This window comes from Pedobacter sp. (assembly GCF_965279535.1).
Classification (GTDB): domain Bacteria; phylum Bacteroidota; class Bacteroidia; order Sphingobacteriales; family Sphingobacteriaceae; genus Pedobacter.
Map to the genome: position 1 here is coordinate 57,672 of NZ_OZ257244.1, position 57,671 is coordinate 115,342.

Annotated in this window: 47 protein-coding genes (2 of these 47 cut by a window edge); 37 read left to right on the forward strand and 10 right to left on the reverse strand. The window is 38.1% G+C overall.

What is annotated here, in order from left to right:
- From ACQY77_RS00175 to ppsA, 6 genes are all read left to right on the forward strand, one after another.
- Window positions 1-263: the 3' portion of a glycoside hydrolase family 28 protein gene (locus ACQY77_RS00175; RefSeq protein WP_421940012.1), read on the forward strand. 1,285 nt of this gene lie to the left of the window's left edge; the window shows 263 of its 1,548 coding nt (coding positions 1,286-1,548); its start codon lies beyond the left edge, outside the window; it ends in the stop codon at window positions 261-263.
- Window positions 264-659: 396 nt separating this feature from the next.
- A complete protein-coding gene (locus ACQY77_RS00180) occupies window positions 660-2,747 on the forward strand; it encodes an FUSC family membrane protein (protein WP_421940011.1) in 2,088 nt (695 codons plus the stop codon).
- Window positions 2,748-2,804: 57 nt separating this feature from the next.
- On the forward strand, window positions 2,805-3,134 hold the full coding sequence (locus tag ACQY77_RS00185; RefSeq protein ID WP_421940010.1) for an ArsR/SmtB family transcription factor: 330 nt from the start codon (window positions 2,805-2,807) through the stop codon (window positions 3,132-3,134).
- A gap of 40 nt (window positions 3,135-3,174) precedes the next feature.
- Entirely contained in the window at window positions 3,175-3,741 is a 567-nt protein-coding gene (locus ACQY77_RS00190; protein WP_421940009.1) for a DUF6428 family protein, read from the forward strand.
- 3 nt (window positions 3,742-3,744) lie between these two features.
- Window positions 3,745-4,164 carry an arsenate reductase ArsC gene (locus ACQY77_RS00195; RefSeq protein ID WP_421940008.1) on the forward strand — a complete coding sequence of 140 codons (420 nt, stop codon included), beginning with the start codon at window positions 3,745-3,747 and terminating at the stop codon, window positions 4,162-4,164.
- 342 nt (window positions 4,165-4,506) lie between these two features.
- A complete protein-coding gene (gene ppsA / locus ACQY77_RS00200) occupies window positions 4,507-6,948 on the forward strand; it encodes a phosphoenolpyruvate synthase (protein ID WP_421940007.1) in 2,442 nt (813 codons plus the stop codon).
- Between the two features lie 131 nt (window positions 6,949-7,079).
- On the opposite strand, the gene ACQY77_RS00205 is transcribed toward ppsA, so the two are convergent.
- From ACQY77_RS00205 to ACQY77_RS00240, 8 genes are all read right to left on the reverse strand, one after another.
- Window positions 7,080-7,304: a DUF3606 domain-containing protein gene (locus ACQY77_RS00205; RefSeq protein WP_421940006.1), complete on the reverse strand. Its 225-nt coding sequence runs from the start codon at window positions 7,302-7,304 to the stop codon at window positions 7,080-7,082.
- A gap of 519 nt (window positions 7,305-7,823) precedes the next feature.
- Complete coding sequence (locus ACQY77_RS00210; RefSeq protein WP_421940005.1) at window positions 7,824-8,255, reverse strand: hypothetical protein; 432 nt, start codon at window positions 8,253-8,255, stop codon at window positions 7,824-7,826.
- 87 nt (window positions 8,256-8,342) lie between these two features.
- A complete protein-coding gene (locus tag ACQY77_RS00215) occupies window positions 8,343-9,014 on the reverse strand; it encodes a hypothetical protein (RefSeq protein WP_421940004.1) in 672 nt (223 codons plus the stop codon).
- A gap of 304 nt (window positions 9,015-9,318) precedes the next feature.
- The gene (locus tag ACQY77_RS00220; protein WP_421940003.1) at window positions 9,319-12,105 is read right to left on the reverse strand and encodes a hypothetical protein; all 2,787 of its coding nucleotides are present in this window, start codon (window positions 12,103-12,105) and stop codon (window positions 9,319-9,321) included.
- Window positions 12,106-12,113: 8 nt separating this feature from the next.
- The gene (locus ACQY77_RS00225; protein WP_421940002.1) at window positions 12,114-13,130 is read right to left on the reverse strand and encodes a hypothetical protein; all 1,017 of its coding nucleotides are present in this window, start codon (window positions 13,128-13,130) and stop codon (window positions 12,114-12,116) included.
- Entirely contained in the window at window positions 13,123-13,917 is a 795-nt protein-coding gene (locus tag ACQY77_RS00230; protein WP_421940001.1) for a molecular chaperone, read from the reverse strand. The genes ACQY77_RS00225 and ACQY77_RS00230 overlap by 8 nt, the downstream gene beginning before the upstream one ends.
- An 81-nt stretch (window positions 13,918-13,998) precedes the next feature.
- Window positions 13,999-14,535, reverse strand: coding sequence for a hypothetical protein (locus ACQY77_RS00235; RefSeq protein ID WP_421940000.1), 537 nt, complete (start codon window positions 14,533-14,535; stop codon window positions 13,999-14,001).
- A gap of 683 nt (window positions 14,536-15,218) precedes the next feature.
- Window positions 15,219-16,097, reverse strand: coding sequence for a helix-turn-helix domain-containing protein (locus ACQY77_RS00240; RefSeq protein WP_421939999.1), 879 nt, complete (start codon window positions 16,095-16,097; stop codon window positions 15,219-15,221).
- A gap of 346 nt (window positions 16,098-16,443) precedes the next feature.
- On the opposite strand from ACQY77_RS00240, the gene ACQY77_RS00245 reads away from it, so the two are divergent.
- From ACQY77_RS00245 to ACQY77_RS00345, 21 genes are all read left to right on the forward strand, one after another.
- Window positions 16,444-18,246, forward strand: coding sequence for a hypothetical protein (locus tag ACQY77_RS00245; protein WP_421939998.1), 1,803 nt, complete (start codon window positions 16,444-16,446; stop codon window positions 18,244-18,246).
- Window positions 18,247-18,282: 36 nt separating this feature from the next.
- Complete coding sequence (locus tag ACQY77_RS00250) at window positions 18,283-19,479, forward strand: PAS domain-containing sensor histidine kinase (RefSeq protein ID WP_421939997.1); 1,197 nt, start codon at window positions 18,283-18,285, stop codon at window positions 19,477-19,479.
- A 15-nt stretch (window positions 19,480-19,494) separates the two neighbouring features.
- On the forward strand, window positions 19,495-20,526 hold the full coding sequence (locus tag ACQY77_RS00255) for a response regulator (RefSeq protein WP_421939996.1): 1,032 nt from the start codon (window positions 19,495-19,497) through the stop codon (window positions 20,524-20,526).
- Window positions 20,527-20,704: 178 nt separating this feature from the next.
- Window positions 20,705-21,136, forward strand: a complete 432-nt coding sequence (locus ACQY77_RS00260; protein WP_421939995.1) for a lactate dehydrogenase — start codon at window positions 20,705-20,707, stop codon at window positions 21,134-21,136.
- A complete protein-coding gene (gene hemN, locus ACQY77_RS00265; RefSeq protein ID WP_421939994.1) occupies window positions 21,133-22,479 on the forward strand; it encodes an oxygen-independent coproporphyrinogen III oxidase in 1,347 nt (448 codons plus the stop codon). Before ACQY77_RS00260 ends, hemN begins: the two co-directional genes overlap by 4 nt.
- A gap of 11 nt (window positions 22,480-22,490) precedes the next feature.
- Window positions 22,491-24,878, forward strand: a complete 2,388-nt coding sequence (locus tag ACQY77_RS00270; protein WP_421939993.1) for a heavy metal translocating P-type ATPase — start codon at window positions 22,491-22,493, stop codon at window positions 24,876-24,878.
- Between the two features lie 100 nt (window positions 24,879-24,978).
- Complete coding sequence (gene ccoS, locus ACQY77_RS00275; protein ID WP_421939992.1) at window positions 24,979-25,155, forward strand: cbb3-type cytochrome oxidase assembly protein CcoS; 177 nt, start codon at window positions 24,979-24,981, stop codon at window positions 25,153-25,155.
- A gap of 73 nt (window positions 25,156-25,228) precedes the next feature.
- Complete coding sequence (gene ccoN, locus ACQY77_RS00280; RefSeq protein WP_421939991.1) at window positions 25,229-27,367, forward strand: cytochrome-c oxidase, cbb3-type subunit I; 2,139 nt, start codon at window positions 25,229-25,231, stop codon at window positions 27,365-27,367.
- Window positions 27,368-27,373: 6 nt separating this feature from the next.
- Window positions 27,374-27,556: a hypothetical protein gene (locus ACQY77_RS00285; RefSeq protein ID WP_421939990.1), complete on the forward strand. Its 183-nt coding sequence runs from the start codon at window positions 27,374-27,376 to the stop codon at window positions 27,554-27,556.
- Window positions 27,543-28,508, forward strand: coding sequence for a cbb3-type cytochrome c oxidase N-terminal domain-containing protein (locus ACQY77_RS00290; protein ID WP_421939989.1), 966 nt, complete (start codon window positions 27,543-27,545; stop codon window positions 28,506-28,508). Before ACQY77_RS00285 ends, ACQY77_RS00290 begins: the two co-directional genes overlap by 14 nt.
- 19 nt (window positions 28,509-28,527) lie before the next feature.
- Entirely contained in the window at window positions 28,528-29,868 is a 1,341-nt protein-coding gene (gene ccoG / locus ACQY77_RS00295) for a cytochrome c oxidase accessory protein CcoG (RefSeq protein ID WP_421939988.1), read from the forward strand.
- Window positions 29,869-29,901: 33 nt separating this feature from the next.
- Window positions 29,902-30,330, forward strand: coding sequence for a FixH family protein (locus tag ACQY77_RS00300; protein WP_428430152.1), 429 nt, complete (start codon window positions 29,902-29,904; stop codon window positions 30,328-30,330).
- Between the two features lie 26 nt (window positions 30,331-30,356).
- On the forward strand, window positions 30,357-31,028 hold the full coding sequence (locus ACQY77_RS00305) for a sulfite exporter TauE/SafE family protein (protein ID WP_428430153.1): 672 nt from the start codon (window positions 30,357-30,359) through the stop codon (window positions 31,026-31,028).
- 665 nt (window positions 31,029-31,693) lie between these two features.
- Window positions 31,694-32,089, forward strand: a complete 396-nt coding sequence (locus ACQY77_RS00310; RefSeq protein WP_428430115.1) for a response regulator — start codon at window positions 31,694-31,696, stop codon at window positions 32,087-32,089.
- A gap of 362 nt (window positions 32,090-32,451) precedes the next feature.
- A complete protein-coding gene (locus ACQY77_RS00315; RefSeq protein ID WP_421939984.1) occupies window positions 32,452-34,752 on the forward strand; it encodes a family 20 glycosylhydrolase in 2,301 nt (766 codons plus the stop codon).
- Window positions 34,753-34,766: 14 nt separating this feature from the next.
- Entirely contained in the window at window positions 34,767-36,296 is a 1,530-nt protein-coding gene (locus ACQY77_RS00320; RefSeq protein ID WP_421939983.1) for a SulP family inorganic anion transporter, read from the forward strand.
- A gap of 207 nt (window positions 36,297-36,503) precedes the next feature.
- Window positions 36,504-37,754: a DUF2264 domain-containing protein gene (locus tag ACQY77_RS00325; RefSeq protein ID WP_421939982.1), complete on the forward strand. Its 1,251-nt coding sequence runs from the start codon at window positions 36,504-36,506 to the stop codon at window positions 37,752-37,754.
- 657 nt (window positions 37,755-38,411) lie between these two features.
- Window positions 38,412-40,835: a glycoside hydrolase family 3 N-terminal domain-containing protein gene (locus ACQY77_RS00330; protein WP_421939981.1), complete on the forward strand. Its 2,424-nt coding sequence runs from the start codon at window positions 38,412-38,414 to the stop codon at window positions 40,833-40,835.
- 159 nt (window positions 40,836-40,994) lie between these two features.
- Window positions 40,995-42,707, forward strand: coding sequence for an arylsulfatase (locus ACQY77_RS00335; RefSeq protein ID WP_421939980.1), 1,713 nt, complete (start codon window positions 40,995-40,997; stop codon window positions 42,705-42,707).
- Window positions 42,708-42,958: 251 nt separating this feature from the next.
- A complete protein-coding gene (locus ACQY77_RS00340; protein ID WP_421939979.1) occupies window positions 42,959-44,008 on the forward strand; it encodes a PLP-dependent cysteine synthase family protein in 1,050 nt (349 codons plus the stop codon).
- Window positions 44,009-44,034: 26 nt separating this feature from the next.
- Window positions 44,035-44,481, forward strand: a complete 447-nt coding sequence (locus ACQY77_RS00345; RefSeq protein WP_421939978.1) for a protein-disulfide reductase DsbD domain-containing protein — start codon at window positions 44,035-44,037, stop codon at window positions 44,479-44,481.
- Window positions 44,482-44,578: 97 nt separating this feature from the next.
- Here the strand turns inward: ACQY77_RS00345 and ACQY77_RS00350 are convergent, their stop codons facing one another.
- Complete coding sequence (locus ACQY77_RS00350) at window positions 44,579-44,896, reverse strand: RNA recognition motif domain-containing protein (protein ID WP_421939977.1); 318 nt, start codon at window positions 44,894-44,896, stop codon at window positions 44,579-44,581.
- A gap of 290 nt (window positions 44,897-45,186) precedes the next feature.
- Between ACQY77_RS00350 and ACQY77_RS00355 the strand changes: the two genes are divergently transcribed.
- From ACQY77_RS00355 to ACQY77_RS00375, 5 genes are all read left to right on the forward strand, one after another.
- The gene (locus tag ACQY77_RS00355; RefSeq protein WP_421939976.1) at window positions 45,187-45,579 is read left to right on the forward strand and encodes a nuclear transport factor 2 family protein; all 393 of its coding nucleotides are present in this window, start codon (window positions 45,187-45,189) and stop codon (window positions 45,577-45,579) included.
- A 174-nt stretch (window positions 45,580-45,753) separates the two neighbouring features.
- Window positions 45,754-48,273: a beta-L-arabinofuranosidase domain-containing protein gene (locus ACQY77_RS00360; protein ID WP_421939975.1), complete on the forward strand. Its 2,520-nt coding sequence runs from the start codon at window positions 45,754-45,756 to the stop codon at window positions 48,271-48,273.
- A 192-nt stretch (window positions 48,274-48,465) separates the two neighbouring features.
- The gene (locus ACQY77_RS00365) at window positions 48,466-49,647 is read left to right on the forward strand and encodes a glycoside hydrolase family 88 protein (protein ID WP_421939974.1); all 1,182 of its coding nucleotides are present in this window, start codon (window positions 48,466-48,468) and stop codon (window positions 49,645-49,647) included.
- A 114-nt stretch (window positions 49,648-49,761) separates the two neighbouring features.
- Complete coding sequence (locus ACQY77_RS00370; protein WP_421939973.1) at window positions 49,762-50,625, forward strand: OmpA family protein; 864 nt, start codon at window positions 49,762-49,764, stop codon at window positions 50,623-50,625.
- Window positions 50,626-50,799: 174 nt separating this feature from the next.
- Entirely contained in the window at window positions 50,800-51,000 is a 201-nt protein-coding gene (locus tag ACQY77_RS00375) for a cold-shock protein (protein ID WP_421939972.1), read from the forward strand.
- Here the strand turns inward: ACQY77_RS00375 and ACQY77_RS00380 are convergent.
- Entirely contained in the window at window positions 50,997-52,871 is a 1,875-nt protein-coding gene (locus ACQY77_RS00380) for an ATP-binding protein (protein ID WP_421939971.1), read from the reverse strand. The two genes, ACQY77_RS00375 and ACQY77_RS00380, sit on opposite strands and share 4 nt — an antisense overlap.
- A gap of 185 nt (window positions 52,872-53,056) precedes the next feature.
- Between ACQY77_RS00380 and ACQY77_RS00385 the strand changes: the two genes are divergently transcribed.
- From ACQY77_RS00385 to ACQY77_RS00405, 5 genes are all read left to right on the forward strand, one after another.
- Window positions 53,057-53,692: a Crp/Fnr family transcriptional regulator gene (locus ACQY77_RS00385; RefSeq protein WP_421939970.1), complete on the forward strand. Its 636-nt coding sequence runs from the start codon at window positions 53,057-53,059 to the stop codon at window positions 53,690-53,692.
- Between the two features lie 382 nt (window positions 53,693-54,074).
- On the forward strand, window positions 54,075-54,638 hold the full coding sequence (locus ACQY77_RS00390) for a UbiX family flavin prenyltransferase (RefSeq protein ID WP_421942402.1): 564 nt from the start codon (window positions 54,075-54,077) through the stop codon (window positions 54,636-54,638).
- Between the two features lie 151 nt (window positions 54,639-54,789).
- Complete coding sequence (mtaB, locus tag ACQY77_RS00395; RefSeq protein ID WP_421939969.1) at window positions 54,790-56,112, forward strand: tRNA (N(6)-L-threonylcarbamoyladenosine(37)-C(2))-methylthiotransferase MtaB; 1,323 nt, start codon at window positions 54,790-54,792, stop codon at window positions 56,110-56,112.
- 194 nt (window positions 56,113-56,306) lie between these two features.
- Window positions 56,307-57,464, forward strand: a complete 1,158-nt coding sequence (locus tag ACQY77_RS00400; protein WP_421939968.1) for a prolipoprotein diacylglyceryl transferase — start codon at window positions 56,307-56,309, stop codon at window positions 57,462-57,464.
- A 28-nt stretch (window positions 57,465-57,492) separates the two neighbouring features.
- Window positions 57,493-57,671 carry the 5' end (the start) of an inositol monophosphatase family protein gene (locus tag ACQY77_RS00405; RefSeq protein ID WP_421942401.1) on the forward strand. Its footprint extends 610 nt past the window's final position, so 179 of the gene's 789 nt are visible here — the first part of the coding sequence; the start codon lies at window positions 57,493-57,495; the stop codon falls past the right edge of the window.

Genomic DNA, 57,671 nt, shown 5'->3' on the forward strand with positions numbered 1-57,671 from the left:
CACAAATTCCGACATTTGAGAATTTTGTATTTAAGAATATCGACATGACTATGGCTCCGTCAGTAGGATATGCAATAGATATCAATGGCTTTAAAGAGCCGGCACATCGCTTAAAAAATGTAAGCTTTGTCAATATTAGCCTTCCGGCAAATGCTAAAATATCAGTAAAAGATGCTGAAAAAGTTAGTTTCAAAGAAGTGAGGACCACAGCGGGGTTAAAACCCGAATATGTATTAAGTAATAGCAGTGATTTGATTTATTGATATTTATTTTAAACGGCTAAAATATCCATCATATTCATTAGTATCCACCAATTCGGATAATCAGGCCTTAGTCTATTTTGAGTATAAAAAAAGGGCAACCCTAAGATTGCCCTTCCTTAATCTAAATCGTCCCGTTGATTTAATCTGAAATAAAGTTAACGTATTCTATGGTATTTTGTATTATTAAGCAGTCTTTTTTATGATATTTGTCAATACTATTCGTAAAAATCTAATATTCTTAACCCTATTTTAAATTAAAATATCCTCTAAAAAGTTCATTTCTCTTCAAACCGGATATATTGTACCATTTGATTTCACGAAATTTCATAATGGCAGCATTATATATACCTTTAACCCCTTACCTTTGCGGCTTGAACTAACCAGGTGTTCGCATTGATGATTCATAAAAAAACAATAGGTACTGATATTACTTATTTCTTCTTAGGAGAATATTTTTCAGACGCCCTTCGAAATACCTTCACTGTAGTTCTACCCATCTTTATTTTCTTCTACCTGGGCAATGTAGAAGCAGCAACAGGTATTGGGGTAGGGGCACTTTTAATTAGTTTAACAGATCTTCCGGATAATAAATTAAATAAGCTTAAAACTGCCGTATACAGCATTGTAGTCTTTTTCCTGACTACCCTGTTGGTTTCACTTACCCTGGATCATCAGTTACTTTTAGCTGTCTTGGTCACTGTTGCAGCATTTACATTCTCAATGTCGGCAGTTTATGGTAGCAAGGCGGGGTTAATAGGTACCATGGCGTTAATTGTAAGTACCTTTATAATGGGCTTACAGCCTAAAAATCCGGTTCATTTCAGTTTATACCTTTTGGTAGGTGGTATCTGGTACTATGTGGTAAGTCTTTTGCAAGTCTTGATCAGGCCTTATCGTTCGTTGCATCATGCTATTTTTGAGTGTTTAATGAGTAGCGCGGCTTTTTTAAGATCGAAAGCCAAAAATTATGATCTAAACATTCCTTTTGATCCGGAACAGAAAGAATCTGTTAAACTGCACATACAGGTAAACCAAAAGCATGAGTTGATTCGGAACCTGTTGTTAACCGATAAACTGGCTATGCGCTCTGAAAACAAGAACGGACAGCTATTATTAGGTCGCGCACTGCTTTTAATCGATTTGCATGAACAATTAAATGCTTTACACTACGATTATGCATTGGTAAGAAACATGCTGGCGGAATATCCTGGCTTACAGCTTATTGCGCAATTGATTGAACTCCTTGCCGATGAGTTGGAAGACCTGGGTAAGCATGTACGTTCTACCAGGTCTTTTACCCATAAGGTGAAAAAAAGCGATACTTATTTACACGTTAGACAGCAATTATTTTTAGAGGAAGAAAAATTAACAGGCGAACCTAAAGAAATGCTGGTGAAAATTGCAGCTAATATGGATGATATTGCACAAAACATCCATATGATTAGGGGAAACGAGATGCCACAACAGAAAAAAGCAGAAACGATCGAAACTGAAATTGTTTATCCGCTGTTCATTACAGGCGACCAATTTCTGATAAAAGAACATCTTTCGCTCAGATCTCCCATTTTCAGATTTGCTGTCAGGCTTAGTATAGCGTTCGCATTTGGCTTTTTGCTCATTTGGCAACTCGAACCCAGCCGTTATAGCTACTGGCTTTTTCTTACCATGGTAATTGTTGCAAGACCCAAGTTTTCGCTTACCTGGAAGAGAAACCAGCAACGCCTGCAGGGAAGTATAATAGGGGCAGCTATTGGTTTAACAATTATTTATTTTATTAAAAGTCCGGTGGTACTCATCTCTTGCTCAGTAATTTTCTTATTGGGTTTTTACGCTTTTAACAGATTAAACTACGCCATAAGTGTGCTATTTATAACCCCCGCTGTTATACTTACTTTAGGAAGTTATCACGGGCATTTTGATCACATTATTCATGACAGGATTTTTTATACTGCAATCGGGTGCTTAATTTCTATTTTAGCCACCTATATTTTTCCCGTTTGGGATAGCCGCCAGTTAGAAAATAAATTAACGAATGCTGCAAAATACAGTATCGATTTCTTGCTAATGTCTCTTACATTAAAAGGAAATACGAGCGAAACCGCCAAAAGAATCACCCGAAAAAACGCAAACATCAATTTCGCACAACTGGCAGAAGCCATTGATTCTGCTAAATTTGAACCCATGACCAAAAGGCTTAATTTTAAAGCGCTTTATGGAATGCAAATATCACTTTACCAGATCAATGCTATTATTGCTTCCATTTATTTATCGGCAGGGCATAAAGAAGAAGTGCTGACCAATAAAGAACAGTTAGACTCGATAATCAGGTATTTAACTCATTTTGATGCACGGAATAATATGATGGAATACATCCAAAAAAATCCCCATTCAAATCAGCTTGATTATGTAGATCAAAAACTGAAACACATCGGTATACTGGCTCAAGATTTTCATCAATTCTATCTCGATTTCAAAGGCGCATAAATTTCTTGGATAAAATATTTGATGGTCACAACTTAATATCGTAATATTGCGATATATATGGGACTTACAAGAACTGAGATATTTACAGAAGAGCAAAATCGTTTGTCAGCTTTGTTAAAAGCAATGGCTCACCCGGCGCGCATCGCCATATTACAGCAAATTATATCGGCCAAAGCCTGTATTTGTGGCGATTTGGTTGAGGAGTTAGGCTTAGCGCAGGCAACCATTTCCCAACATTTAAAAGAACTGAAACTTGCAGGCATTATTCAAGGTACAATTGAAGGGGTGAAGGTATGTTATTGTATCAATCCGGAAACATGGAGTTTACTGGAAAAACAATTCGCTGCTTTTATGAAGGCTTATCAACCTGAAGAGAAGTGCTGTTAAGTTTTTTTAAAATTTAAATCAATCGTTAAATTGCAATATTATGGAGAATTCATTCAACAACTGGCAAGCTTTCAAGGCTGTTTTAACAGCCCACCCTCAGCATACATTACAATTTCAGTATGCTCAAGATCGCTATGTAGATGCTTCTTATCACATTACCGAAATTAAACAGGCACCGATTATATCTGTTGATTGTGGTGGTAAACTGAATAGCTGGACCGAAATCATTGTACAGCTTTGGGAACCAAAAATATCAGAAAACAGACAAGCTATGAAGGTAAGTAAAGCGCTGTCTATTGTGAGCTTGGTGGAAAAATCACTCCCCCTAAATCCTCTGGGTATTGTAAAAATAGAATTTGGCAATTCTTCTTTTGATACCAGACAGATGTACCCCGGAGCATTTAATGTTGAGGGAGAAAACCTGGTGGTAAATCTTATGCCCGATGTTACCCAATGTAAGGCGATCGGAAGAGGACAAAGCTGCGGAACGGATGATAATGGAGCGGAATGCTGCGATTTAGCCGATTCGAAGGAAAAGCCTGAAAAAACGTTAAAAAACTTAGTTGCAACTGCAACCTGTTGTACACCTGAATCTGGTTGCTGCTAGGATATGAAAAAGAAAATACTGGTTCTTTGCACCGGAAATAGTTGCAGAAGTCAGATTGCAGAAGGCTATCTGAGGTTTTTCGCCGCTGATAAGGCTGAAATATATAGTGCTGGAATTGAAACACATGGCGTTAATCCGAAAGCGATTGAGGTAATGAAGCATGATGGTATTGACATTTCAGCCCATACCTCTAATCATGTTAATGAATATAGCCCCATTTCATTTGACTACCTCATTACTGTTTGTGATAATGCGCAGGAGAATTGTCCTTATTTTCCAAGTCAGGCAATAAGATTGCATTATAATTTTCCCGATCCGGCAAAGGCCACAGGGAACAACCAGGAAGTATGGCAGAACTTTGTTGCAGTCAGAAACATGATCAAGTCCTACAGTCAGCAATTTGTTTTCAAATATTTAAAATAATTACTTCAGTAACCCGGCTTTAGACCGGGTTTTTTTATTGCATAGCTAAATCCTTTTACTGCCAAATAATCTTTCTTATTTTTATTTATTTGCTTAATTCATAGTGTATTGTGTTTTTTTAATGGCTTGCCAAAAAAGCTCAATTGATTGATGATAACTCACATCAATTGTAATGGTTTGAACTGTTTCTTTGTTAATAATTTTTAACTAAAGTAAAAGATGTAACGCTATTTATCACTCATCCCAATAAATCATATTCCCATGAAGTTCTAATCAGTTTGTCCTGTATCATCAGGATGGATTAATGCTACCGTATAGGAAACTAATCAAATTATAATATATATGGGAAATAACAAATGGATTATGAACCTATCCGATGTCGGGCTTTCAGACATCGCAATTGTGGGGGGGAAAAACGCATCACTCGGAGAGATGTTGCAAAATTTGGGTAAATATGATATTAAAGTCCCATTGGGTTTTATCATTACGGTAGCTGCTTATGAAGATTTTATCCAGTACAATCAGTTACAAAAAAAGATAGATCGCCTCATCGCTGAAACGGATGTCGATGATATTGTACAGCTTCAAAACTGTGGAAGAGAAATCAGACAGCTTATAAGTTCTGCTGTCTTTCCTGATGCCTTAGATACGCAGATTACGGAAGCTTATCATAACCTTTGTATCCTCTATAAACAGGAAAACGTGGATGTTGCAGTACGCTCATCGGCCACTGCAGAAGATTTGCCAGATGCTTCTTTTGCCGGGCAGCAAGATACTTATTTGAATATCAGTGGTAGAGATAGTATTCTTTTGGCTACCCGTAATTGTTTCGCTTCTTTATTTACGGATCGTGCAATCAGTTACAGGAAAAGTTTTGGTTTCGATTCATTTCAGATAGGAATCTCGGTTTGTATTCAGAAGATGGTAAGGTCGGATGTGGGGGCGTCAGGTGTTGCTTTTTCAATCGACACGGAAAGTGGTTTTAAAGATACTGTAGTAATCAATGGTGCCTTTGGCCTGGGTGAAACAGTTGTGCAGGGCATGGTAAGTCCTGATGAATTTACTGTTTTTAAACCCTTGTTAAAAAAAGGATTTAAAGCAATTGTAGATCGAAAACTCGGGTTGAAAGATAAAAAAATGATCTATGCAGACAATGGTATTGATCGGGTGAAAATTGTGCCTGCCGGGGAAAATGAAATGAGTAGTTTCTGCCTCTCTGAACAAAATGTTATGCAGTTGGCTCAATGGATATGTGATATAGAAAGCCACTACTCACAGGTTAAGGGACATTGGTGCCCGATGGATGTTGAGTGGGCTTTGGATGGGATAAGCAATGAACTTTTTATTGTACAGGCCCGTCCCGAAACCATTCATTCCAGAAGGCTAGATACCAAAATGATTACTTATGATATTTCAGAAACCCACAGACATGAACGCGTCATATTAAAAGGAATTTCGGTAGGAGATAATATCGCGCAAGGTAAGGTACATCTGATAGAGGATAAACATAAGGAGGAGATGCACAAACTTAACTTTATGCCAGGTGATATCCTGGTAACTGACATGACTGATCCGGACTGGGAGCCGCTGATGAAAAAGGCTGCCGCAATTGTAACGAATAAGGGTGGGAGAACTTGTCATGCTGCAATTGTGGCCCGCGAACTTGGGATTCCGGCGATTGTGGGTTGTATAAATGCAACAGATTTACTTCGTGATGGAGAAATGGTAACCGCATCTTGTGCTGAAGGAGATGTGGGGCTAATTTACAGGGGAGCGGTTGCTTTTACTAAAACTGAACATGATTTACTGGAACTGGGGCAGACAGAAACGCCTATCATGCTCAATGTGGCCTCGCCAGATATCGCTTATCGCCTGGCAGGATATCCGCATAGCGGAGTTGGCCTGGCAAGGGAAGAGTTCATTATTAATAATTATATAAAAGTGCATCCAATGGCCCTTTTAAAACACAAAGTACTTAATGACCAGAAGTTAACCGCTGATATCGAAAAAATAATCACTGGCTATCCAGATGGAGAAAGCTATTTCATTCATAAACTGTCTTATGGCATATCCAGGATTGCCTCAGCTTTTTATCCCAAAAAAGTAATTGTCAGGTTTTCTGATTTCAAAACCAACGAATATCATAATTTATTGGGTGGCAGCAGGTTCGAACCCGATGAAGAAAATCCAATGATTGGCTGGAGGGGAGCCGCAAGGTATTATTCTGAGCAATATAAAGAGGCTTTTGCCATGGAGTGCAAAGCAATAAATAGGGTACGCAATGAAATTGGTTTAAATAATGTTGTGGTTATGATTCCTTTCTGTCGAACGGTAAATGAACTTTTAAAAGTTTATGAAGTGATGAAAGAAAATGGTTTGGAAAGAGGTAAAGATGGACTGGAAGTTTACCTTATGGCCGAAATCCCATCAAACATCATCATGGCAGATGAATTTTGTGAACATATTGATGGTTTCTCTATTGGATCAAATGATCTGACACAATTGGTACTTGGCTTAGACCGTGATTCAGCGTTGGTATCCGATTTATATAACGAAAGGGATCCGGCAGTTAAAAGAGCTATACGGGCACTCATCAGTACTGCCAAAGCAAAAGGTGTAAAAGTTGGAATATGCGGGCAAGGCCCTTCAGATTATCCTGATTTTGCTAAATTTTTGGTCGAAGAAGGAATCGATACCATATCCGTAACACCAGATGCATTTTTCAAAACTAACCTGGTGATTCGCCAGGCTGAAGAACAGCTGAAAGCAAATTCAGTTAATTAGTCACTTTCAATTTTAACGCAATACTACTCTATTAGGATAGCATGTTCCATACATGTTATCCTTTTTTATTTTGAGAAATAGATTTCAAGATCCCTGAAAGCCAGAACCAAATCATCAGTTCAGCTGTATTGCTAACCAAATAAATGTGTGCGATCTCTCGACCAAAGTTTACGGGTTCTTGCACTATCTTGTATGTAGGCTTGTACCTGCTCTGCTTCCATGCTCTGGCAAGCCCTGATAGCCGATTTAAGCCCCTCAACGGTAGTGCCTAATCTGGCCGCCCAATAATGTTGTGCTTTTTCATCCGTCAAATCTATAATTGACTTTTTATTCGGAAGTGGGGGAAAATTATTCATGGTTTATAAATTGGTTAAAAAACTAATAACAGCAAGACCTGACTAAAGGTTTTGAAAGGAACATTTTTCTGTTGTTTTTTTCACAAATACTTGTAAAACCAATATAAAAGTATTTTGTTTGTGCTATAGTCTCTTCATGTTTGAGCGCATGTTGAGGTTTAGATAGAGGCTGGCCATTAATGGTCAGCCTTTTTTATGTATTTGTATGTTGAAATATTATTGCAGTAAGCGCCACCAAGTGATAGGATGTTAATCGACACCGTTGAAGATGGGACATTTTTAATGGTAAATATCGGTTTTCGTGTAAAAAACTGGTAGGTTCATGTAAAAAAAGTTGGAGGTTGATGTAAACTTCGCATATTTGTATTAGTCATTCAGACAGGTAATATGATACCTTAACAATATTTAAAATCATATGTCAAACGCCGGGTTCCGTAACACCAATCCTTCAACTGACATATGATTTTTTTTTGCTCTAATTTTTTGGGGAAAAGATCCGTTTCAAAAAGTCATTAGAATTTAATCAGTGTGCCAGCTATCAGTTAAATCTGGTGGCGATACCAATTCAAATGGATCGTCTATTTCCCTAACATATGCCGGTCTTTGAGTTTCACCCATCAGAATTAACTGATCATTCTGATAAGTACAAATATTGCTGTCCATCATTTCTCCTGAACTTACCAGATCTTTCCAGGGTAGAAAAGCAATCTGGCATGATGATTTTTTACTTAAGTTTTTCCATTTGCCACTAAATGTTTTGGCCTTTTTTCCATTTGGTTTGTAACAAAAAAAATAGCGATGGTTAGCTTTTAGTATGATGTAGCTGAGGTCTTTGTTCTTATTGTGTTTAGTATATTTCCCGATAGGTGTAAACCTGTTTTCACAAGAATTCTGTTCACAGGAACTTAATACCAGTGAGGTTAATAACAAGATCGTGAAGGAAGTTTTCATGGTAGTGAATTTTATTTTTTTTAATCCATTGTCTTAATCTTTTGCGTTAATAATATATTCTACTGGAGAGCGTAGCGACCTGGGGTATTAACCACTTAGCATCATTTTTTCCATTGTAATGATCTCTTTCCAATAATTAATACCTGTACTGCCTGCTCCTTTAGGATCTATACAGGAAAAACCTGTAATTATTTCATGAATGGGCCGCGTGTGAATTTCTTCAAATAAATAGGTGAGGCATTCCAATAGTTTTGGAAATGAAGAAAAAATCACTTCACTCAAACCAAATAAATCTGTTCCGTTACCATCATAAACCCGAATTGGATATTCAAGGTCAGCAAATGGAACACGGGCATCAAAAACCATTAGCTTACCGGTATAAGTATCTTCTCCAAAAGGATATAGTTTTTCTGCTATCAGCGCTTTTGCAACATCATTATTTAAGAAATGGATAATTTCCTGCAGCGGTGCTGAGGGAGAAGATGAGGGCAGATTAACGATTCTGCAATCCCTGCCAAAGAAGAAATAGCGCTTGTGCCATTGAATAAAACTTTTGGGAAAACTCAATCCATAGCTTTGCTCCAATTTCTCATAGGCAATATCTTTTATCTTCCCTTTAACGGGTTTCCATTTGTAATACCCATCAATATCCACTTCAGAATCTACCATGCTTTTTGGGGTAATTCCTTCGGTGTAATGGGCAATTAACAATTTATGCTTAAAAAATTGCTCAAAAAAGTATTCAATGGTCTTGTTCACAGGCTGCTAAGATTGGGTTTGTGGATAAAACTAATGAACACAGGGGGTTCGTTCAGTCTTATAGAAGACCCGTAATTTTGCAGGTAACCGGTTTCAAAAAAAACGTCTTTGACGTTAAACAGTACTGAGCAGACCAAAAACCTGCCATTGTTAAGCATTAAATCTTTCATCATTTTAGTAATAGTTGAAGTTACTAATAGGGGATGATGAGCCGACAATATAGGGAATGTCTAATAGTTTAAAGCAAAATAAACGTTTATAATCGTTTAATTAATTGTAAGATGAAACAATGATCCCTTAAATATTAGTTCTTAAAGCGCTTAATTTCCACTTTCTTTTCCCGAACTTTTAAGTTTAAGGTTGGTATGTTGGTTTCTACTCCGGCAAATACAGCAACCGTTGCATTTTTGCCATCGTAATAAACGTTTTCTGGAAGCAACGTATTATCTGGATAAATTTGATATTCGCCCTCCGGCAGATATACTGAATATTGACCAGCTTCTCCCGTTTTAACTGTACGTACTGTTCCGTCACTGCTGCGTACCAATAGCGTAATTCCGGCCAGAGATGTATTAACGGCTAAACTTTTTTGCTCATCCAGTGTAATGGATATCTTTCCCACAGCATTACCACTCTTTTGCATGGCGATGCTTATTTTGCTGTTTTTCTGATCAACCTTTACTTGTACCGGGCTAATTTGATATCCGTTTTGCATAGGCATACTTAACTGGTAAGCACCATAAGGGATTTTACTGTATACAATTGTGCCATTTGCTGGAATCATGAAAATAATACCATTTATGAGCACAGTACCCGAATTTGCAGCTTCCTCACCCATGTCATAGTTTCCATTGTGATTATTATCCTTAAAAAAGAAAATTTCTAAATTTCCTTTTTTACCTGGAGCATGTTGTTTGGGCTGAGGTAGTTTTTGGGTAATGCCTGCCTGTAAACTGCTAAATGATGAGTTGATATAAGGGGTATTGTAGTGATACTGATAGGTACTGACGTAGAAAGCTGTTTTAGGCGTAATCAGGTATTCGGCCTTGGCCGTATAAGTAAAGTTATATCCGTATTGTGTATCATGGTAAAAAATAAGTCCGGCCTCAGTACGTAATTTCTTATCGAAGAAATAATGATGCAATGAAGGACTAATACTATACCTGGAAATATCTGTGGTACCTGTTCCACTATTGTAGGCCTCGGCTAAAAGAAAGTTGCCCCTTTGTAGATAAGCGCTCAAATTTAGCCAGCTGTTAGACCAGTTTGCGTTTAACCGTAACTGAAGTTTATGATCTCCGTTAGGCCCTTTACTCATTCCGTTATCCACAGAGATATAGATGTTTTGTTTAAAATCGCTGCTGTGCCAGTTTATAGATTCGTTTAGGCGATAGGCAGTAAGTGAGCTGCTTTGTTGACCTATAATGTTGTAAACTGCACTTTCCTGATCTCTGGAAGCGGTAAGGGTGATGTTGAGGTTCACATTCAGTGGTTTAGCCCAACCGGCTTCTATGCGCTGAAGCGAATAGTCGCGCTGAAAGAAAAAGATATTTCGCTGATAAGCCGGATTAAACGAGTAATAACTAAAACCTGCCCATATATGTTGTGGACCGAGATAACGGCTAACCCGTTCATTTAGCTGTAAAACACCTCTTCTAATGCCTGGATAATAGGCTGTAGAATAAAAATTATTACTACTGAAGTTGAATTTTTTATAATTCCCACTCAGGGTGGTACCTAAGGCAAATGAAGGCTTAATGTCATCATTATCTAAAAGATTTTGTGAGGCACCGGCACCAACATTTACACTCATAACAAAATTCCTTTTATTAAATAAGGAAATCGAGTTAGCCGATAATAAGCTCCTGGTTTGTTCTAAAGGAGCATAGTCAAAAATTAGGGTGCTGTTGTATTGATTTCCGCTGGTATCTTTAAGATTGGTTTTAGCATAGGCAGAATAGCCGTAATTGAAATTATCGCCTAATAGATTGTATGATTTCTGTACCATGGCGGCTTCAAAGCCGTGTGTATCTTCATCAGCACGACTATAAAATTTAACACCCCGGCCGTTGAAGAAGCTTTCCAGGTTTTCTGAAATATTTCCTGCTGTAATTCCGGCTTTTTTATTTTCGTAATTGAGCCATGTATTGGTAATTAATGGTTTATTATTGATACCGTTCCATTGATAAGCATCCAGACTAAACCCCAAAAGCCCATTCTGGATTTGGGTAGCACCCGTACCATTTAATTGCCAGGATTGAGAATCACTGAAGAGGTTCTGACCACTTAGCGAGATTTGATTATCTACACCTCCATTTAAGCTGTTTTGCTGAATCTGAGGATTAACAAACTGGCGGTTCGCAGAAGCATTTTGAACATATGCAATTCCATTTCCGAAAAGTTCTCCATTTTGATATAATCCTGCAATGTTGATATAGAAATTATTCATTTGGTATAATTCGCGATTGATAATTTTTGCGAAATTAACTTCCTGTGTACCTCCAGGGGCAAGCTGAAGATCTTTTTGAATAATTTGTTTTCCCTGGCCATTATCAGCCGGAAGTGAGGCAACAATTTTGAGTATTTCTGTTTGATTACCCGAATTCCGAATCATTACCTTAAGGTTTAAGGAATCACCCACCTGTTTTAACAAGATGCTGGGATTAAGCACTGCAAGTTCTACAGCACGCTGTGGTAACATATTCACCTTCGCATGGAACTGCGCCACGGTTTTTCCTGTGGTATCCTGCAACTGAAATGCCATCTCACTAATTTTTGTGTCTGCGTTTTGAAGTACCAGGAACTTAAAAGGGTAGAAGATGTGGGTTTGTTTAGCTACTTTAACGTTAATGGGTTGATCTGAAATCAGGCCAAATCCTTTAGGTAAAACAGGTATAATCTGGCCCTTAAAATCTGTTGATTCTGAGTTGGTTACCCGGATACTTAGCGAAACCAGTTTTTCTCTGCCAATATTAATAACACTATCACTGCTAATCGTCAAAACTGCTTTTTCCTGCCCTTTCGAAGATAACGCAAAGCCCAGCATGAGTATGCTGCAATAAAAAAATATCTTAATTGAGACAGGTTTCATTGTATAAACTACTGTGGGATAATCTCATAAATGAGAATTCCACTATAGGTGTCTGGAACAGCATTAATAAGTCTGCTATCGTTCGCTTTGGTAAAATATCTGATGTGGTATTTATAACTAACGGCACTGCTTGTAGTACTCCCGCCCTGACCAACAGTTTGCGCGGTTTCCGCTAAGGGAACAGTGATAGAAGATGAGCCGGTGGCTGCACTCAATTGCAGGTTAACAATAGATACAGGCAAAGTTTTACTTCCTGCGCTAAAATTGGCACTGCTGCTGCGAACCTGGATGGCGTAAGGTGTGGCAGCAGTAACCGTTAACCCGTTGGTATAGGTAACTGAAGCCCCATTAACATAATCATTCATGGTTTTGAGTTCGAGTAAGCCCGATTTTGCATCGTTCTGTACCTGTATACCATAGCTTGCCGGCGTTGTATAGCTGCCATCCGGGCGGATTTGTATACCATTGGTAGCACTTGACCGGCTTATTTCCGCTCCTCTGTTGTCTAATAATGTAAAAGCCAGATTTATGGAGTAAGCCTGCCAGGTTTTTAAGGCATCAAGATAGGATCCGCCTTCCAGAATCACATCAACAGTGAAAATTATTTGAGTATAGAACTGGCTGTTATCATTCTTAAGTGCATAATTGGAAGAATTGATTAATAAAGCGGTATTTCCGGGCGCACTTAATGGAACCGCCGTTGTGCCACTTCCAATTTGCTGAAAAGTAGTGCCGTTTACAGCGCTTAGTTTCAATTTTATTTTACCATAAGGTAAAGTTTTTCCTTCACTATTGGTTATGGGCTGATTGAGGATTGTGCCTAAGCTCCAGTTTGGATAATTTCTGTTATTCCCCTCTAAAGTAATCTGAATTTGAAAAGCATTACCAAAAGTTTGGGTTTGCGAGGAGCGTACCTCCATATATTGCTGATTGCTTGCCGTAAGACGTGGTTGTGCCCAGGCATTTACTGCAAACCCCAATAGCAGCACAAAGGTAACAGCAACCGAAAAAAAATGTTTATTCATGCGTAAACTCCAGTTCTGCCAACTTTACAGTTGCTTCATCACCATAATTTAATACTGCCGAAGCTACATATTCACCTTTTTCTAATGAAACAGGTAAAGCAAAAAAGACTTTGCGCTTATTGCCAGGTAGTGAATAAAAAATGATGTCTTTCAATGTTGTCTTTTTTCCTGTTTGTTTGTTGAGTAGTTCGCAGCTTGCTGTTCCATCTGCCCAAACGTTACCGATATTGGTAAATTGAAGTATAAGTTCCTCTTTTGATTTAGAAAAATTATCGATATCAAGATTTGCATTACGCGCAACCGGCAGTCTTTGATAAATTTTTATCCCTGTACGTACAGCTACTTTAATGTTAGTTCCTTTTTGGCTTACATCATCTATAGGATTAAGCTGGCTAACGTAAAGCATGGCCGTATGAACCGGTATGGTATCTTTTAACGATGCAGGAGGAGCAAGCTGGATTTCGATATCTCTTTGCTCTCCCGGTGCCAGGGAAAAAAATGAAGAGGGAAGTATAGCCACCCATTTGGCACATGAAACACTGGTACTGCCTGCATCAAAGATCTGATTATTCCCCTTATCATCATAAGACCAGTCGTTTAAGGAAATACTAAGATCGAGTGTTGAAGTCTTACTAACATTACTTACGGTAATCTTCTGGCGTTGCTGCTGTCCGGGGGCTACTGTAAAATATACCCTGGGAGGTGTAACTGATAATCCGGTTTGTGCGGCAACAGGTAAAGTAAAGATTAGGGCTAAAAGCAACAGAAAATAGGGGAGTCTTTTCATCAGGAAACAATTGTAGAATCAAATATACAACAAAGGCAACTTTGGGAGACCCAAAATTGCCTTTTTGTTGATTTATTTTGATTAGTTAGCCTCGATAGTATAGGTAACCGTAGTTGTATAAACTGTTGGATTTTCAGTTTTGAAATATTTGTCTACATATTTCTGAGCACCAGCAGCTTTGTAAGTAATGTTAAAGTTTTTGTTAACACTTCCGGTAGTACTGGAGATGATCGTTTGATCTGTACTGCTTAAGTTAGCCGGAGTGTATGTAGCGTTAGCCAATTGGTTGCTTGTACCGGCCAAAGGACTAATGCTTACATCGTTTGCATCGATATTAGCTTTTGCACCAGTTAAAGTTGAAGCAGCAGATTTAACTTTAACGATAAATGCACCTGTACTGTAAACGGTTAAGTGGTCAGCCTGAGCTAAACTTACACCATTGGTATAATCTGTAGTAGTTTTATAATCTAAGTTAACTGTTTTTTGAGTAGGATTAACTGTGATGGTTTGGATAGGATATAAACGAATGTTTAATGTTGCATTGTCTGTTTGAGCGAAAGCTGATTTACCAACTAAAGAAAGAACAATTACTGAAAGGCTTAATAGGAATGACTTCATGATAATTTGATTAAATGTTTTTTTTATAATTTTTTTTGTTAAGTTTGTTTTACTACTCCCAACAGAAAGGCTGTATCATTCTTGTCTTTCTCTGTAACAATCTTGTAACATTTCCGTTTGAATGTGATGCAAAGGTATACCCATTTCAGCTTCTGAAAAATATTAAAAACCACCAAAAAAGTATGAAAAAATACAAAGCATATTAAATTATATTTTTTTAATGTTAATTACTTGTAAATCAGATAATTAAAATTTAATTGTTCTTATTGATTTATGTCAACAAAAGTTGTTTTGTCTACTTAGTAATACTATTTGAATAGCTTTTTGATGTTTTTATGACATTGAGTAATCTTACAGTTTTGCTCAAAATCTGATGACAGTGACAGGTTTTGCAGGAATAATTTGGTGTAAAATATTTGGAAAATAGAAATCTATGTTTCACGGATAGGCTGATGGTATTTAAAAGCAAAAAAAAGGAATGACGAGATCATTATCCTGACCTCAAATGCTTCAGAAGCTAAACTGCAGAGCAGGTTTAGTTGATGTATTTTTCAGAAGAGATGATCATACTGAGCTTTAAAGCCAGGTAAGCTGGCCACAGGCTGCATCAATATCTTTCCCCCTAAGCTATATCGGAATTTGTTGTTTCATTACCTAATAATTAGTTTTGATTAAACTAATTATTACCCCATACTCAAACTCACTTGCAGGTTTCGGTACTTCTTCGGGCTAAAGCCAGAGTGTTTGGTAAAAAAGGCGCTAAAATTATTTTCCTCTGTAAAGCCCATACTGTAGCTGATTTCTTTAATGGTAAGTGCGCTATGGGCAAGTTTACTTTTCGCTTCTTCGAAGATTTTTTCGGTTACCAGTTGTTTGGCAGACCGACCATAAATATTAGTAATGGCTTGATTTAAGCGTCTAGGTGTAGTTTTAATGGCATTGGCATAATAATCCAATTTTTTTTCCCGCTGGTAGTTCAAATGGAGAAGCTCCCTAAATCGGGTTGCAATTTTTTTATCTTCGGCATTTGTATGCTGCACATCAGAACTGTGTAGTCCCTGAGATAGAAAGGCTGAACGTATAAGCATAGCTTGTACGGCATTGTGTATGATATCCCTAACCAAAGGCGCCTGAGCACGATCAACCAGTTTTTCTAAAAATTCAAATTGAAGGGTTACGTATTCAGCTATATCAATAGATGGTTTACTGATGTAAATTTTACTCAGGTCGAAAAATAAAGCCGTATTTTGAATAAAGTAAGCATCGTTGGGCGTGCGTGCATAAAATCCATAATCAAAATAGATTACCCAAAAATTGTTGTCAGCAGCCTCAATAAAGGCATGGAAACGATCTGGCCCAACAAATAAGAAATGTCCAAGGGGTACCGGAATTCTTTCATTTTCTATACAATGTTCTGCATGATCTGTTGCTGCAAAGAGAATAAAAAAATAGGGCCATCGATGAGATACATCAATATCCTTAAGTAGTTTGTTTAAATCAGAAGAGCGGCAAACATGGATATAATCTTTAGTTGTTAAATCAATCCTTTCACTAGTATTCATATTCGTAAGAAAATTCCTGCATAATGACAACTGATATGCATCTTGCTAAGATAATACATTATCTGGAAATCCGATACTCAATTATCAGTAATTTAGTTAGGTTATTGTAAGAATATTTTTATATAAATGTCTTTCTATAGCGGTGTTGGTTTTTTGATTTTCATCATTTTTTATAAAGTGCTGAAGCTAAGTGTTTTCCAGGGTTTTTACATTTGGTCGTTATATGGTGAACGATAAAATGGCAGCGGGATATTTAAAAAAGTGATGCCCATTACTTTTTAATATGAGAAGCGTATCTTTTTAAATACCTGAGGTTAAATAGGTTTGTAGCCATAAAAAAACATCAATGCTACATACCTTTCATATTCCAGTATTAGGTTTGGGTTATTCTATTGATACCCCGTTAAAAGTTGCCCGTTATGGCATTTCATCTGTTCTTTCGATTGTAGATGATGACTTAATTGAGCGGATAAGGCAATATCATACTGAGAAGTTTTGCCTGGAATTTACCCCTATAGATAAAAAGACAGCAGACAGCAGGGCAAAACGAATTACAGCTTATCTTAATTTTTTGAAGCAAAACATTGACCTACAGTTTGAGCAATTGAAACAACAGGATTTTGTACCGGGAAGCGACATCTGCAGATATTTTGAATTACTACCCGAACACGCTAACTTGAAACATGGTTATGAACTCATGATGTCCTATCCGGATGGAGAAAGCAAAATAATTTTCCAGAATTTATTGCGAAAGGGTATGGTTATCGGGCCTATCGATGTTAACATCATGGCCAAAGTAGATAAGATGAACTTTTTGGATAATAAATATACAGGTGATCACAACTCAGATGCTTTAGCGGCATTGCGCGGCTTCGCACAAAGTGAACTTTCAGCATCGGTGGTGTTATCTGCAGGAATGAATCCAAAATTATATAGTTATCTGGAACAGTTTGCAGATTTCTTTCCAGATGAAAATGGCCAGATGAAAAAGAAAGTGATCCTGAAAGTGAGTGATTTTCGTTCAGCATTTATCCAGGCCAGGTTTTTAGCTAAAAAGGGAATCTGGGTGTCAGAATTTAGGGTTGAATCTGGTTTAAACTGTGGTGGACATGCCTTTGCTACTGATGGATACTTATTAGGCCCTATATTAGAAGAGTTTAAGCTAAAGAGAGGCGAAATGCTTGATGAACTTTCAGCCTGCTATAAAATGGCCCTTAGCCAACGGAGTTTACTTTTAAAAACATGTCCTGATCAGCGCATTACGGTACAAGGAGGGATAGGCACAGCCGAAGAGCATGAATTCTTTTTGCATCATTATGGCTTGTCTGCAACTGGTTGGGGAAGCCCTTTTCTGCTCGTACCCGAGGTTACCAATGTAGATAACAACACACTTGCTAATTTGACGGCTGCCGGAACGGGAGATTATTACCTGAGCAATTCCTCACCATTGGGCGTATTGTTTAATAACTTTAAACACAATACTGCAGAACAACAGCGATTGGCACGAATAGAAAGCGGTCGGCCAGGCAGCCCCTGTACTAAGAAATACCTCTGTAATAACACCGAATTTACTACAGAACCCATATGCACAGCTTCACGTCAGTACCAAAACCTTAAAATTAAACAGCTTAAATCACTCAAGTTAGAAAAATCGGTTTATCAGGCTCAGGTTAATCAGGTTACCGAGAAAGTTTGCCTCTGTGAAGGCTTATGTGCCTCTGCTTATCTGAAGAATGGAATAATAAAACCAAAAGAAAACAAGGCCGTTGCCATTTGTCCTGGACCCAACCTTGCGTATTTCTCGGGCATTTATTCACTTGACGAATTAGTCGGGCATATTTATGGTCGTATAAACCTCATCCGGCAGGGAGATCGCCCTCATATCTTTCTTCAGGAATTAAATTTATACATCCAATACTTTAAGGGCTTGCTCAATCAATACCATCTCAGTAAGAATGACAAAAAGAAAAAACAATTGCTTGCCTTTAAAGATCAGCTGTTGATTGGGGTAGATTATTATAAAACACTTTTTAAAACCATAAGTCATCAGGCCGTAAGCCAATTACAGGTGCTGCTTCAGGATTTATCGCTTTCGGAAGCTCAATTAGATCAAATGACGATAGGGGAGCTGGACAGTTATGGAAAATAACTTTCCTATATTTAGGCTTGTTTACACATATGGCTCATGGATAGATCAAGATTTTTAGACGCGATTATAGAAAATGCAATTGACGGCATCATTACCATAGACGATAAAGGGATAATAGAGCATTTAAATCCTGCCGCACTTGAACTATTTGGCTATGAAAGAGCAGAACTAGTAGGTAAAAACGTATCTGTATTAATGCCGGAGCCAGACAGAAGCAGGCATGATGGCTACATTCACAATTACAACACTACGGGTACCAAACACATTATCGGTATTGGCAGGGAGGTGTATGGAAAAAGAAAGGATGGTTCTACTTTTCCGTTTAGACTCGGCGTGAGTGAGGTGAAATTTAGCGATCGCAAGATTTATACCGGCTTTATTCATGATTTAACCAAAGAAAAGGCAAATGAAGAGCAGATAAAAAGTTATACAGAGAAACTGGAAGTAAAGATTAGGGAACGTACCAAAGATTTGGTTAAACTGGTGTCGGAGCTCGAAATGGCAAAAGAAAATATGCGTGCTCTGTTTCAGAAGGAGAAAGAAGTTAATCAATTAAAAACCAGGTTTGTATCCATGGCATCTCATGAATTTAGAACGCCGTTAAGCTCCATTCAGTTATCTGCTTCTCTTATTGATAAATATACAACCAAACAGGATGCGGCAAGCGTAGAAAAACATACGGCGAAGATTAAGAATTCAATTAATAATCTGACCACAATTTTGAATGATTTTTTATCCTTAGAGAAGCTGGAAGCAGGTAAGGTTGAGGTAAATGCACAGGTATTTAATATTATCAGCTTCGCTGAAGAAATTACCGAGGAAATGCAGCTGTTAACGAAACAAAACCAACACATCATTTACGAACACCGCGGCACCAGTGCCGAAGTTTTGCTAGATCCGAATTTGCTTAAAAATTGCATTATCAATCTCGTATCCAATGCCATTAAATACTCTGGAGAAGACACCTTGATTCAATTTAATACTTATTTGGAAGATGAAGAATTAGTGGTTGAGGTAAGTGATAACGGTATTGGGATTCCTGATGTGGATCAGAACAATCTCTTTGAGCCATTTTTTAGGGCGCACAACACCGGGGATATTCCCGGTACAGGACTGGGACTAAATATTGTTAAACGATATGTGGGCCTCATGAATGGTACAGTAACTTGTCAGAGCGAGCAACATGCCGGAACAAAATTTACTTTAAGCTTCCCTTTAAACAAATTTAACTAATAAGTTGATATTTATATGAGTAAGAGAATATTAATTATTGAAGATAATGATGATATCAGAGAAGGAACTGCTGAAGTTTTAGACTTGGCGGGTTACGAAACCTTTACTGCAAAACATGGTAAAATTGGGGTAGACCTGGCCCTTAAGCATTTACCAGATGTCATATTATGCGATATTATGATGCCCGAACTGGATGGTTATGGCGTACTATATTTACTCAATAAAAATCCTAAAACAGCTACAATTCCCTTTATTTTTATTACAGCTAAAACCGAAAGAGCTGATATGAGAAAAGGAATGGAAATGGGAGCAGATGATTACCTGACCAAACCTTTTGATGATCTCGAACTTTTTAAGGCAATAGAAAGCCGGTTTAAAAAAAGACAACAAACTGCCAGTGCTGGCATTACCGCGGCAGATACCGCAACAGTAATGGAGGAGATGAAGGCAAGAGGCAAAGCTAAAGCCATCACTCATAAACAAATTATTTATGTAGAAGGCGATGAACCCTCTCATTTATATTTCATTGTAAAGGGCCAGGTTAAAACCTATAAACGTTTCAAAGATGGCAGGGAGTTATCTTCTGGACTTTACCATGATGGTGATTTTTTTGGCTATGAAAGTTTGTGCAACGGAGAGCTTTATGCCGAAAATGCAGCAACGCTGGTTGCTTCAGAAATTATACAGATCAGTAAAGCAGATTTTATGGAATATTTGCTCAACTATCAATCCGTGTCCAAAACCTTTATCAGTTTATTATCCGACAGTGTAAAAGAAAAAGTGGCGCAGATGCTGCAACTGGCCTACTCCTCCGTTCGCAAAAGAGTAGCAGAAGCCCTGCTTCAGGTAGCAGATAAGTTTGGAGATGATCATAGTGATACCTGTACCATAAAGATTTCCAGGGATGATCTTGCTGCCCTTGTGGGTACGGCAAGTGAAACAGTAAGTAGGATGCTTGCTGATTTTAAAGAAGAGAAACTGGTTGATAAAACCGGCAATGCCATCAATATTCTCTCAAAAGAAAGACTTAGAAAAGTAAAGCAGTAAGGTTCGGATACGCATTTTTTATGCTAGGCGCGGTTTTCACCTGCCTGCTTAGGTGCTGTCGCGTGCTGCTCCTTTCCTTAAACCAATTCAAAAGTAATCAAGATCACTTTTTAGCCTAAGCCCCCTCATCTTCCGTCTTGGTGTATGCCATTAATTTTGTGAACATATATAAATGTACATGAAAGCTATTGCATATAACATAAAGCCCGATGAAAAAGAATGGTTGGCCTTGGCCAATTATAAAAAGCATGATATTACAATTATAACCAATAGTTTAACTATTGATACCTTATCTTTTGCTCAAGGTAAAGAAGCATTGCTCGTATTTAATAATGATGAGTTGAATGCAGAGATGATTGCCGGGCTAAAAGCACTGGGCATTCGTTACATTGCCACATCATCTTTTGAAACCCATCATCTTGATTTAAAAGCCGCAGGAAAGGCAGGAATGAAGGTTGCCAATGTTCCGTTTATAAACGGTAACCAGCAACCGCAGGCGAGGATGGACCAGATTATTAAAAATCTGGATCAATGGGCAGCTGGAAAATGTGTGGGTAAAGCTTGCTGCTGCCAAAACAATTGTGGGGTCACTAAAGCGTTAAAGTCATGATTTCCTCAGATCTTTTAAAGAAATATAATGTTGCAGCCCCACGATATACCAGTTATCCAACCGTACCTTATTGGAATACAGATGATTTTGGTACTGAAAAATGGATATCTGCAGTAAAGCAAACTTATCAGGCCTATCATAAAGAGGGGCTGGGCTTGTATATTCACTTGCCATATTGCGAAAGTTTGTGTACTTACTGTGGTTGCAATACCCGGATAACCAAAAATCATGCAGTCGAAGTCCCATATATCTCTGCTGTTTTAGCAGAATGGCGCATGTACTGCGCGTTATTGCAAGACAGACCTGTTATAAAGGAGCTTCATTTAGGCGGCGGAACACCAACATTTTTCAGTGCTGCAAACTTAAATATGCTTATTAACGGAATATTGGAGAATGCTGAATTAGCCCACGACACTTCACTATCATTTGAGGCACATCCCGCCAATACAAGTTCCAATCACCTGCAAACCCTTTATGAATTGGGATTTAAACGTATAAGTCTCGGAATTCAGGATTTTGACCCGCAGGTACAAATGCTTATAAATCGCTTTCAAACACCAAAGGAAGTTGAAGAAGTACTTCTTCAAGCCAGAAATCTTGGCTATGAATCGATTAACTTCGATCTGATTTACGGATTGCCAGGCCAGAAACCAGCAGGGTTAACAGATACTATTGATGCGGTAATCCGCATGAAGCCGGATCGGATTGCTTTTTACAGTTACGCACATGTGCCCTGGCTTAAGCCGGGACAAAGGCATTATACAGAAAATGATTTGCCACAGGGCGACGAAAAGCTCGCGCTATATCAATTGGGTAAAAATAAATTGATAGATGCCGGTTACATTGATGTAGGAATGGATCACTTCGCATTAGCAACTGATACCCTTTATCAGGCCAGCGCCAGCAGGAAGCTTCACCGGAACTTTATGGGGTATACCCATCAGCATACGCATTTGTTAATCGGTTTGGGGGTTTCTGCCATTAGCGACAGCTGGATCGCCTTTGCACAAAATACAAAAACAGTAGAGGCTTATCTGGAGCAGGTGAATCAACGTATACTCCCCATCGCTAAAGGGCATATAAATGCGGCAGATGATCTCGAAATCAGGCAGCATATTTTGAATATAATGTGCCGTGAGCACACTTATTACCACAATGGCATTCCTGAGAAGGTATATGAAAGGTTGATTCCTTTACTCCAGGATAAACTGGTTTGGGTTACCGAAAAGGAAATTAGAATAACCAGGGCCGGAAAGGCATTTTTACGAAACGTATGTATGGCTTTTGATGAAAAACTTTGGGATAAACAACCCCAGACAAGCCTTTTCAGTTCTGCAATTTAAATAATAAAAGCATGGAAGATCAAAAACAAAAAGTCACAGCCGAATGCTGTTATCACTGTGGCGACGATTTGCCCGCAATGCAATATCATGTTGATGACAAAGCTTTTTGCTGTGCCGGGTGTAAAGGGGTTTATCAGATACTGGCAGAAAATAATTTATGTAACTATTATACCTATAATGTGAGTCCTGGAAAGCGTTATCAATCAGAAAGCAGATTGGAATACCTGGATGAAACCAAAATAGTAAACCAGCTTATCGATTATCGTGGAAGAGATGCCAGTATCGTAACCTTTTATATTCCCGCTATACACTGTACCTCCTGCATTTGGTTGTTAGAACATTTATATAAAATTAATCCTGCTATTTTCAGCTCCAGAATCGATTTCATCAGGAAACAGGTTACCATCAGCTTTAAACACGGAGAAATTTCGCTGAGAAATGTAGTAGAAACACTCGTTCAAATTGGCTATGAACCTTTAATAAGCTTACAGGATGTTGTTAAAGCACATCAGAAAAACACCAACCGCGGGCTGGTGTTAAAAATTGCCGTAGCAGGCTTTTTAATGGGAAATGTGATGTTATTCAGCTTTCCGGAGTATTTTGGCTTATCTGGTGTTGAAAAACAATTTCAATACCTTTTTGGCTGGCTTAATCTTGCTTTTGCAATTCCTGCAACGGTATATTGTGGCCGGGATTACTTTGTATCTGCGCTAAACAGTTTAAAACACAAACACATTAATTTAGATACTCCTCTTGCACTCATTATTGCCGTATTATTTATCAGAACAGCTATAGAGATTATTTTTGAAACCGGCCCCGGCTTTGCAGATACCCTTACAGGATTGGTGTTCTTACTGTTAATGGGAAAATGGCTAAAACTAAGAACCTATCACCACATCTCTTTCGATCGGGATTATCGCTCTTATTTTCCAATAGCCATAACAACCTTGATAGAAGGTAAAGAGCAGGCGGTACCCATTGATGAAATTAAAGTGGGAGATCGCCTCTGGATTAGAAATGGCGAATTGGTACCTGCTGATGCCATATTGATGAAGGGTGACGCCTGGATGGATATGAGCTTTGTAACCGGTGAGTCTGAGCCTGTTCACCAGGTATTGGGTGAGATTGTTTATGCAGGAGGCAGGCAAACCGCCGAAGCTTTAGAATTAGAGGTCATCAAGCCCGTTTCGCAAAGCTACCTCACGGGTTTATGGAATCAGGAGCATTATAAAGCAGGGAAAAAAAAGACCAATTTTAATGATAGTATTGCCAGGTATTTTAGTCTGGGGGTCTTTATCATTGCTTTTTCTGCCACGCTTTATTGGTTGTTTCAGGGGGATAGTCAAAAAGCATGGTCGGCATTTACTGCGGTAATTATTGTCGCTTGTCCTTGTGTACTGGCCCTGAGCACACCGTTTACCCTATCAGCAATATTATCAGTTTTTGATCGAAAAGGTTTTTATGTTAAAAATACTGATGCCGTAGAGCAATTGGCCAAATGTGATACAATTGTATTCGACAAAACCGGCACCTTAACCAGTACCGAGCAGGCTGGTATTTCCTTTAACGGCGTATTAACTTATACGGAGAAAGTTGCACTGGGTTCCTTATTTCGGAATTCATCTCACCCTTTAAGCAGGCATATTTTAAAAACTTTGCGGGTAGATGAGTATCACAGTGTTCATGGATATAATGAGGTGATAGGTAAGGGCTTACATGGTATGGTTTGCGGTGTGCCAGTTTATGCCGGAAGTCTCAGTATTTTACCTATTCCTGTTCAACAGGTATCAGCAAGTGGGGTTCACATTGTAATTGACAGGGAGTACAAAGGCAGTTTCTCGATTCAGCAGGATTGGCGAGCAGATCTTCCACAGTTAATTTTCGGCTTACAAAATCATTTTGAGCTACAAGTATTATCAGGTGATACCAATAAGGATGAAAATACCTTGAGGAGTATTTTCCCTGATCAGGCCAAAATCAGTTTCGGGCAACGACCTGAGCAGAAGTTAACAGCCATTTCAAATCTCCAGAAGCAGGGAAAGCAGGTAATGATGCTGGGCGATGGTTTAAACGATGCCGGAGCACTTAAACAAAGCGATTTCGGAATTGCCTTAACAGACCACATCAATAACTTTACACCCGGTTGTGATGCCATTTTAAAAGGAAGTGCGTTAAACTACCTCCCCAATTTTATCCAACTCAGTAAAGATGGTTTAAAGATTATTAAAATGAGTTTTGCCATCGCCATAGTGTACAATTGCATTGGTATTTATTATGCCGTTCAGGGTACTTTATATCCATTAGTTGCAGCAATACTCATGCCCCTGAGTACAATTACCATTATCTGTTTCACCACCTTCGCTACTCGCATTTTCGCACGAAGGAATAATTTGGTTTAGAAGAAGTCGGAGGTCGGAAGACTGATTGCTTAACCCCTCATACGCAACGGTAAAAAACCATCATTGTAGCATTAAACAAACAACGTAAAACGGACGCAAAATGAACATCCTCTATTTTCTGGTGGGCTGTAGTGTACTAATGGCCATTATATTTCTGATTGCTTTTTTCTGGGCATCCAATACCGGGCAGCACGACGATGTGCATACGCCGGGTATCCGGATGCTGTTTGATGATGAGCTTCCGGAAAAAAGTGAAAAAGATCACTTTTCTAACTAAGGGGCATCACCAATCACCTGCATAGAGCAGGATACCTTTGGTGATAAATACAAACAAAACATTTCTATTGAATATGCAATTAGAACGATTTACTTACGATAATAAGATTGTCAGGAATTTTGGTATTGCCACCATTGTATGGGGTATTATAGGCATGACAGTTGGTTTATTAGCAGCCATGCAATTATTTAAACCGGCAATGAATATGGGGAGCCAGTATACTACTTTCGGCCGGATTAGACCGCTCCATACCAACGCCGTAATTTTTGCTTTTGTGGGGAATGCCATATTTATGGGGGTTTATTATTCCCTTCAGCGTTTATTAAAAGCCAGGATGTTTAGTGATGTACTCAGTAAGATCCATTTCTGGGGCTGGCAGCTAATCATTGTTGCTGCAGCAATCACCTTGCCGCTTGGCTTTACTACTTCTCACGAATATGCAGAACTCGAATGGCCAATAGACATTGCCATTACCGTTATTTGGGTGGTTTTTGGTATTAACATGTTTGGTACAATTATCAAAAGACGAGAACGTCATCTTTATGTGGCCATATGGTTTTATATCGCAACATTCGTAACCATCGCTGTACTTCATATCGTCAACTCATTCGAGCTCCCAATATCCTTTCTAAAAAGCTATTACGTTTATGCTGGTGTACAGGATGCCCTGGTGCAATGGTGGTATGGGCATAATGCAGTGGCATTTTTCCTCACTACACCTTATTTAGGTATGATGTACTATTTTTTGCCTAAAATGGCAGGAAGACCTGTTTACTCCTACAAATTAAGTATCCTCCACTTCTGGTCACTTATATTCATCTACATTTGGGCCGGTCCGCATCATTTGCTTTACACCTCATTACCGGGCTGGGCGCAGTCGCTCGGTGTTGCATTCTCCATCATGCTTATTGCACCAAGCTGGGGCGGAATGATCAACGGTTTGCTAACATTAAGGGGGGCATGGGATAAAGTAAGGGACGATGTTACCTTAAAATTTATGGTGGTAGCACTTACCGCATACGGCATGGCTACTTTTGAAGGACCTATGCTTTCTTTAAAGCAAATAAATGGAATTGCCCATTTTACCGACTGGATTGTTGCACACGTACATGTGGGAGCCCTGGGATGGAATGGATTTTTAACTTTTGGAGTGCTTTACTGGCTTATCCCACGCATTTATAAAACAGAACTATATTCTAAAAAGCTGGCCGCTTTCCACTTTTGGATTGGCACTTTAGGCATTCTTTTTTACGCCATCCCCATGTATTGGGCTGGTTTTACCCAAGGCTTAATGTGGAAAGAATTTACTGCTGAGGGTTTATTAAAATACCCCAACTTTTTAGCTACAACCCTGCAAATTATCCCAATGCACGTATTGCGTTCAATTGGAGGTGCACTTTATCTAATCGGTGTAATTGTAATGACTTACAATTTAGTAAAAACCATGAAGCGTGCTGTTTTAGTTGCCAATGAACCTGCAGAGGCCATGCCAATGGAAAAAGTTATGGTATATGAATCACCTGCCGACCGCGCGTGGCACAGGGTATTAGAGCGTAAGCCGATGAAGTTTATGGTATTATCGCTGATCATTATCCTCATTGGCGGGATGGTAGAAATGATGCCAACCTTTACCATCCAATCCAACGTGCCCACCATTGCCAGTGTAAAACCTTACTCTGCCTTAGAATTACAGGGCAGGGATCTTTACATCAGAGAAGGTTGTGTAAATTGCCATTCGCAAACTGTGCGGCCATTCCGGTCAGAAACCGAGCGTTATGGAGAATACAGCAAGGCCGGAGAATTTGTTTACGATCATCCGTTTCTATGGGGAAGTAAGCGTACCGGACCCGATCTTCATCGTATAGGTGGTAAATATTCGGATACCTGGCATTACAATCACCTGGTAGATCCAGCTTCTATGTCGCCTGGTAGTATCATGCCACCTTATCCATGGCTGATAGAACAAAAGTTGGATATCTCTACGACAGCAAGTAAAATTAATGCCATGCGTACCTTAGGCGTACCTTATGCACTGGGATACGAACAACAAGCCAACCAGGATCTGGAGAAGCAGGCCATGCAAATAACAGCCGAACTCAAACAGAATAATATCAGGGTAAAAAGCGATCGGGAAATTGTAGCCATTATAGCTTATCTGCAACGCCTGGGGACCGATATTAAAGTAAACAAACAAGAAATTTCTTCTAATTAATACATTATGTTCAATCAGCTTAAAAACTTAGCAGGAGATGAGTACTACCTCATCAGTTCATTACTGGTGTTTATGTTGTTCTTCCTGATCGTGGGAGTTTATCTCCTCAAACTGAACAAACAACATATTCAAATCATGCGTGAATTACCCATTCAAGATCAAAAAACAACTACCAATGAAGAAGATTAGCTTATTTATCCCATTGTTGTTTTTTATAAATTTTGCCTTTGCCGCTAACGAGACGCAAACAGTTCCGGTAGTAATTGCTGAGCCGGGTCTGGGTATCAATCAGTCAGAACTGCTCATTCTTTTGTTGTTAATTTTTGCAGTTATCTTACTCGTAGTGGCCATTACCTTACTCAAGGCTTTTAAGGTGATGTATCAGCAACAACTTCATCCAGGTATTTATCAAATCCCTGTACCTGATAAGCCCTTAAATTACGACGACTGGTTAAAACAAAAGAAAAAAGGAAAGTCGGTATGGGAAAAAATATTGAGTTTAAAACCCATTGAACAGGAAAAGGATCTGGAGATTCCGCATGCATATGATGGGATTAAAGAGTTAGATAACCCTGTTCCGGCATGGTTTAACTGGCTTTTTTTCAGCACCATGTTCTTCGCAGCAGCGTACCTTTTTTACTACCATATAGGTGGATATGGCGATTTGCAGGATCAGGAGTATGAGAATGAAATGGCCAGAGCAAAAGTAGAAAAGGCAGCTTATTTAGAAAAATCGGCAAATGCCATAGATGAAAACTCGGTAAAGGCAGATAATACCCCAATGGTTTTGGCAGAAGGTAGAACCATTTTTGACGCCAATTGCCAGGTTTGCCATGGCGATAAAGGACAGGGCATTATTGGTCCTAACCTAACCGATGATTACTGGCTACATGGCGGCGGTGTAAATAATATCTTTAAAACCATTAAATACGGCGTGCCGGAAAAGGGGATGGTAAGTTGGGAGAAAACCCTTAATCCGAAGCAGATCAGTGCAGTAACCAATTTCATTCTTTCGCTGCAGGGTACAAATCCGGTAGGTGCAAAAGCCCCTCAGGGAGAAAAATACGAAGCTGAAAATCCTCAGGATAACGAAATGAAATCTGCCGGCGACAGTACAACTACAGCAAATGCTACAAAATAATAATCAACGGAAAAACCGGATGAGAAATTTCCTCTATCCGAAAAAGCCTTCCGGTAAATTATATACCTACCGAAAATGGTTGAGTTATACCTTGCTTATATTTTTATTTGCCTGTCCGTTTTTAAAATTTAGAGGAGAACAGTGGGTACTGCTCAATTTTATCGAGCGTAAGTTTGTATTTTTTGGCTTAATATTCAGCCCTCAGGATTTTTACCTTTTTGCATTGGCAATGCTGATTTTTGTCATCTTCATTGTTTGTTTTACAGTGGTTTTGGGTAGGTTATGGTGTGGTTGGGCCTGCCCGCAAACCATTTTTATGGAAATGGTTTTCAGAAGAATAGAATATTGGATTGAAGGGGATGCTGTAAAACAGAAAAAGCTCGATGCTCAACCCTGGGGTATTGATAAAATCCTTAAAAAAACAATTAAACATTTTCTGTTTTTATGCATTTCATTTATCATTTCCAATACTTTTTTAGCTTACCTTATAGGCTCGGATAATTTAAGAAAAATCATCTTCGAACCTCTTGCATTACATGTGTCTGGTTTCACTTCCATCTGGTTCTTTACCTTTGTTTTTTATGGGGTATTTGCGTATTTAAGAGAAGCCGTTTGTACCGTTATCTGCCCGTATGGTAGATTGCAAGGCGTTTTGTTAGATAAACAGAGCCTGGTGGTAGCTTATGATGTAAATCGGGGTGAGCCAAGGGGGTACATTCAAAAAAATAACCTCAACAGGCCGCAGGGAGACTGCGTTGATTGTGGACTGTGTGTACAGGTATGCCCTACCGGGATAGACATCCGTAAAGGAACGCAGCTCGAATGTGTGAACTGCACGGCCTGCATTGATGCCTGCGATGCTGTAATGCTTAAAATCAACAAGCCACAAAGATTAATTGGTTTTTACAACCAGGATTTTATCGAAACCAGAAAAACATATAAAGTAGGGCTAAAGGTCTATGCTTATGCAGCCACCTTGTTAATGGCTTTGATTATCTTTTCTTCATTGATTTATAAACGGGAAATAATCCAAACCACAGTACTCCGGGCGAGTGGGACCTTGTTTCAGGAAAGGCCTGGTGATCAAATAAGTAACCTGTACAATGCAGAACTGATTAATAAGACCAATAAAAACCTATCCTTTGAATTTAAATCAAACGATCCGCTAAACAAGATAGAATTTGTGCAGCAAACCCATAGCCTGCCAGCAGAAGGAACAGTCCATTTAACTTTTTTCCTCCTCAGGCAGAAGAGTAAGATTACAAAATATAAAACAGATGTATCATTTGAAATTTGGGTAGAAGGGAAGATTTTAAGTCGTGCAACAACCAGCTTTTTTGCCCAGGCTGCCAACAACTAATTTAGAACAAGAAATTGATAAAGAGAAATGATGATGAACTGGGGATCGAAAATTATGATAGGTATGGGCAGTTTCATGCTGTTCATTATTGGTATGGTATTTTACATGTTTACAATGAAAGATAAGGATACCCTCGTTGAAGATGATTATTACGAGCAAGGGATTAACTATGATAAAACCTATCGCGCAGAACAGCATGTTATCAAAGAAAAACTTCAACCACAAATTACCATTAATGAGAAACAGATCATAATTCAGCTAAAGCACAAAATTGATTTTGAACTCCGGTTAATGCGGCCATCCAGTGCAGCTCAGGATATTAGGATAAAGCGCCAGACCATTGAACCGCATCACATCATTATAGTAGATAGCCAAAAAATGGGCAAAGGTTTGTGGTTGTTAACTTTAAAATGGAAGCAAAATGATCAGGATTATCTTTATAAAACCAGTATAACATTATAATGGGCTTTCTACCGCTTGCTTTTTTAATGGGCTTATTCAGCAGTTTGCACTGCGCAGTAATGTGTGGGCCCATTATGCTTGGAATGCCTTTTCAAAAAAGTAATATCTGGAGCGCTACTTTCCATTTATTCAGCTATCAGTTCGGTAGAATAACCACCTACCTGGTATTAGGCTTTTTAGTTGGGTTTTTAGGGAGTAATATTAGGGTTTTGACTAATCAGCAGGTGCTCGGAATGGTAATGGGCTTGCTACTCATCGGTATGGCCTTACTGCAATTCCTTCCACGTTACCATCAGGCATTCTTCAAAATACAGCAATCCTTAATTTTACCCTTAAGTAAGCTACTGGGCAAAGTATTAAACTGGAAATGCTGGAGTTATTTTGCCGGAATAATAAATGGAATAATCCCCTGTGGCATGGTATACCTCGCATTGGCTACCGCCTTGAACACAGGCAACCCGCTCCATGCCGCAAAATTTATGATGCTGTTTGGCTTGGGTACAATGCCCTTGCTACTGCTTGTTTCAATTAGTGGTATATTTCTGAAAAACTATATACGCCTCAATACCCAGAAGCTGTTGCCATGGGTAACATTGTTGATGGGCGTCCTGTTTGTTTTAAGGGCCGTAGAACTGGGAATTCCATTTATCTCTCCCTCAATCCATCAGTCATACGGAAAAACAATAATCTGCAACTAAGCATTCATGCCTGGCAAACCCTGCCTTAAGCAAGTCATGCGCCCTATAATAGCCATGTGTCATTAACGTTCGCCTCGGTTAATCCTTAATACAGCTATGCCTGATGAGCAGGTTATGTCCAGGTTTTAGTGGAGAAAGGTGGACTTACCGTGGACTTGATGTGGAGGAAGGCTTGATTTTAGTTTCAGGGAGTTGCCTTAATATCGCAATAATATATTTTAATTAAAAGTAAATCAATGATTTAGTTAATTATTTTTTATCCTTTATTTCAATTTTAACCCGAACTTAAATAAGCTGTGAAGGCTGTTTGTAGTATTAGTTTTACTTTTTATTGATGGGTATAACTTTTCTGATCAAAGTTCAGCTTTTATTGGTATTACTAAAACGTATTGTGCTTTCTTAAGTTAATTTAAACGTTTAAAATCCAGTGTTCTGCACGTTTTTTGTCTCTATATACACAGTTAGTTAATTATGATTATTTGAAAGAGGGGACATGGTGGATGCCATGCCCCTTTTCTTTTATCCCAATTTAATACCCATCGATTATCCTGGTGTGGTTTTCAAAACTAAAATGCCAGGAGCAGAGATTTTAAATCCGTTCTGATTACGCAAATGCAATAGTTATATCGAGTAAACTTTTACCCCAATTGTAGATTAAAATTCCCATGCATATTAATCGAAACAGCCTTGTTGTTGATTTAAATCTGCTTTTTATTACTGGTGTAATCTTTGAAAAGCTAAGCATACAATCAATGCAGTGCTCCTTAACAGTGGACGCTGAACATTTAACCGTTGGAGACTTCCAAATGTCTCCTCACTTAAATAATAACGAAAGAGGGAAGGGGTGCAATTACATGCCTGTAATGGATGGTTTGGAAGCAATAAAAAGGATTCGTGCAAATCAGATTCCAGGTAAATCAAAGATTCCAATTATTACCTTTTCCGCAGGTGTAATGGATAAAGATAAACAAACAGCCATGGAAGCGGGAGCCAATGATGTATTGGGGAAACCCTTCAAAGTGAATACCCTGCACCAGAAGATTGTTAAAAATATAAGCTGATCAATACCATCTGGATCTCATAGCGTCTCCAATGCTATTAAGTTAGGTACCCAGGATTTTCAGGCCGAGCCTGTAGAAGACCTTTCAACAAAGAGAAAACTAAATGTATTGCCCTTTGACAATTTGCCCCGATTTACATCGGGAGCTCAGTAAAACAAATACATTCAGTTTGTCCTTAACTTAATAGCATTGGTAGCGTCTCGCTACAATCTGTAACAATCTATGGCCAGACCCTTAACTCCCAAAAACAAACCCTGTTCCTCAAAGCACGCACAACCCAGATACTTTATCCACACAATTTTGTCGCTATAATTATTCTTTATACCTTCGATTCCTCGCTCAAACACACTTAAAAACGATTTATGTTCACCACTATTAAGCTTCCGATAGCACTCTTTTTTTCAATATTTTTAGGAATGTTTGCTGTTCACGCACAACAAGATATTCCTGCAAAATATAGCCTGATCCCTTATCCGAAAAGTTTGTCTCCAATGACAGGTACATTTGCCTTTGAGTCAGGTGTGAAGATCATATATCCACTGGGATCACAGAATCTTTTAAGCGAAGCAAAACACCTGCAGGAGATAATTAAGCAGGATTTAGGAGTTGTGCTTCCACTTTCAACTAAAACTGGTCAGAAAAACATTATTTTAAAAAGTGATAAAAGTATTGCAGAGAATGAAGGTTACACATTAAATGTTAGCAGAAACCAAATCGAAATTGCTGGTAAGACGAATACCGGTGTTTATAGAGGCGTGGAAACCTTGCGTCAACTCATACTTCAAAATGCAAATCTAAAAGTTGCCACTATCCCTTGCTTAAAAATTGCCGATGCTCCGGCTTTTGACTGGAGAGGAATGCATTTGGATGTATCCCGTCACTTTTTCTCCATTCAATACCTGAAAAAGTTTATCGATGTGATGTCGCTGTATAAAATGAATAAGTTTCATTTACACCTTACCGATGATCAGGGTTGGCGAATAGAGATAAAAAAATACCCATTGCTCACTGAAAAGGGTGCCTGGAGAACATTTAATGGGCAAGATTCAGTATGTATGAAAAAAGCAGTTGATAATCCAGATATGGAAATTGATACTGCTCACATCGTTAAACGTGATGGAAAAACATTGTACGGTGGGTATTACACTCAGGAGCAATTGAAAGACCTGATTAAATATGCTCAGGTTCGGCACATTGAAATTATTCCGGAAATTGACATGCCAGGGCATATGATGGCTGCCATTAATGCATATCCATATCTGAGTACAAAAGAAGGTGCAGGCTGGGGAAGAGATTTCAGCACACCAATTTGCCCATGTAAGGAAAGCACATTTGAGTTTGCAGAAAATGTTTTTGCTGAAGTGGCAGCACTATTTCCATCAAAATATATACACCTGGGCGCTGATGAGGTTGAAAGAACCAGCTGGGCAGAATCACCATTGTGCAAAGCATTGATGAAAGCTAACAATTTTAAAACAACCGCCGAGTTACAAAGCTATTTTGTAAAGCGAATGGAAAAGTTTTTCCATAGCAAAGGAAAAGAATTGATCGGCTGGGACGAAATTTTAGAAGGTGGAGTTAGTAAAACGGCATTGGTAATGTATTGGAGAGGCTGGGTACCTGATGCACCTGTCAAAGCGGCAAAGAATGGAAACAAAGTAATCATGACGCCTGGTAATCCCTTATATTTTGATGTGGTCCCTGATCGCAATTCTATCTTCAACGTTTATCATTTTGAGCCAGTGCCTAAAAACCTGAATGATGCAGAGGCAAAATATATTCTCGGGGCACAAGCCAACATCTGGACAGAATACATCCCTTCTGAAAAACGAGCAGATTATATGTTTATGCCAAGAATGACAGCTTTGGCCGAAGTGCTTTGGACACACCAAAATAATTATGAAAGTTATCTTAAAAGATTAGATGCCCAATATCCGGTTTTAGATAAGTTTAAGGTTAATTACCGCATTCCGGATTTGACAGGATTTACGGAAGAAAATGTTTTTAATAATCCTGTGTTACTGAAAATCAATAAACCGCTACCTGCCTTAACCATACGCTATACAAAGGATGGATCGCTTCCAAACAACAATTCATCAGTTTTAACCTATCCCTTTGAGGTAAGTTCGGCTGAAAAGCTCAAAATAGCTGCATTTGGGTCGGCTGGTAACAGAGGTGATATATACAGCCTGAACTATAAGAAGCAGGATTTTTTAAAATCTCAAAACGTAAGTGGCGTAAAACCTGGTCTCATTTTGAACTATTTTGGCGATAAGATAAAAAGTGTAGCAGATTTACCACAAAAATCTGATACCATGGTTGTTGTGCCGAATTTCACTATTGCAGAGGGTTTAGCTAAAGAAGGGAAACCATTTAGTGTCCGCTTAGCTGGATACCTGGAGGTTCCTGAAACAGGGATTTACAGCTTTTACTTAACGGCTGATGATGGCGCTAATTTATATATCGATGAGGAAAAAGTAATTGATAATGATGGCTGGCATTATCCAATACAGAAAAGCGCACAGGTAGCGCTAGAAAAGGGAATTCATAGCATCTCGTTACCATTTGTTGAAGCAGGGGGAGGTTATACCCTAAAGTTAGAATACAGTTTAAATGGTTCTGAACTGAAAAAAGTACCTGATAGCTGGTTGAAATACAAATAAATAAAGTTAAGCACATGAAGGCTATCTTCCAACTTTTTGATTTTGAGCAAAAGGTAAACTACCGAAATGAAATCCTTGCCGGCCTTACGGTTGCAATGACAATGATGCCCGAATCGCTTTCCTTTGCCATTCTTGCAGGATTTCCACCTTTGGCCGGATTGTATGCGGCATTTATCATGGGGCTTATTACCGCCGTTTTTGGTGGAAGACCTGGCTTAATATCTGGTGGAGCAGGAGCAACGGTAATTGTACTCATTGCCCTAATGAAAGCTCAGGGAATCGAATATGTATTTGCTGCGGTAGCGCTTGCCGGTGTTTTCCAGATTCTGGTAGGACTCTTCAAATTGGGTAAGTTTATCAGATTGGTGCCTCAATCAGTAATGTATGGATTTGTAAATGGCCTTGCAGTGGTGATCTTTATGGCACAAATAGAGCAATTTAAGGTCAGCAATGGCACTCAAACTTCCTGGCTCACCGGAGCACCATTATGGATCATGTTGGGCCTGGTGTTGCTTACAATCGCCATTGTTTATGTATTTCCTAAAATAAGTAAGGCTATCCCTCCATCGCTGGTAGCCATTATAGTAGTTTTTGTACTGGTGCTTGTTTTTAATATTGATACCAAAACCGTAAAAGATATTGCTTCTGTAAAAGGCGGCTTTCCATCCTTTCACCTGCCTTTAGTTCCCTTTAATCTCGATACTTTAAAAATTATTTTTCCCTACGCTTTAATCATGGCAGGAGTGGGGCTTACAGAAGGTTTATTAACCCTCAATTTAGTCGATGAAATAACTGCTACGAAAGGAAACGGAAACAGAGAATGCCTGGCTCAAGGTGCAGCAAATATTACCAATGGCTTTTTTATGGGTATGGGCGGATGTCCCATGATTGCCCAAACTTTGGTTAACCTTTCTGCCGGGGCAAGAGCCAGATTATCTGGGATAGTTGCGTCTGTTACCATTCTGATAATTATTCTATTCGGTGCACCAATAATTGAACGTGTACCTATGGCTGCACTCACCGGAGTAATGATTATGGTTGCCATTGGTACATTTGAATGGGCAAGCTTCCGGATTATTAACAAAATGCCTAAATCGGATATTTTTATTGGTATTTTGGTAGCAGCAATTACAATATACCTGCATAATCTTGCTTTAGCTGTACTTATCGGCGTAATTATAGCAGCTTTAGTTTTTGCCTGGGAAAGTGCTAAGCGAATCAGGGTTAGAAAATACCTGGATACTGAAGGGATTAAATATTATGAAGTTTATGGTCCGTTATTTTTTGGATCGGTAACCACTTTCATTGAAAAGTTTGAAGTTGAAACGGATCCCAATAAGGTTGTAATTGATTTTAAGGATAGCAGGGTGGCAGACATGAGTGGAATAGAAGCCCTCAATAAATTAACCGAAAGATACCTGATCGCCGGAAAGAAGCTTCATTTAAAACATTTAAGCCCGGATTGCAAAACCCTGCTAAAAAATGCCGAAGATGTAATAGTAGTCAATATCCTCGATGATCCAAGGTATGGTGTAGTCTCCTAATCAGTTTTCAGTTCACAGTTTTCAGTTCACAGTTAGCAGTTTTCAGTTAACAGTTAGTCGATTAAACAGTTAAACAATTAATCAGTTTAACAATTAAACAATTAAAACACTCAAATTTACATTCTTACCCCTAAATACTAACATTTTTACCCCTTTCTCTCATCTTGTAAGGCATAAATTTGACTTCTGACCAACTTTATTTACAAGATGATTTTTACTACACACAAACAAAACCTCATTAAACTTTTTATTGCCGTTTTATTTCTTGCTCTTGCTGTTAATACCGTCTCGGCACAAACCAAGTCAACTGGTTTGGAGGATAGAAAATTTTGGGTTAAAGCACTTCATAAAATAGCTTACCCCGTTATTCATAACCTGGCAAACGGAACACTTAAGCAAAATATGCCCCTTGAGAAAGGAAATAATTACAATTTAAAACTTGAGGATGTAACTTACCTGGAGGCTGTTGGCCGAACAATTGCCGGAGTTGCTCCATGGCTGGAATTACCAGATGACAATACCGAAGAAGGTAAGCTGAGAAAAGCAATGCGATTGGAACTATTACAAGGACTTAAAAATGCTGTTGATCCTCAAAATCCCGATTACTTAAATTTTAGATCACAATCCCAGGCAATCGTAGATGCTGCTTATGTTGCACAGGCATTTATTCGCGCACCGAAAGCATTGTGGGAACCCTTGGATCAGTTAACAAAAAAACGTTTTATAGAAGAATTTAAATCTTTGAGAAACCGAACAGGAGCCTATAATAACTGGCTTTTATTTGCCGGATTAACAGAAGGGTTTCTGCTAAGTATTGGCGAACAATATGATCCTGCAAGAGTTCAGTTTGCTGTTAATAAAGTTACTGAGTGGTATGTAGGCGACAGCTGGTACAAAGATGGAGAGAAATTTAGTATGGATTATTACAACTCTTATGTGATGCATCCGATGATGGTTGATTTAACTAAAATTCTTGCAGATCAAAAAAAAGGCACACCAAATAGCTATAACCAGGCTTTGCAAAGAATGGTACGCTATTCAGAATATTTAGAGCGGATTATTGGCAGCGATGGTACTTATCCAGCCTATGGCAGATCAGTAACCTACCGTACAGCAGCTTTTCAGGCTTTAGCACAGGTAGCGTTAATGGAGCAACTGCCTGATGCCGTATCTCCGGCCCAGGTTCGTGGCGCGCTTACACAGGTTTTTCATAAAATGTATGATGGAAACCAGAATTTTGATCATAAAGGTTGGCTGGTATTAGGTTTTAATGGTCACCAGCCTGAACTTGCTGATGTATATACCTCAACAGGAAGCCTTTATATGGCAACCCTGGCATTTCTACCACTTGGCCTATCTCCCGATAATAAGTTTTGGAGCACCCCGAATTCACCCTGGACAGCTGTAAAAGCCTGGTCGGGACAGGCATTTAAAAAAGATTATAAAGTAGAATATTAAAACTTGTTCAGGTATAATACAAGTTCAATAAAGTTAACTTGTTGCTCAAGCTAAAATGATGACCAGAGTAGAAAACGCTAATAAAGATTAAGCAAGCATTTAAACACTATCCTTGAAACTTTCAACAACAACAGGTAATTAAAGGAGAAATTAATAAATTAGACCATCTGGCACTTTAAGTACTTTATTAAGAACTTTTCTAAAGACCTTTAGTTATGGTTTAATCATCAGATTTCTGCCTTTTTTTAAAGTTTTTTAAGGTTTATGTTGTTTATTTACAGTTGATTATGAAACCTGTTTTACTAATTAAGTTTACAGTAACGTACGTAAACTAAATACCTATCTTAAAGTATTGTTTTTTGTATTACAAATATTCAAATTTGATACGTTATGAATTAAATCAACGGGACGATTTAGATTAACACACTAAGAGAGAAGATTGAAACCTTCTCTCTTTTTTTATGCCTGATTTTAGCTGTTGGCATTCATTTACATCCCCATTCTACTTGCTTTTATTCAGGATATTATTCAAAGCACCATACTGCGGATAATTAAACTTTATTTGTCAATCATTAAGCCTAAATGCTATTCCGCAGATAGATGTAGCAACTCGTTAAAAATATATTAAATTGTAAACCATTAAAAATAATTAACGATATGACTAAACGCTACAATTGGAATTTTTTATTCATTATAAGCTTTTTTTTCGTACTTCCAGCGGCCACTTCAGCTCAAAATAACCGAAAAATCTATCACAAGAACTGGATAGATTTTAATAAGAATGGGAAAATGGATGTTTATGAAGATCAGACGGTATCTATAGACAAAAGAGTTGCAGATTTATTGTCACAGATGAATGTTGAGGAGAAAACTTGTCAGATGGCAACACTGTATGGCTTTGGAAGAGTTTTGAAAGATGAGCAACCTACAGCAAGTTGGAAGGATGAAATATGGAAAGATGGAATTGCCAATATAGATGAAATGTTAAATGGATTGGTCAATAATCCTAAAGCCAAAACACCTTATTCTTACCCTTTTAGTAAACATGCAACAGCAATTGATAACGTACAAAGATGGTTCATTGAAGAAACTCGTCTGGGTATTCCGGTTGATTTTACCAATGAAGGAATTCATGGCTTAAACCATGAGAAAGCTACCCCATTGCCTGCACCTATTGGGATTGGTAGCACCTGGAATAAGAATTTGGTTAACCAGGCAGGCAAAATTGTAGGTCGGGAAGCTAAGTTGTTGGGTTATACAAATGTATATGCGCCCATATTAGACCTCGCGAGGGATCCACGTTGGGGAAGGGTAGTGGAATGTTATAGTGAAGATCCTTTTTTGGTAGCATCATTGGGTATTCAAATGGTACAAGGCATACAAAGTAATCACATTGCTTCAACATTAAAGCACTATGCCGTTTACAGTGTTCCTAAAGGAGGTCGTGATGGGAATGCCAGAACAGACCCACATGTGGCTCCGAAAGAAATGCACCAGATTTACCTGTACCCCTTTAAAAAAGTAATAGAACAAGCCATGCCAATGGGGGTAATGAGCAGTTATAACGATTGGGATGGTGAACCGGTAAGTGGCAGTTACTATTTTCTAACAGAATTACTCCGCAAACAATATGGTTTTAATGGTTATGTGGTTTCTGATAGTGAAGCAGTTGAGTTCTTATTCAGTAAACACAAAGTTGCTGATAGTTACGAAGATGCTATCAGGCAGGTGGTAGAGGCTGGTTTAAATGTGAGGACAAATTTTACACAGCCAAAAGACTATATTTTGCCGCTAAGGAAGATTATTAAAGAAGGTAAGCTTTCTATTCAGGTAGTAGATCAGTGTGTTGCAGAAGTTTTGAAGGTGAAGTTTAGGTTGGGTTTGTTTGATAAGCCTTACGTTGAAAATCCTTTAATGGCTGATAAAGAAGTGCATACAAAGCGTGACGAAGCTTTTGCCGAAGAAATTAACAGGCAATCCATGGTGTTGCTTAAAAACAAAGATAATCTGCTTCCCCTCCAGTTAAACAAATACAAAAATATTTTGGTTACAGGGCCACTGGCCGATGCTACAGGCTATGCTACCAGTCGTTATGGACCATCCTATAATCCGGTAACGACGGTGTTGGCTGGTATAAAACAATTTGTGGGAACTACAACACAGGTAAAATATAGTAAAGGCTGTGATATTGTGGATGCTACCTGGCCGGAAAGTGAAATCATAGAAAGCCCAATGTCGGCCCAGGAACAAAGTGAGATAGACTCCGCAGTTAATGCTGCAAAAAATACAGATGTAATTATTGCTGTTGTTGGTGAAGATGAAAAAAGGGTTGGTGAGAGCCTTTCCAGAACAGGCTTAAACTTGCCAGGCCGGCAGCTTAAGTTAATTCAGGCCTTGTATGAAACTGGTAAACCTGTTGTCATGGTTTTAATCAATGGACAGCCGTTAACCATCAATTGGGAAAACAGGTATATACCCGCAATTTTAGAAGCTTGGTTTCCCGGGCCACAATCAGGTAAGGTGATTGCCGAAACCTTATTTGGGGTAAATAATCCCGGAGGAAAATTGCCGGTTACTTTTCCAAAAACAATTGGACAGATTGAACTTAATTTTCCTTTTAAACAGGCTTCGCACGCGGGGCAACCTGGCGACGGACCTAATGGGTATGGTAAAACAGCCGTAGTAGGGGCACTTTATCCATTTGGATACGGACTAAGCTATACCACTTTTGAATTCAATGAGCTCATTATGGATAAGGAACAATACAAAGCGAATGAACAGATAAGCATTTCCGTAAAGGTGAAAAATACCGGAAAGGTAAAAGGAGATGAAGTAGTGCAGCTTTACTTGAAAGATATCCTGAGCAGTGTTACTACCTACGAATCGGTACTTAGGGGCTTCGACAGAGTGTCGCTTCTTCCGGGAGAAGAAAAGAAAGTAACTTTTATACTTAAACCGGATGACTTGGCTATAATCGATAAAAAAAATCAGTATAAGGTAGAGGCCGGGCAATTTAAAGTGATGATAGGGAACTCTTCTGAGAATAGGGTGTTAAATAAAGAATTTTGGATCATAGACTAGTCTTGCAAAGTTGATAGGGCGAATATTGAAGCATGAAATAATCACTTCATCATAAAAAAACAATCATTTAGTTTACAGTGTTTTAAAACGATTTAGTAGATTAGCAAATAAAACCTTACTCAAAGAAGTTTTATACTAATCCCCATCTAAATTGGAATTATGAGACTCAATAAATTGTTTTTATCGTTGGCGCTGGCTTCTGGCTCTGTTTTGTTACTGCTAAGCGCTTTTAATACAAAACCAAAAACAACAGCACATTCAGGCATTGTTAAACGACCCAACATTGTTCTCATTCTTGCCGACGATATGGGATTTTCTGATGCGGGTTGTTATGGAGGAGAAGTGAATACCCCAAACCTGGATTATTTAGCTAAAAATGGTTTGAGATACACACAGTTCTATAATACCTCACGCTGCTGCCCAACCCGGGCATCACTCTTAACCGGCCTTTATAATCAGCAGGCCGGAATAGGTAAAATGACTGATGCCGAAGACCAGCCAGGGTATCTGGGTCATTTGGGCGAGCATACGGTTACACTTGCAGAGGTGCTTAAACAAGCGGGTTATCATACAGCCATGTCCGGGAAATGGCATGTTTCTAATACCATTGTTCAAAAAAATGCCGGGGATCAATTGGCTTGGCTTAATCATCAGCAAGATTTTGGAGACTTTTCTCCACTAAATCAATACCCAACCAACCGTGGCTTTGATCAATATTTTGGTACCATTTGGGGGGTAGTAGATTTCTTTGACCCCTTTAGTTTGGTAAGCGGAACGAAACCAATTAAATCTGTACCTAAAGATTATTACCATACGGATGCTATAAGCGATACAGCCGTTGCTTACATTAAAGCCTGGCAAAAGTCAGATAAACCATTCTTTCTTTATGTAGCACAAAATGCCCCACATTGGCCGCTTCAGGCAAAACCAGAAGATATAGATAAATATAAAAACACTTATAAAATAGGATGGGATGCAACAAGAATAGCCAGGTATAAAAAGATGGTTGCATTAGGACTAATTGATTCTACACAAACTAAACTGCCCAAACCAACCAATAGAAAACAAAACTGGGCAGAAAATCCAACAAAGGAATGGGATGCTCAGGCCATGGCAGTTCACGCAGCCATGATAGATAGAATGGATCAGGGAATTGGGAGAATTATTGATGCACTGAAGAAAACAGGAAAATTAGATAATACCCTCATCGTATTTTTATCTGATAATGGTGCAAGTGCAGAGAATTGCGCGGCCTATGGTCCCGGTTTTGATCGTCCCAGTCAAACACGTACGGGAACACCAATTACTTATGCCACCAAAAAAGAAGTAATGCCAGGTCCGCAAACAGCATACACTTCAATTGGCACAGCTTGGGCAAATGTTGCAAATACACCTTATCAATATGCAAAAGCCGAATCTTATGAAGGAGGAATTCATACACCTATGATTGCCTTTTGGCCTAAAGGCATAACTGCAAAAAAAGGAAGTTTTAGTAACCAGGTGGGCCACGTGATGGATTTTATGAAAACATTTACAGAAATCTCTGGTGCCCGGTATCCACTTGTTTACAAAGGTAAAAAAATCACTCCAACAACAGGTTTAAGTTTGACGCCATCCTTTAGAGGAGAAAATAGCAAAGGACATTATAACTTATTTAATGAACATTTCGGTGCCCGTTATGTGCGATCGGGAAATTGGAAGCTGACTTCACTAAGCAATGATTCTACCTGGCACCTGTATAACTTAGAAAACGACAAAAGCGAAATTCATAATGTTGCAGCTCAAAATCCTGATCAGGTTAAACGATTGCAAAAATTATGGCAAGACTGGGCAAACAATAACCAGGTATTTCCTAAACCGGGAAAAAAATAATCTGCAGCTATTTCGCAATTTTGATAATAGCCTTGGCAATCTGTCAGGGCTATTTTTTGCCCTTTATTCTTCCATCGGAAGAATTATGCTTTTTAATACTTGATACATCTATTTTCTGTAAAAAGTGTCATTAAAACTTTATTTTTTCGTAAAATTTATGGATTATTCGTTAATGCTTGACTGTTTTAATGGTAATGGTCAATTTTGTTGTACACACAAACACACACTTGAAATCTTTAAATAATTAAAGTATGGTTTTAGATCAGTTGCCCCACGCAGGTATAGCCCCTAATATCGAAAAGAAGTTTGCTCATTTGCAGCACTTGATAGGTAATACCCCTATGATCGAACTGAATTACACTTACCAGGGAAGACCGGGTAAAGTGTATGTCAAATGCGAGCATTATAATCTTACTGGTAGCATTAAAGATCGTATGGCATTGTATACCCTAAGGAAAGCTTACGAAGAAGGAAAAATTAAAGCGGGCGACCAAATTGTTGAAGCAACGAGTGGAAATACTGGGATCGCTTTTGCTGCCATCGGAAAAGCACTTGGCCATCCGGTAAAAATTATCATGCCCAATTGGTTAAGCAAAGAGCGAATCGATATTATCAAAAGTTTAGGGGCAGAGGTCGAACTCATCACAAAGGAACAGGGAGGGTTTTTAGGAAGCATTAAGCTTGCTGAAAGTATGGCTATCCAAAATTCGAATGTCTTTTTACCTCAACAGTTTGAAAATGAGGCTAATCCTCAGGCGCATGAAGCCACTACCGGGATGGAGATTTGGGAGCAGTTAAAATGTGAGAATATTACTCCAGATGCATTTATTGCTGGCGTAGGTACAGGTGGCACCATTATGGGCGTTGGTAAATTTTTAAAATCGCAGAATAACGACATCAAAATTCATCCTTTAGAACCAGCAGAATCACCAACATTAACCACAGGCTATAAGGTAGGTTCACATCGCATCCAAGGCATTTCTGACGAATTTATTCCGGAAATAGTTAAACTGGAAACATTAGACAAAGTGATTCAGGTAAATGACGGTGACGCCATTTTGATGGCTCAAAAGTTAGCAACACAATTGGGTTTGGCAGTAGGTATTTCCTCTGGCGCAAATGTAATTGGCGCTATTAAATTGCAACAGGAAATGGGAAGCGCTGCAGTTGTAGTTACGGTGTTCTCTGATAGTAATAAAAAATATCTCAGTACCGACCTGATGAAAGATGAGCCAGTAAAAGAGGGGTATCTCAGTCCCGATACTTGTTTTACTGGCTATAATGCAATTAGCAGATTGTAAAATAAAAACATAAATAAAGAACCACGATGAAAAAAACACTTTTAGCTGTAGCTGCCCTGTTATTTAATATGGCTGTATATGCACAGATTGAAAAGCCCGTAACCTGGAGTTATGCAGCAAAGAAAACCAGTGCAACTGAAGCCGTAATTTATATTAAAGCCAATATTGAGAAAGGCTGGCATTTGTATTCCCAAACGGTAAAAGACGGCGGTCCGGTAAAAACAACTTTTACTTTCCCTGCCTCAGCAGCCTACACTTTAGTGGGTAAAACAATCGAACCAAAACCGATCACGAAGTTCGAATCTACATTTAAAATGGATGTAAGCTATTTTGAAAACGGAGTGATTTTTCAGCAAAAGGTAAAGTTAAAAGCTGGAAAACCGGTTGTTAAAGGCACTGTAGAATTTATGGTTTGCAATGATAAACAATGCTTACCGCCTGACGAAGTTACATTCAGTGTGCCTGTAAAATAGGATAAACTTATTCTGTAGGTAGTAGATGGCCTATTTGAATTTTAATGTTAGTTAATGATAAATAACGGGGTATGTTGGATAACATATCCCTTATTTTTTACCGCTGCAATCGCGGCCTTTTACTTTTTACAGCTGGATTTCCCTTAGGCTGGAATTTCTTCGGTGCAACAGGCTGCTCCTCACAAATTTTTACTGTAACCGTATTGCCCTTAAAAGTTTCTCCGTTTAAATTAGAAATAATATTATGGGCATCAGATAACTTCAATACTTCTAAAAAGGCATAACCCTTGCATTTTCCGGTAGACCTGTCCCTAACAACCTTAATGGTTTCAATCTGCCCATGTAAACTTACAAAAATCGCCAAGTCCATCTCTTGAATATGCTCAGAAAGTCCCCCGATAAAAAGCTTTGTCATAGCGAAAATTTGATTTAAATATTATAAAGTCTAAAATTAGTAGTAATATTTGATATTTATCTCCTGAAAGTTACAATTTGTTGCAAAATAATATAATTAAAATGGCTAAACAAATCAAAAGGAGAATGAACAAGTTAATTGCTTGAAATTTCCCTGAAAGCAGGAGCGGATTTAGCTGTTTATTCCTGATATGTGTAATTATTTTCGTAAAACTGTATAGCGCGATCAATAATCAAGTTGATGTGTTTCTTAGCTGATAAGTATATATTTTTATCTGCTAACCGGAAATTATGCTCAATATTTTAACCAAACAAGAAACTATACAACTTATCGCAGAGTTAGAGGATGTTTTGTTAGCCAGTATGACTAAATGCAATGTGAAGTGTTTAGAACTCTTATTGGCTGATACCATCATTTTTCTAGATGAGTTTAGCCATATACTGGATAAAGACGTCGTTATTGAAACCTATCGTTCTAAATTGATCAATATTTACGATATCATACTTTACAAAAGAGATATTCATGTTTTCGAATCCGCTGTAGTTGTTTTCTCTAAACTAAAAGTTAATGGGATTTATGCAATGAATAAAATCAATGATACCTATCAATATATCAGAACATGGACAAAGGTAGAGGGGGAGTGGAAAGTTATTGCAAACAGTTGCACAGTAATGCAGCATTGAGCATTATATGTAAAATACACCAGCAAACATTGTAAATAAAAAGAACCTGGATCATCCAGCTTTTATCTGGAATTCAATTTGAATATTATCTTAATCTGATATTTAGCTAAATCGTTTTAATATTGATTTTAAAATATTAGTTTTAACAAAATTTTCTAACCATTTTCGATTAATATGAACCATAGCATGAAGTTGGGTTTTGTAGCATTACTTTGTCTAAGTTTTACCAATGCCACAGAAGCTCAAAACTATCCGGAACTACATTTTAACAAGGCCCCACTGAAACAAAATGTATTTATTCAACTTCCCCTTGGAAGTATCAGGGCAAAGGGTTGGTTGCTGAAGCAGCTGGAACAACAACGCGATGGAGCAACCGGTATGGCTGAAGCACTATACGCTGAAGATGATAATTTGGGGAAAAATAACGATTGGCTTGGTGGGAAGGGAAGTAGCTGGGAACGGGCACCTTATTATGTTAAAGGACTGATTGCTTTAGCTTATACTTTAGATGATCCAATATTGAAAGAAAAAGCTAAAAAATATATTGAATGGACACTTGGCAGCCAACAACCCAGTGGCTTATTTGGTCCGGCAAAAATGAAAGACTGGTGGCCCAGAATGCCAATGATGTATGCTTTACAAAGCTACTATGAAGCTACAAATGACCAAAGGGTCATTCAATTTTTAACAAAATATTTTAAGTACGAATTGACAAATCTTGATGCCGATCCACTGAAGGATTGGGCAAAATCAAGGGCTGCAGATAATATGGAAATTGCACTTTGGCTTTATAACAAAACAGAAGATGGCGATTTATTAAAGCTGGTTGAAAAACTTAAACAGCAAGCCTATCCATGGATAGATATCTATAACCATAACCAATTTTATTATTTTGGTGATGATTTTCAGCCAAAACATATGGTTAATGTAGCGCAGGCACTAAAATTCCCCGCAATTTATGCACAATTAAATCCATCTGCAGCTAATGAGAAAGCCATGATGAATGGGATTGCTCACATTATGCGTGATCACGGTCAGCCCGAAGGTTTGGGTTCTGGAACAGAATTTTTAGCTGGAACAGCATCCATTGAAGGCGTTGAAACCTGCACTGTGGTAGAATGGATGCAAAGTTTAGAAACAGCAGCAAGAATTATACATGATGCCAAAATTGGCGATGATTTGGAAAAAGTGGCTTTCAATGCCTTACCAGCTCAATTTAGCCGCGATTTTAAAAATCATTCTTACTACACCTTACCTAATCAGGTACAAAGTGTTCATGGAGAACATGGTTTTAATCAGGATTATAGTTCAGGCATTGTTTCAAGCCCGTATTCCGGATACGGCTGCTGTAGATATAACATGCATATGGGATGGCCCTACTATGTAAAAAACAGTGCTTCAGCTACGCCAGATAATGGTTTAGCTATTCTTACCTATGGCCCAATGGAAATAAATACAACAGTTTCAGGGAATAAAGTTAAAATCACTGAAGAAACCAACTATCCTTTTGATGATTTAATTAAGCTAAAAATTTCGACAGCCCTGAGCTTTAAATTTCCGCTCGTTTTGAGGATTCCGTCATGGAGTATAGCACCATTGGTAAAGGTGAATGGAACACCCATTAAAAACGTAAAAGCAGGGACTTTATTAACCATCAGCCGCGAATGGAAAGACAATGATCAGGTCGAATTGCAATTTCCTATGGAAGTGGCAGGGCAAAAGCAGGTGAATAACTCGTTAAGTGTTGTGCGCGGACCATTAGTATATGCTTTAGAGATTAAACCTGAATATAAAATAACAAAAACTCATCAGGTTGTAGGTTATAAGGATTATGAAAGCAGACCTGTTTCATCCTGGAATTATGGACTTGTTCTAAATCCAGACAAAATCGATGAAGGAGTCAGATTCATTAAAGGGAAGATGGCCGAGAATCCGTTTGATGCAACACAATCTCCAGTGAAATTAGTGGTTAAAGCTAAAAAAATTCCTTCCTGGACCCTGGCTTATAATCAGATGTCGGCTTTTGATGTTCCGTTTAGCCCGGTTGAGTCTAAATCAGAAACTGAGGAAATTACACTCGTGCCTTATGGCGCCGAAAATCTCCGTCTTAGCTGTTTTCCGATTATTGGTACACCAAGTAAACCAGTCACCAAAATAGTAGAAGATTTTAATACCCATTTGCCTAATGACTGGGTATTCTACGGCGGGGGATGGTTTTGGAAAGATGGTGGGATTCACGCTTCTTCAAATGCAGGCTCGGGAGGATTTGGTATTAATGGCTCAAAAATTGTTGCAAATGGAACACATTTCTCTAATTTGGATTTTCAGGCTTCAGTAAAAGTTAATACTGCTGGCGATGCTGGATTAATGTTCAGAGTTTCCAAACCAGCAATCGGTCCGGATGCTTACCAGGGATATTATGTGGGTCTTAACCCTGTTACAGGAATAATCGAATTAGGTAAGGCAACAGGCCTTAAATGGATTCCCATTCAATCAAAAAAATATACACTCGAAATGAATAAGATCTATCAACTTCGTGTAGTTGCCAATGGGCAACAAATTAAGGTGTATGTGGATGAATCCAAAACACCAATTATTCAGGCAAGTGATATGGATTATAGCAGCGGAAGCATCGGCCTGAGGACATACAAAGCCCAGGCTACCTTTGATGCTGTTAAGGTAAAGGAAATATAAAATAAAACGTTTTTAGTTCCAGGAAGATGGTAACAGTACATTGAGATAGATTTTTACCCCCAAAAGTTTACATAATTACCCCCTGTCAGATGGAGTGATATTATATGTTTGTTTTTCCAGCAAGCTTTAAAATAAAACCTTGTTTATGGTTATGATTTTGTTCTTCAAACTCTATAAAAAACAATATTTAATATGACACGAAAATTAATAGCGGGAATACTTTTATTAGCCAGTCAGGTCAGTTTTGCTCAAAGTCAGGATATGAGAAAATTGATTGACAGCGAATTTCAATTTGCAGCAAAGCAATATAAAGTATTAGATAAAAATATTCCGGCTGGCTTAACACCCCAAAGTTTTAATGCTAAAACCAATAAACTGGTTACTTACGATATTAAGTGGTGGTGCAGTGGTTTCTACAGTGGTTCGCTTTGGTATATTTTCGAACAAACCAAAGACGCTGAAATTAAAAAAGATGCAGAAAAAGCATTGAAAATTTTAGAACCCAATCAAACTTATACCGGCCATCATGATTTGGGTTTCATGATGTTCTGTAGTTTTGGTAACGCCTATCGATTAACAGGGAAACCTGAATATAAAGAGATTATTCAAAACTCAGCCCAGTCGCTTGCTACCCGATTCAGGCCAGAGATAGGATCTATCCAATCATGGAATAAAAACAAATATTTTAATTGCCCGGTAATCATCGATAATATGATGAACCTGGAGATGTTAAACTGGGCATCAGATAATGGGGGAGATGCCAGGTTAAAGGAAATATCAGTTAAACATGCAAACACAACCATAGCTAACCATTTCAGGCCAGATTTCAGCTCCTATCACGTTGTGGATTACGATTTGACCACAGGAAAGGTAATTCGTAAAGCTACATGGCAGGGAGCGGCAAATACATCAGCATGGGCAAGAGGTCAGGGCTGGGCACTTTATGGTTATACCATGATGTATAGATTTACCAAAGACACTAAATACCTGGAACAGGCAAATGGAATTGCAAATTTCATCCTTAATCACCCTAATTTACCTGCCGATAAAATACCATACTGGGATTTTGATGCTCCTTTTATGCCCTTTTCAAATCGTGATGCATCCGCAGGTGCACTAATTGCTTCGGCATTATTGGAATTGGGGCAGTATGTAGGAACCCATGAAAAAAATGCCTATAAACAGGCAGCTGAAACTATGATAAACGCATTGGCAAGCAGTGCATACAGGGCAAAACTTGGTGAGAACGGAGGTTTCCTACTTAAGCATAGCACAGGCGCACTGCCCTTAAATAGTGAAATTGACGTTCCTTTGGTGTACGCTGATTATTATTACTTAGAAGCATTAGCCAGGTATAAAAAATGGTATTTATAAATTGTCAGGCTGTTAAAGTTTGTTAAATGCAACCTTTAACAGCCTTGAAAGCCAACGCCAAAACTTTACGGCAGGGAATTTGTTTTATGATAGTCTTTAACAAAAAATAAGATTATGAAATTTTACAAATCAATCCCCATAATGCTCTTAGGCCTGATTTTAATATCAGGTTGCGTAAGTAATAAAAAGTATACTGAACTTCAAACCACCTATGCCCAACTGAGAGAAAGGAATCAGGAGCTCAGCAATAAATATCAGGATAGTCAAAGAGAGCTTAGTGGCGCCAATAGCAGGGTTAAAAGCCTGGAAGAACAAATTGCTTCTGAAAAGGCCAATATTATGGCTCTGCAAGACGCTTTAAATAAGTGTTTAAAATCAAGTAATCAGGGTAACGTTAACATCTCTAAATTGGTAGACGAGATTAACAGCTCAAATAAATACATCAAGCAACTGATTAATGCTAAGAATAAAAGCGACTCGCTTAATATGGTGTTGACCAATAATTTAACACGTTCATTAAGTAGAGAAGAGTTAGGTGATGTAGATGTTCAGGTACTAAAAGGTGTGGTTTACATCTCGCTGTCTGATAATATGCTTTATAAATCAGGAAGCTATGAAATCTCTGATAAAGCTGGAGCAACTTTGAGTAAAATTGCTAAAATCATTAAAGATTATAATGATTATGATGTACTGATAGAAGGTAATACAGATAATGTGCCTATCGCTCAGACCAATATCAGGAACAATTGGGATTTGAGTGCGTTAAGAGCGTCATCTGTAGTACAAGCTTTACAAACCAAATATGCAGTTGATCCTAAACGTTTAACTGCAGGAGGTAGGGGCGAATACAATCCTATAGCAGATAATTCAACAGTTTCTGGTAAAACGAAAAATCGTCGAACTCAGATTATAATTACACCAAAATTAGATCAATTCATGGATTTAATTGGAAAAGCGCCAGAAAAAGGCACTAATTAATTTACAATAAATATATTAAGGCAGTCTTCTGTGGAGGACTGCTTTTTTTTATTAAAACCTTTCTGGTCAATCGGATACTTTTATAGACTAATTGTAAAAATTAACAAAAATAAATATTTTTGTAGTTTTTATATTACAATTTAGGTACGTTTGTTCATAGCTAATCGAATGTTCATGAACGAGTACAGAGAAGGAAAAGTTGTTGAGCTTAATGCCAGCACGGGGTATGGGATGATAATTGATCAAAATGGTCAGGATATTTATTTTTTATTGTCGGAGGTTTCAAATTTAATATCAGTAGATAGTCTGGTAAGTTTTGATATCATTAAAGTGGATCAGGGACTTATGGCTATAAATATCAGTCTGATGCTTTAATTCAAATGCTGGGTACTGAGGTCAACCGAAGTATTTGGATTTAGTGGCAAACTAAAATAAAACGTAGAGCCTTTATGGTATTCACTCTCTACCCAAATTTTCCCTTCATGCCGTTTTACAACTTCAGCACATATATATAAACCCACCCCAAAGCCTGCAATCGTTTTTGTATTCGCGTTATCCACGCGATAAAAGCGGTCAAATAGCTTAGGGATTTCATGAGGTCTGATACCAATCCCTTCATCCTCAACACTAATAATACACTCATTTCTATTGGCATCACATCTAATGGCTATAAAAGAGTCTTTATTAGAATATTTGGCAGCATTGCTAATCAGGTTATTAACCACAGTCGCAATCTTCTCCCAGTCAGCATACACCATGATTTTTTTGTTCGAAATCACTTGTATAAAATTACTTGGAAGAATTAAACGGTTTTCTTCTGCAATCCGCTCTATAAGATCATTAATGTTAAAATAGGTTTTGTTTAAAATAATTTTTCCGGATTCGAGTAGCGAAACATTTAAGAATCCATCTATCATAACCGACATGCGTTTTAACTGGATGCTTATTTTATCTAAAGTATCCGAAGTGAAATCTCCTACAATGTTACTGCGCTTGTACTGAAGCAATTGAACATAGGCACTTAAAGATGTAAGTGGGGTTTTAAGTTCATGACTAACCATTCCGATAAAATCATTTTTTCTGATCTCATCCTGCTTATGTTCGGTAATGTCTAAAATGGCACCAGCAATATATAATGGTTTGCCATCCTGATCATAATAAGCTTTTCCAGCAACCCTTACCCATTTTGTTTCGTTTTTGCTTAACTTAATTTGATACTCCAGATTAAATCCAGATCGGTGATGCAGTGCTTTTCTAATGGTATCGGTAATGTGTTCAAGATGCGCTGCAACAATAAAGGATTTTGCCATTTCAATGTTCAAGCGCGAATCATCCAGCTTGTAAATTTGCTTTGCCCGCTCAGAAAAAATAACTGTTTTAGTCGCCAGATCAACATTCCACGAACCCATATCTGATGCATCCATGGCAAGCTTTAAAATATCTTTAGCTTTCTGAAGCTCCTTTTTGAATACAACCTGCTGCGTAATATCTCTTAAAATAATCAGTATACTCGTTACCTCATCTTTTTCATTAGTCAAGGGCTGATATACAGCACTAAAATAACCATCTAAAACCAATGTAGATACCTTTACTTCCTCTATGATGAAAGGTTTTCCAGTAACGAAAATATTCTTTACCTTTTTGATGATTTCTTTTTGGCTTTCTAATTCTGGCCTGGCAAGTTCCTGAGGATAACCTATCAGTTCAGCCCGCGTTCTTCCCCATAAGCTCAGAATATTGTCATTTGCATATTCCGTTATTAAATCAGGACTCCTCAGTACACAAATGCCAAGTGGCGCCTGGTCAAAAAGAGCCTTAAAATGAATATTATCCGTAGAGAGATTTGGCTTCAGTGGAGCCGAAAAACTTTTAGGAATCTGCTGCTCATTTAATGTACAGGTAATATATTCAACCGGTTGATTTTTGACTAATACTGGTGTAAAACTAAATTCCCAAATGGCTTGAGGCTGATTAGAATAGATCGGATGGACAATCAGATTTTCATCAGTTCTCTCAGAAATGCAACGGTTAAGCTTATCCAGGAATAATTGCTTCTCATTGTCAGACAATAAATTAATAAGGGTATGTGCAGAATATCCATCTTTTTTAGACGAAAGGTTATTTATTATTTCCTCAAATGATTTATTGGAGGAAATAATCGGATATCCGTCAACTTGAAAGATAAAGGTCGGATTTTTATGCTGCGATAATAATGCATGTAAAAATTCGATCGGATAGTTACTCATAAACAGTTTGAACGTTTATCAAATATAAATTTTCCGCTGTTAATATGGTAATGTAATTTATAGAATACTTCAGTATATTAATATTAAACATTTTTTGAATCTTTCTGTTATTAAAACCTACTGGGTAAAGTTTAGATTTTGTGCCTTTTTATGGAGGCGTTATTTGCAGTTACTTTATATAAAATATGAATCCTGATAAGCTTTATGATGATGGTAAATGGGCCTGTTATGGGGGGCACTCGCCAGTAATAAATGTATTCAGATACTTTCATCAGCTCAACGTTGAAATGGAGTATATTATCAATACCCAAACCTTTCCGCTATCATTTAAGAAAAATAAGTTCATTTGTTCTCCTTTGAACAAGTACAAGAATAGCTATTTACTGATGAAAGGTATAGTAAAAGGATACATTAAGGAAGGTAAAGAAGAAATAACAACCTGGATGGCACATGAAGGAGAATTAATAGGTTACATTGTACACCCTGGTTTTGAAGATGAGTATACAGATAGTTATATCATGGCATTGGAAGATGTAGAGGCAATAGCCATCCCACAAGCCATGATAAAGCAGCTTTATCTCAATTTTGATGTTGCCAATTATATTGGAAGAATATTAACACAGCTTCACTATGCACAGGCTTGCGAACGGGTATTTATCTCACGGTTACAATCTGCTGAAAGAAGATATTTGAGATTCAAGCAGTCTTATCCATATTTAATAAATCGTGTTCCACTAAAGCACATTGCCTCTTTTTTATGCATGAGATTAGAAACGTTAAGTAGGGTGCGCGCTAAATTAGCAGGCCACCACAAAAAATAGCATAATTGTTTTGAGCAAAATTTAAGACTGTTGTACGAGTTGGTAGACAATTCGGAACGGTTTTATCGATTAGATTAACAAGTGAATATGAATTTTTCATTGACTTTTGTCAATGTTTTTGACTTTATTAACAAAAATGATACTTAAAATGTTGATATTATTTTTGTTATATACTTGTTATTCAGTGTGTTGGTTGGTTTTTTGGGCAAAGGTTTATTATTTGTACTAATTAACTGTATTAAATGATCTTTTTTTAAAAAAATATATATATTTGTTCTTACCCTTTCGAGGGTATGTTTTTCATAGGTAGATGTAGGGTCAGAACGGTAGTTCTGGCCCTTTTTTGTTTTATGAACAGAGAAAAGCTTACTTTTGTTTAATGATGAAAAAAAAGAAAGTTATAGTTGCAGTTACGGGTGCAAGCGGTGCTGTTTATGCAAAAGTATTATTCGATCAGCTTACACATCTTCAAGAACAAATAGCGCAGGTAGGTGTAGTGATGAGTGATAATGCAAAGCAGGTTTGGGAGTTTGAACTTGGAAACCATGACTATAGTAATTATGATTTCACTTTTTATCATAAAAATGATTTTAATGCTCCATTCGCTTCTGGATCAGCTAAATATGATACCATGATTATTGTTCCCTGTTCAATGGGTACCTTAGGACGTATTGCACATGGTATATCAAACGACCTGATCTCACGTGCAGCGGATGTTATTCTGAAAGAACGCAGAAAACTGATCGCCGTGGTCAGGGACACCCCCTTTAGTCTAATTCATATTAATAATATGAAAATAGTTACCGAAGCGGGAGGAATAATCTGCCCTGCAAATCCATCATTTTACAGCCTTCCAAAAACAATAGAGGAGGTAGCTGCTACCGTAGTAAGCAGGGTAGTTGATTTAGCAGGTTTCGAGCAGGATAGTTATCGCTGGCAAGAATAGTTTAGTTAACTGCCAACTGAAAACTGAAAACTGAGAACTGAAAACTGCCAACTGAAAAACTGCCCACCGGATTGTTATTTCTCTGTAATTTAAAAGCACTGCCTGTTGTTAGGCTTGTACTACAAACAAATTTCTTATCTTTGCAGGCTACATGAAAAAGGTCGCATTTTATACATTAGGCTGTAAGCTAAACTTTTCTGAAACTTCAACCATTGGCCGTTTATTTACCGATGCTGGATACAGTGTGGTCGAATTTCAGGATCAGGCCGATGTGTATGTGATCAATACCTGTTCGGTTACAGATCATGCCGATAAAAAATGTCGTAAGGTAGTAAAAGAGGCATTAAAGTATTCACCAAATGCATTTGTTACCATTGTAGGGTGTTATGCTCAGCTAAAACCACAGGAAATTTCTGAAATTGAAGGGGTTGATATGGTTTTGGGAGCTGCTGAGAAATTCAGAATCGTAGAATATATAACTGATTTAACTAAAAATCCTAAAGCTGTTGTACATCAGCAAAATATAGAAAAGGTTAATCATAACTTTATTGCTTCTTATTCCATAGGAGATCGTACCCGTACCTTTCTAAAAGTTCAGGATGGTTGCGATTATCCTTGTACATACTGTACTATTCCACTGGCTCGTGGTGCAAGTCGTAGCGATACGATTGAAAATGTAGTACACAGGGCCAGAATGATTGCCGAAAGCGGTGTTAAAGAGATTGTGCTTACAGGGGTTAATTTGGGTGATTTCGGAATCAGAAATGGAGAACGTGAAGATAAATTCTTTGATCTGGTTAAAGCTTTAGATGAGGTTGAGGGAATAGAAAGAATCCGTATTTCTTCTATAGAACCCAACTTGTTGAGTAATGAAATTATCGAATTTGTAGCTACATCCAAACGTTTTGTGCCGCACTTTCACATTCCGCTACAATCGGGATCTGATAAAATTTTAGGATTAATGCGTCGTCGTTACCGTAGGGATCTCTATGTTGAACGTGTTGCTAAAATTAAAGAAGTGATGCCGCATTGCTGTATCGGTGTAGATGTGATTGTGGGTTTTCCCGGAGAAACTAAAGAAGATTTCTTAGATACTTATCAGTTTCTAAATGGTCTTGATATTTCTTATTTACATGTGTTTACCTATTCTGAGCGTGAGCAAACAGTAGCTGCAGAAATGAAGGGCGTTGTTCCTGGTAGTGAACGTAATGATCGCAGCAAAATGTTGCATATCCTTTCGGATAAAAAACGGAGAGCTTTCTATGAATCACAAATAGGCAGCGATTCTGAAGTTCTTTTCGAAGCAGATCAAAAAGCTGGTTACATGCATGGTTTCACCAAGAATTATGTCAAAGTTCGGGCAAAATATGATCCGCTAATGGTTAATGAGCTTAAAGCAGTAAAATTGGTTGGAATTACCGCAGAAGGAGAGGTGGAAGTAGCCGAATTAGAAACGGCTTATGCACATCATTAATTCAATCTAAGCATTTAAAATCTATCCGATAAACACATTTAAAGGTATATCTTCCATCATACCATTTCGCATTGAAGGATGTGCTTCTTTGGTGTTTTCTTTTTCCTTGCTTACGCTTAAAATATTCCTTTTCATCAACATCTTAGTGTTTAGCCTTTCAGCTTTGTTTACTATCTTCGCAACAAATTATTTATATGTTTCCTACCGTATCACATTTTCTTGAGTATTTTTTAGGCATTAATTTACCATTACCCTTTAATACTTTCGGTGTATTTGTTGCATTAGCTTTTGTAGCTGGATATTGGGCATTTACTAAAGAGTTAAAGCGCAAAGAGGCTCTGGGTATTTTGCATCCTGTTCAAAAAACGATTATTATTGGCAAACCCGCTACTGTTTCTGAGTTAATTCTAAATGGCTTATTTGGCTTTTTAATTGGGTATAAATTGGTTTATGCATTAGTTAACTATAAAATGTTTGTCAGTGATGCGCAATCGATTTTAATGTCGGCAAAAGGAAATATTTTAGGTGGTTTGTTTTTCGCCGGATTATTTGCGTATTGGGATTATAAAGAAAAAGAAAAAAATAAACTCGATAAACCTAAGGAAACGAGAGTTTTGGTTCATCCTTATCAATTAATGAGTAACCTGGTTGTTTGGGCCGCCATTTGGGGGTTTCTGGGTGCGAAATTTTTTGATAATTTAGAATATTGGGATGATTTTGTTCAACATCCCATCGAACGATTACTTTCATTTAGTGGTTTAACCTTTTATGGAGGCTTAATTTGTGGTGGAGCTGCCGTATTGTATATAGCCAGGAAGAATGGAATAAAACCTTTGCATATGCTCGATGTTGGCGGTCCGGGTATGATGTTGGCTTATGCAGTTGGACGTATCGGCTGCCATATGTCGGGAGATGGTGATTGGGGCATTGTAAATACCAATCCCAAGCCCTTTGGCTGGTTACCGGATTGGCTATGGTCTTATAAATATCCAAATAACGTGGTTAGTGAAGGGATTCCAATCCCAAATTGTGTAGGTAAGTACTGTAATGAACTGCCACAGGGTGTTTATCCTACACCGCTATATGAAGTAATTGTTTGTTTATTACTCTTTGCCTTTTTGTGGAGCATCAGGGATAAGATAAAAGCGCCGGGACTGATGTTTGGTATCTACATGATCCTGAACGGTATTGAACGCTTCTGTATTGAATTGATTCGCGTGAATTCAAAATATCATGCTTTTGGCTTGTCATTTACACAAGCTGAAATGATTTCTACATTTTTAGTGATCGGTGGAGCTGCACTTTGTATTTATTCGTTAAGAAATAAAAATGAATTTGAATTGAAGCAATAACGATCACTTCACATTACCTTAAATAATGATGAATTACGAATTACTATGCAATAAAGTGATCTCTATTGTTAGGCTCACCGGAAATTTTATCCGTAAAGAAGCCATGCAATTCGATCTTGAAAAAATTGAATATAAAGGTTTAAACGATATGGTTTCTTACGTGGATAAAACCGCAGAGCAGAAACTTGTTCAAAATCTTGAAAAGCT

Coding starts and splice junctions, on each gene's coding strand:
- ACQY77_RS00180 (WP_421940011.1), top strand. CDS start 660: ATGATTCATAAAAAAACAATAGGTACTGATATTACTTATTTCTTCTTA.
- ACQY77_RS00185 (WP_421940010.1), top strand. CDS start 2,805: ATGGGACTTACAAGAACTGAGATATTTACAGAAGAGCAAAATCGTTTG.
- ACQY77_RS00190 (WP_421940009.1), top strand. CDS start 3,175: ATGGAGAATTCATTCAACAACTGGCAAGCTTTCAAGGCTGTTTTAACA.
- ACQY77_RS00195 (WP_421940008.1), top strand. CDS start 3,745: ATGAAAAAGAAAATACTGGTTCTTTGCACCGGAAATAGTTGCAGAAGT.
- ppsA (WP_421940007.1), top strand. CDS start 4,507: ATGGGAAATAACAAATGGATTATGAACCTATCCGATGTCGGGCTTTCA.
- ACQY77_RS00205 (WP_421940006.1), bottom strand. CDS start 7,304: ATGAATAATTTTCCCCCACTTCCGAATAAAAAGTCAATTATAGATTTG.
- ACQY77_RS00210 (WP_421940005.1), bottom strand. CDS start 8,255: ATGAAAACTTCCTTCACGATCTTGTTATTAACCTCACTGGTATTAAGT.
- ACQY77_RS00220 (WP_421940003.1), bottom strand. CDS start 12,105: ATGAAACCTGTCTCAATTAAGATATTTTTTTATTGCAGCATACTCATG.
- ACQY77_RS00225 (WP_421940002.1), bottom strand. CDS start 13,130: ATGAATAAACATTTTTTTTCGGTTGCTGTTACCTTTGTGCTGCTATTG.
- ACQY77_RS00230 (WP_421940001.1), bottom strand. CDS start 13,917: ATGAAAAGACTCCCCTATTTTCTGTTGCTTTTAGCCCTAATCTTTACT.
- ACQY77_RS00235 (WP_421940000.1), bottom strand. CDS start 14,535: ATGAAGTCATTCCTATTAAGCCTTTCAGTAATTGTTCTTTCTTTAGTT.
- ACQY77_RS00240 (WP_421939999.1), bottom strand. CDS start 16,097: ATGAATACTAGTGAAAGGATTGATTTAACAACTAAAGATTATATCCAT.
- ACQY77_RS00245 (WP_421939998.1), top strand. CDS start 16,444: ATGCTACATACCTTTCATATTCCAGTATTAGGTTTGGGTTATTCTATT.
- ACQY77_RS00250 (WP_421939997.1), top strand. CDS start 18,283: ATGGATAGATCAAGATTTTTAGACGCGATTATAGAAAATGCAATTGAC.
- ACQY77_RS00255 (WP_421939996.1), top strand. CDS start 19,495: ATGAGTAAGAGAATATTAATTATTGAAGATAATGATGATATCAGAGAA.
- ACQY77_RS00260 (WP_421939995.1), top strand. CDS start 20,705: ATGAAAGCTATTGCATATAACATAAAGCCCGATGAAAAAGAATGGTTG.
- hemN (WP_421939994.1), top strand. CDS start 21,133: ATGATTTCCTCAGATCTTTTAAAGAAATATAATGTTGCAGCCCCACGA.
- ACQY77_RS00270 (WP_421939993.1), top strand. CDS start 22,491: ATGGAAGATCAAAAACAAAAAGTCACAGCCGAATGCTGTTATCACTGT.
- ccoS (WP_421939992.1), top strand. CDS start 24,979: ATGAACATCCTCTATTTTCTGGTGGGCTGTAGTGTACTAATGGCCATT.
- ccoN (WP_421939991.1), top strand. CDS start 25,229: ATGCAATTAGAACGATTTACTTACGATAATAAGATTGTCAGGAATTTT.
- ACQY77_RS00285 (WP_421939990.1), top strand. CDS start 27,374: ATGTTCAATCAGCTTAAAAACTTAGCAGGAGATGAGTACTACCTCATC.
- ACQY77_RS00290 (WP_421939989.1), top strand. CDS start 27,543: ATGAAGAAGATTAGCTTATTTATCCCATTGTTGTTTTTTATAAATTTT.
- ccoG (WP_421939988.1), top strand. CDS start 28,528: ATGAGAAATTTCCTCTATCCGAAAAAGCCTTCCGGTAAATTATATACC.
- ACQY77_RS00300 (WP_428430152.1), top strand. CDS start 29,902: ATGAACTGGGGATCGAAAATTATGATAGGTATGGGCAGTTTCATGCTG.
- ACQY77_RS00305 (WP_428430153.1), top strand. CDS start 30,357: ATGGGCTTATTCAGCAGTTTGCACTGCGCAGTAATGTGTGGGCCCATT.
- ACQY77_RS00310 (WP_428430115.1), top strand. CDS start 31,694: ATGCATATTAATCGAAACAGCCTTGTTGTTGATTTAAATCTGCTTTTT.
- ACQY77_RS00315 (WP_421939984.1), top strand. CDS start 32,452: ATGTTCACCACTATTAAGCTTCCGATAGCACTCTTTTTTTCAATATTT.
- ACQY77_RS00320 (WP_421939983.1), top strand. CDS start 34,767: ATGAAGGCTATCTTCCAACTTTTTGATTTTGAGCAAAAGGTAAACTAC.
- ACQY77_RS00325 (WP_421939982.1), top strand. CDS start 36,504: ATGATTTTTACTACACACAAACAAAACCTCATTAAACTTTTTATTGCC.
- ACQY77_RS00330 (WP_421939981.1), top strand. CDS start 38,412: ATGACTAAACGCTACAATTGGAATTTTTTATTCATTATAAGCTTTTTT.
- ACQY77_RS00335 (WP_421939980.1), top strand. CDS start 40,995: ATGAGACTCAATAAATTGTTTTTATCGTTGGCGCTGGCTTCTGGCTCT.
- ACQY77_RS00340 (WP_421939979.1), top strand. CDS start 42,959: ATGGTTTTAGATCAGTTGCCCCACGCAGGTATAGCCCCTAATATCGAA.
- ACQY77_RS00345 (WP_421939978.1), top strand. CDS start 44,035: ATGAAAAAAACACTTTTAGCTGTAGCTGCCCTGTTATTTAATATGGCT.
- ACQY77_RS00350 (WP_421939977.1), bottom strand. CDS start 44,896: ATGACAAAGCTTTTTATCGGGGGACTTTCTGAGCATATTCAAGAGATG.
- ACQY77_RS00355 (WP_421939976.1), top strand. CDS start 45,187: ATGCTCAATATTTTAACCAAACAAGAAACTATACAACTTATCGCAGAG.
- ACQY77_RS00360 (WP_421939975.1), top strand. CDS start 45,754: ATGAACCATAGCATGAAGTTGGGTTTTGTAGCATTACTTTGTCTAAGT.
- ACQY77_RS00365 (WP_421939974.1), top strand. CDS start 48,466: ATGACACGAAAATTAATAGCGGGAATACTTTTATTAGCCAGTCAGGTC.
- ACQY77_RS00370 (WP_421939973.1), top strand. CDS start 49,762: ATGAAATTTTACAAATCAATCCCCATAATGCTCTTAGGCCTGATTTTA.
- ACQY77_RS00375 (WP_421939972.1), top strand. CDS start 50,800: ATGAACGAGTACAGAGAAGGAAAAGTTGTTGAGCTTAATGCCAGCACG.
- ACQY77_RS00380 (WP_421939971.1), bottom strand. CDS start 52,871: ATGAGTAACTATCCGATCGAATTTTTACATGCATTATTATCGCAGCAT.
- ACQY77_RS00385 (WP_421939970.1), top strand. CDS start 53,057: ATGAATCCTGATAAGCTTTATGATGATGGTAAATGGGCCTGTTATGGG.
- ACQY77_RS00390 (WP_421942402.1), top strand. CDS start 54,075: ATGAAAAAAAAGAAAGTTATAGTTGCAGTTACGGGTGCAAGCGGTGCT.
- mtaB (WP_421939969.1), top strand. CDS start 54,790: ATGAAAAAGGTCGCATTTTATACATTAGGCTGTAAGCTAAACTTTTCT.
- ACQY77_RS00400 (WP_421939968.1), top strand. CDS start 56,307: ATGTTTCCTACCGTATCACATTTTCTTGAGTATTTTTTAGGCATTAAT.